Annotated in this window: 51 protein-coding genes, 1 tRNA gene and 2 pseudogenes (2 of these 54 only partly in view); 31 read left to right on the top strand and 23 right to left on the bottom strand. The window is 67.4% G+C overall.

Features of this window, described 5'->3' with window-relative positions; all coding sequences use genetic code 11:
* Positions 1-372: the 5' end (the start) of a hypothetical protein gene (locus ACLJQ7_RS15425; protein ID WP_410648888.1), read on the bottom strand. 846 nt of this gene lie to the left of the window's left edge; only the first 372 of its 1,218 coding nucleotides appear in the window; the start codon lies at positions 370-372; its stop codon lies beyond the left edge, outside the window.
* Between the two features lie 276 nt (positions 373-648).
* Between ACLJQ7_RS15425 and ACLJQ7_RS15420 the strand changes: the two genes are divergently transcribed.
* Positions 649-3,621, top strand: coding sequence for a tetratricopeptide repeat protein (locus ACLJQ7_RS15420; protein WP_410648887.1), 2,973 nt, complete (start codon positions 649-651; stop codon positions 3,619-3,621).
* A gap of 65 nt (positions 3,622-3,686) precedes the next feature.
* Here the strand turns inward: ACLJQ7_RS15420 and ACLJQ7_RS15415 are convergent, their stop codons facing one another.
* A complete protein-coding gene (locus ACLJQ7_RS15415) occupies positions 3,687-4,871 on the bottom strand; it encodes a PQQ-dependent sugar dehydrogenase (protein ID WP_410648886.1) in 1,185 nt (394 codons plus the stop codon).
* 339 nt (positions 4,872-5,210) lie between these two features.
* On the opposite strand from ACLJQ7_RS15415, the gene ACLJQ7_RS15410 reads away from it, so the two are divergent.
* Both ACLJQ7_RS15410 and ACLJQ7_RS15405 read left to right on the top strand, forming a co-directional pair.
* Positions 5,211-5,570 carry a helix-turn-helix domain-containing protein gene (locus tag ACLJQ7_RS15410; protein WP_410648885.1) on the top strand — a complete coding sequence of 120 codons (360 nt, stop codon included), beginning with the start codon at positions 5,211-5,213 and terminating at the stop codon, positions 5,568-5,570.
* Positions 5,571-6,323: 753 nt separating this feature from the next.
* Positions 6,324-7,592, top strand: coding sequence for an SON protein (locus tag ACLJQ7_RS15405; RefSeq protein WP_410648884.1), 1,269 nt, complete (start codon positions 6,324-6,326; stop codon positions 7,590-7,592).
* Between the two features lie 90 nt (positions 7,593-7,682).
* Here the strand turns inward: ACLJQ7_RS15405 and argG are convergent, their stop codons facing one another.
* The gene (gene argG / locus ACLJQ7_RS15400; RefSeq protein ID WP_034321733.1) at positions 7,683-9,131 is read right to left on the bottom strand and encodes an argininosuccinate synthase; all 1,449 of its coding nucleotides are present in this window, start codon (positions 9,129-9,131) and stop codon (positions 7,683-7,685) included.
* Between the two features lie 208 nt (positions 9,132-9,339).
* Between argG and ACLJQ7_RS15395 the strand changes: the two genes are divergently transcribed.
* Entirely contained in the window at positions 9,340-10,902 is a 1,563-nt protein-coding gene (locus ACLJQ7_RS15395; protein WP_410648883.1) for a molybdopterin-dependent oxidoreductase, read from the top strand.
* Between the two features lie 87 nt (positions 10,903-10,989).
* Entirely contained in the window at positions 10,990-11,664 is a 675-nt protein-coding gene (locus ACLJQ7_RS15390; protein WP_410648882.1) for a fasciclin domain-containing protein, read from the top strand.
* Positions 11,665-11,723: 59 nt separating this feature from the next.
* On the opposite strand, the gene ACLJQ7_RS15385 is transcribed toward ACLJQ7_RS15390, so the two are convergent.
* The 6 genes from ACLJQ7_RS15385 to ACLJQ7_RS15360 form a co-directional block, all read right to left on the bottom strand.
* Complete coding sequence (locus tag ACLJQ7_RS15385; protein WP_410648881.1) at positions 11,724-12,029, bottom strand: hypothetical protein; 306 nt, start codon at positions 12,027-12,029, stop codon at positions 11,724-11,726.
* Positions 12,026-12,427, bottom strand: a complete 402-nt coding sequence (locus ACLJQ7_RS15380; RefSeq protein WP_410648880.1) for an Asp23/Gls24 family envelope stress response protein — start codon at positions 12,425-12,427, stop codon at positions 12,026-12,028. Before ACLJQ7_RS15380 ends, ACLJQ7_RS15385 begins: the two co-directional genes overlap by 4 nt.
* Complete coding sequence (locus ACLJQ7_RS15375) at positions 12,417-12,983, bottom strand: Asp23/Gls24 family envelope stress response protein (protein WP_410648879.1); 567 nt, start codon at positions 12,981-12,983, stop codon at positions 12,417-12,419. Before ACLJQ7_RS15375 ends, ACLJQ7_RS15380 begins: the two co-directional genes overlap by 11 nt.
* Positions 12,974-13,555, bottom strand: coding sequence for an RNA polymerase sigma factor (locus ACLJQ7_RS15370; RefSeq protein WP_410648878.1), 582 nt, complete (start codon positions 13,553-13,555; stop codon positions 12,974-12,976). Before ACLJQ7_RS15370 ends, ACLJQ7_RS15375 begins: the two co-directional genes overlap by 10 nt.
* A 140-nt stretch (positions 13,556-13,695) precedes the next feature.
* On the bottom strand, positions 13,696-14,874 hold the full coding sequence (locus ACLJQ7_RS15365; RefSeq protein ID WP_410648877.1) for an FAD-dependent monooxygenase: 1,179 nt from the start codon (positions 14,872-14,874) through the stop codon (positions 13,696-13,698).
* Positions 14,875-14,932: 58 nt separating this feature from the next.
* The gene (locus ACLJQ7_RS15360) at positions 14,933-16,069 is read right to left on the bottom strand and encodes a CaiB/BaiF CoA transferase family protein (protein WP_410648876.1); all 1,137 of its coding nucleotides are present in this window, start codon (positions 16,067-16,069) and stop codon (positions 14,933-14,935) included.
* Between the two features lie 148 nt (positions 16,070-16,217).
* Between ACLJQ7_RS15360 and ACLJQ7_RS15355 the strand changes: the two genes are divergently transcribed.
* Complete coding sequence (locus tag ACLJQ7_RS15355; RefSeq protein ID WP_410648875.1) at positions 16,218-17,036, top strand: NAD(P)H-binding protein; 819 nt, start codon at positions 16,218-16,220, stop codon at positions 17,034-17,036.
* A 9-nt stretch (positions 17,037-17,045) separates the two neighbouring features.
* Here ACLJQ7_RS15355 and ACLJQ7_RS15350 read toward each other — a convergent pair whose 3' ends face one another.
* The gene (locus tag ACLJQ7_RS15350; RefSeq protein WP_410648874.1) at positions 17,046-17,483 is read right to left on the bottom strand and encodes a DUF5994 family protein; all 438 of its coding nucleotides are present in this window, start codon (positions 17,481-17,483) and stop codon (positions 17,046-17,048) included.
* Between the two features lie 144 nt (positions 17,484-17,627).
* Between ACLJQ7_RS15350 and ACLJQ7_RS15345 the strand changes: the two genes are divergently transcribed.
* The 6 genes from ACLJQ7_RS15345 to ACLJQ7_RS15320 are packed head-to-tail and all read left to right on the top strand — an operon-like array spanning position 17,628 to position 22,225.
* Positions 17,628-18,470 carry a hypothetical protein gene (locus ACLJQ7_RS15345; protein WP_410648873.1) on the top strand — a complete coding sequence of 281 codons (843 nt, stop codon included), beginning with the start codon at positions 17,628-17,630 and terminating at the stop codon, positions 18,468-18,470.
* 28 nt (positions 18,471-18,498) lie between these two features.
* Positions 18,499-18,759 carry a hypothetical protein gene (locus ACLJQ7_RS15340; RefSeq protein ID WP_410648872.1) on the top strand — a complete coding sequence of 87 codons (261 nt, stop codon included), beginning with the start codon at positions 18,499-18,501 and terminating at the stop codon, positions 18,757-18,759.
* Between the two features lie 9 nt (positions 18,760-18,768).
* Positions 18,769-20,160 (top strand): sensor histidine kinase, encoded by a 1,392-nt coding sequence (locus tag ACLJQ7_RS15335; protein ID WP_410648871.1) that lies wholly within the window; start codon positions 18,769-18,771, stop codon positions 20,158-20,160.
* Positions 20,157-20,822 carry a response regulator transcription factor gene (locus ACLJQ7_RS15330; RefSeq protein ID WP_126729373.1) on the top strand — a complete coding sequence of 222 codons (666 nt, stop codon included), beginning with the start codon at positions 20,157-20,159 and terminating at the stop codon, positions 20,820-20,822. Before ACLJQ7_RS15335 ends, ACLJQ7_RS15330 begins: the two co-directional genes overlap by 4 nt.
* A 57-nt stretch (positions 20,823-20,879) precedes the next feature.
* Complete coding sequence (locus ACLJQ7_RS15325; RefSeq protein WP_410648870.1) at positions 20,880-21,464, top strand: DUF4956 domain-containing protein; 585 nt, start codon at positions 20,880-20,882, stop codon at positions 21,462-21,464.
* Complete coding sequence (locus ACLJQ7_RS15320) at positions 21,461-22,225, top strand: polyphosphate polymerase domain-containing protein (RefSeq protein ID WP_410648869.1); 765 nt, start codon at positions 21,461-21,463, stop codon at positions 22,223-22,225. The genes ACLJQ7_RS15325 and ACLJQ7_RS15320 overlap by 4 nt, the downstream gene beginning before the upstream one ends.
* A 139-nt stretch (positions 22,226-22,364) precedes the next feature.
* Here ACLJQ7_RS15320 and ACLJQ7_RS15315 read toward each other — a convergent pair whose 3' ends face one another.
* A complete protein-coding gene (locus tag ACLJQ7_RS15315) occupies positions 22,365-22,517 on the bottom strand; it encodes a hypothetical protein (RefSeq protein WP_410648868.1) in 153 nt (50 codons plus the stop codon).
* A 341-nt stretch (positions 22,518-22,858) separates the two neighbouring features.
* Between ACLJQ7_RS15315 and ACLJQ7_RS15310 the strand changes: the two genes are divergently transcribed.
* A tRNA-Ile gene (locus ACLJQ7_RS15310) sits at positions 22,859-22,932 on the top strand.
* An 820-nt stretch (positions 22,933-23,752) separates the two neighbouring features.
* Entirely contained in the window at positions 23,753-24,433 is a 681-nt protein-coding gene (locus ACLJQ7_RS15305; RefSeq protein WP_410648867.1) for an alpha/beta fold hydrolase, read from the top strand.
* A 190-nt stretch (positions 24,434-24,623) separates the two neighbouring features.
* Here ACLJQ7_RS15305 and ACLJQ7_RS15300 read toward each other — a convergent pair whose 3' ends face one another.
* The gene (locus ACLJQ7_RS15300) at positions 24,624-25,343 is read right to left on the bottom strand and encodes a hypothetical protein (protein ID WP_410648866.1); all 720 of its coding nucleotides are present in this window, start codon (positions 25,341-25,343) and stop codon (positions 24,624-24,626) included.
* A gap of 751 nt (positions 25,344-26,094) precedes the next feature.
* Between ACLJQ7_RS15300 and ACLJQ7_RS15295 the strand changes: the two genes are divergently transcribed.
* From ACLJQ7_RS15295 to ACLJQ7_RS15285, 3 genes are all read left to right on the top strand, one after another.
* The gene (locus ACLJQ7_RS15295) at positions 26,095-26,910 is read left to right on the top strand and encodes a serine hydrolase (RefSeq protein ID WP_410648865.1); all 816 of its coding nucleotides are present in this window, start codon (positions 26,095-26,097) and stop codon (positions 26,908-26,910) included.
* Positions 26,911-27,256: 346 nt separating this feature from the next.
* Positions 27,257-27,487: a hypothetical protein gene (locus ACLJQ7_RS15290; protein WP_410648864.1), complete on the top strand. Its 231-nt coding sequence runs from the start codon at positions 27,257-27,259 to the stop codon at positions 27,485-27,487.
* A gap of 378 nt (positions 27,488-27,865) precedes the next feature.
* Positions 27,866-28,774 (top strand): NAD(P)-dependent oxidoreductase, encoded by a 909-nt coding sequence (locus ACLJQ7_RS15285; protein WP_410648863.1) that lies wholly within the window; start codon positions 27,866-27,868, stop codon positions 28,772-28,774.
* Positions 28,775-28,946: 172 nt separating this feature from the next.
* Here ACLJQ7_RS15285 and ACLJQ7_RS15280 read toward each other — a convergent pair whose 3' ends face one another.
* Positions 28,947-29,813, bottom strand: a complete 867-nt coding sequence (locus ACLJQ7_RS15280; protein WP_410648862.1) for a helix-turn-helix domain-containing protein — start codon at positions 29,811-29,813, stop codon at positions 28,947-28,949.
* Between the two features lie 92 nt (positions 29,814-29,905).
* Here ACLJQ7_RS15280 and ACLJQ7_RS15275 point away from each other — a divergent pair, with 92 nt between their 5' ends.
* A complete protein-coding gene (locus ACLJQ7_RS15275; protein WP_410648861.1) occupies positions 29,906-33,220 on the top strand; it encodes a DUF5107 domain-containing protein in 3,315 nt (1,104 codons plus the stop codon).
* A 212-nt stretch (positions 33,221-33,432) separates the two neighbouring features.
* On the opposite strand, the gene ACLJQ7_RS15270 is transcribed toward ACLJQ7_RS15275, so the two are convergent.
* Entirely contained in the window at positions 33,433-35,115 is a 1,683-nt protein-coding gene (locus tag ACLJQ7_RS15270; protein WP_410648860.1) for a beta-N-acetylhexosaminidase, read from the bottom strand.
* Between the two features lie 99 nt (positions 35,116-35,214).
* Here ACLJQ7_RS15270 and ACLJQ7_RS15265 point away from each other — a divergent pair, with 99 nt between their 5' ends.
* From ACLJQ7_RS15265 to ACLJQ7_RS15245, 5 genes are read left to right on the top strand one after another with little or no spacing between them, the layout of a single operon-like run.
* Positions 35,215-36,552, top strand: a complete 1,338-nt coding sequence (locus tag ACLJQ7_RS15265) for a glycoside hydrolase family 36 protein (protein WP_410648859.1) — start codon at positions 35,215-35,217, stop codon at positions 36,550-36,552.
* A 22-nt stretch (positions 36,553-36,574) separates the two neighbouring features.
* The gene (locus ACLJQ7_RS15260; protein ID WP_410648858.1) at positions 36,575-37,525 is read left to right on the top strand and encodes a carbohydrate ABC transporter permease; all 951 of its coding nucleotides are present in this window, start codon (positions 36,575-36,577) and stop codon (positions 37,523-37,525) included.
* Positions 37,526-37,537: 12 nt separating this feature from the next.
* Positions 37,538-38,374 (top strand): carbohydrate ABC transporter permease, encoded by an 837-nt coding sequence (locus tag ACLJQ7_RS15255; protein WP_410648857.1) that lies wholly within the window; start codon positions 37,538-37,540, stop codon positions 38,372-38,374.
* Between the two features lie 17 nt (positions 38,375-38,391).
* Positions 38,392-39,732 (top strand): ABC transporter substrate-binding protein, encoded by a 1,341-nt coding sequence (locus ACLJQ7_RS15250; protein WP_410648856.1) that lies wholly within the window; start codon positions 38,392-38,394, stop codon positions 39,730-39,732.
* A 10-nt stretch (positions 39,733-39,742) separates the two neighbouring features.
* Positions 39,743-41,524, top strand: a complete 1,782-nt coding sequence (locus tag ACLJQ7_RS15245) for a bifunctional metallophosphatase/5'-nucleotidase (protein WP_410648855.1) — start codon at positions 39,743-39,745, stop codon at positions 41,522-41,524.
* Between the two features lie 126 nt (positions 41,525-41,650).
* Here the strand turns inward: ACLJQ7_RS15245 and ACLJQ7_RS15240 are convergent, their stop codons facing one another.
* Positions 41,651-42,562 carry a phytanoyl-CoA dioxygenase family protein gene (locus ACLJQ7_RS15240; protein WP_410648854.1) on the bottom strand — a complete coding sequence of 304 codons (912 nt, stop codon included), beginning with the start codon at positions 42,560-42,562 and terminating at the stop codon, positions 41,651-41,653.
* 63 nt (positions 42,563-42,625) lie between these two features.
* Between ACLJQ7_RS15240 and ACLJQ7_RS15235 the strand changes: the two genes are divergently transcribed.
* Positions 42,626-43,507 (top strand): helix-turn-helix domain-containing protein, encoded by an 882-nt coding sequence (locus ACLJQ7_RS15235; RefSeq protein WP_410648853.1) that lies wholly within the window; start codon positions 42,626-42,628, stop codon positions 43,505-43,507.
* A gap of 29 nt (positions 43,508-43,536) precedes the next feature.
* Positions 43,537-43,739: pseudogene (locus ACLJQ7_RS15230) on the top strand (hypothetical protein); the annotation flags it as partial.
* Here ACLJQ7_RS15230 and ACLJQ7_RS15225 read toward each other — a convergent pair.
* Positions 43,711-44,142, bottom strand: coding sequence for a DUF6892 domain-containing protein (locus ACLJQ7_RS15225; protein WP_034321823.1), 432 nt, complete (start codon positions 44,140-44,142; stop codon positions 43,711-43,713). The pseudogene ACLJQ7_RS15230 and the gene ACLJQ7_RS15225 sit on opposite strands and share 29 nt — an antisense overlap.
* Before the next feature lie 174 nt (positions 44,143-44,316).
* Positions 44,317-44,871 carry a CGNR zinc finger domain-containing protein gene (locus ACLJQ7_RS15220; protein ID WP_410648852.1) on the bottom strand — a complete coding sequence of 185 codons (555 nt, stop codon included), beginning with the start codon at positions 44,869-44,871 and terminating at the stop codon, positions 44,317-44,319.
* A gap of 73 nt (positions 44,872-44,944) precedes the next feature.
* Here ACLJQ7_RS15220 and ACLJQ7_RS15215 point away from each other — a divergent pair, with 73 nt between their 5' ends.
* The gene (locus ACLJQ7_RS15215; protein ID WP_410648851.1) at positions 44,945-46,150 is read left to right on the top strand and encodes an MFS transporter; all 1,206 of its coding nucleotides are present in this window, start codon (positions 44,945-44,947) and stop codon (positions 46,148-46,150) included.
* Between the two features lie 928 nt (positions 46,151-47,078).
* A complete protein-coding gene (locus ACLJQ7_RS15210; protein WP_410648850.1) occupies positions 47,079-47,303 on the top strand; it encodes a hypothetical protein in 225 nt (74 codons plus the stop codon).
* Positions 47,304-47,927: 624 nt separating this feature from the next.
* Here the strand turns inward: ACLJQ7_RS15210 and ACLJQ7_RS15205 are convergent.
* From ACLJQ7_RS15205 to ACLJQ7_RS15190, 4 genes and pseudogenes are all read right to left on the bottom strand, one after another.
* Positions 47,928-48,419, bottom strand: a complete 492-nt coding sequence (locus ACLJQ7_RS15205; RefSeq protein ID WP_410648849.1) for a hypothetical protein — start codon at positions 48,417-48,419, stop codon at positions 47,928-47,930.
* 105 nt (positions 48,420-48,524) lie between these two features.
* Positions 48,525-48,719 (bottom strand): hypothetical protein, encoded by a 195-nt coding sequence (locus ACLJQ7_RS15200; RefSeq protein WP_410648848.1) that lies wholly within the window; start codon positions 48,717-48,719, stop codon positions 48,525-48,527.
* Positions 48,720-49,161: 442 nt separating this feature from the next.
* Positions 49,162-51,870: a hypothetical protein gene (locus ACLJQ7_RS15195; protein WP_410649220.1), complete on the bottom strand. Its 2,709-nt coding sequence runs from the start codon at positions 51,868-51,870 to the stop codon at positions 49,162-49,164.
* A 30-nt stretch (positions 51,871-51,900) separates the two neighbouring features.
* Positions 51,901-52,137 (bottom strand): annotated as a pseudogene (locus ACLJQ7_RS15190) (helix-turn-helix domain-containing protein); the annotation flags it as partial.
* Positions 52,138-52,707: 570 nt separating this feature from the next.
* Between ACLJQ7_RS15190 and ACLJQ7_RS15185 the strand changes: the two are divergent.
* Positions 52,708-53,166, top strand: coding sequence for a histone-like nucleoid-structuring protein Lsr2 (locus ACLJQ7_RS15185; protein WP_410648847.1), 459 nt, complete (start codon positions 52,708-52,710; stop codon positions 53,164-53,166).
* A gap of 540 nt (positions 53,167-53,706) precedes the next feature.
* On the opposite strand, the gene ACLJQ7_RS15180 is transcribed toward ACLJQ7_RS15185, so the two are convergent.
* Positions 53,707-54,318: a hypothetical protein gene (locus tag ACLJQ7_RS15180; protein ID WP_410648846.1), complete on the bottom strand. Its 612-nt coding sequence runs from the start codon at positions 54,316-54,318 to the stop codon at positions 53,707-53,709.
* Here ACLJQ7_RS15180 and ACLJQ7_RS15175 point away from each other — a divergent pair.
* Positions 54,317-54,553 (top strand): hypothetical protein, encoded by a 237-nt coding sequence (locus tag ACLJQ7_RS15175; RefSeq protein ID WP_410648845.1) that lies wholly within the window; start codon positions 54,317-54,319, stop codon positions 54,551-54,553. The two genes, ACLJQ7_RS15180 and ACLJQ7_RS15175, sit on opposite strands and share 2 nt — an antisense overlap.
* 69 nt (positions 54,554-54,622) lie before the next feature.
* On the top strand, positions 54,623-54,850 hold the full coding sequence (locus tag ACLJQ7_RS15170) for a hypothetical protein (protein WP_410648844.1): 228 nt from the start codon (positions 54,623-54,625) through the stop codon (positions 54,848-54,850).
* A gap of 272 nt (positions 54,851-55,122) precedes the next feature.
* On the opposite strand, the gene ACLJQ7_RS15165 is transcribed toward ACLJQ7_RS15170, so the two are convergent.
* A complete protein-coding gene (locus ACLJQ7_RS15165) occupies positions 55,123-55,515 on the bottom strand; it encodes a winged helix-turn-helix transcriptional regulator (RefSeq protein WP_410649204.1) in 393 nt (130 codons plus the stop codon).
* A 123-nt stretch (positions 55,516-55,638) separates the two neighbouring features.
* On the opposite strand from ACLJQ7_RS15165, the gene ACLJQ7_RS15160 reads away from it, so the two are divergent.
* Positions 55,639-56,438: the 5' portion of an enoyl-CoA hydratase/isomerase family protein gene (locus ACLJQ7_RS15160; protein WP_410648843.1), read on the top strand. The gene runs 34 nt beyond the window's last position; 800 of the gene's 834 nt are visible here — the first part of the coding sequence; the start codon lies at positions 55,639-55,641; the stop codon falls past the right edge of the window.

Genomic DNA, 56,438 nt, shown 5'->3' with positions numbered 1-56,438 from the left:
CCGCCACGGCCGGTACTGGCCGAATCCCCCGCCGTGCGGAATGAGCATCACCGGCCCGGAGACTTCGTCGATGCCGCGCTGACTGGCGGCCAGGACGAGGTCGTATTCACCGCGCTTGGCCTGCGCCCAAGGCAGGACCATTCCACCTTGGGCCTCCACGAAGTCGTGAGTGACGCGCCAGGATTCCCACTCCGGGACGGTGAAGGTCGCCTGGACACGATGGTCTGCCTCGAAGAGCGGGAGCAGATCGAGCAGCCGGTTTCCGGCGACGATGTGCGGGATCATCACCAGCACGGATTTGACGCCCTTGCGTGTCGCCCAGTGCTGATCGGAACCATCCACCGGACTGCGGACCCACGATGACTCGGTCATGAAATTCCCCTCGTTCGAACTCCGGTATCCGCAGTCAGCATGGGAGTGATCGTGGAGAAAACGGCTTCGGCCGGTTGTCAGTTCATTGACAGATGATCAACGATGATCGCCGAAGTTTGACAATTAAGCCGATGACCTGGCCTTACGCGCGAACGGGTGGAAAAATGATCCGGCGGGACAGGGGTGGCGAACCCGGGTTCGCCATGGGGAAGGGGCGCACTCGTAGAAATCGCTTTCGGAATTCTCGGGCAGACGGCCATGCTAATGCACGGGAATGTGGATGTGAACTGGGCGGGTCCTCGGCCGAGACAGGTGCTGACCGCGTTGCTGACCGCGCCGAACCGTCGCTTGCCGCTGGACGTCGTCGTGGACTGGGTGTGGGAAGAACACGAGAGGGCGCCACAGGACGCCCATTCGACGCTTCACCAGAACGCGACCAAGCTGCGCCGGGCGTTCCACGAGAAGTCCGTGCCCGCGAAGGTGAGTGTGGGTAAAGGGGGTTGCCTGCTGGAGATCGAGCCGGCACTGATCGATCACTTCGGCTTCCAGGCCATGATGGACAAGGCCCGCCGGTTCCGTGAACTCGGTCAGCACGACCGCGCGCTGGTCGAAGCGCTTTCGGCGGTCCGGTTGTGCCGGGACGAAGCCTTGGCCGATCTCCGGACCGAGCGTGCCGACGGATGGCGTGCCTTATGGGAGCGTAGTGAGTGGATCCCCGCCAACGCGTTCGTTGTGGCTGAGCAATTGGCGACCGGGCAAGCCGACGCCGCGGTGCGGAAACTGGCGGAACTCGAACAGGCGCATCCGAGGGAACTGAGTTTCGAGAAATTGCGATTACGGGCACTGGCCGAAGCCGACCAGCCCGCCGAAGCCGCCGACTTCTTTCGGGCGACGTATGCCCGTTACCGTGAGGCGGGGGAGACCAGGGCCGCGGAAGAACTGCGAGCGGTCAACGACAAGGTGCTGATCCGGCCGGATCGGATGATTCCTCGACGCAAACCGGTCCCGGTCGATTCCGCCGGTCGAAACGAGCACGTGATCCGGCATTTGCCACCGGACGTCGACGACGTCGCGGGAAGAGCCGATCTGATCGCCCTGCTCGACGCTTACACGACCGATTCCGCCGGCGCGCCGAAACGCGCCGCGGTGGTGGTGACCGGAGGTCCTGGTGTCGGGAAGACGACCTTGGCGGCGAAATGGGCCCATCGCGCGGAACGCCGGTACCGGCATGGCGCGGTCATGCTGGACCTTCGCGGTGACAGTCAAGCCGCGAAGGCCGACGCCGGTGAAATAGTCGACACACTCTTGTCGTTGCTGGACTTTCCGGTCGACCAAGTGGTCAATCCGATAGCGCGTGCCGCGAAGCTGTCGGCGATGCTCGCCCGGCGCTCGATGCTCGTGATCCTCGACAACGTGCGCAGCTCCGATCAGGTCGCACCGCTGCTGGGCGTCCTGTCGTCGTGCACGGTGCTGATCGTTTCGCGGTGGCGCTTGAAATCCTTGTCGGCGAAGCTGACGCCACCGGTGATCACGGTGGCCCCGCTCGGGGACCGGTCTTCCTCCTCCCTGTTGACCCGGCGAATCGGTCACCGCGCGCGAGACGACGCGGAGGGGGTCGAAGAGCTGGTGCGGCTGTGCCGAGGCAACCCGCTGGCGCTGACCCTGGTGGCTGAACGCGCGGTCTCGCGGGCGGGCACGCGGATGCGGACTTTGGCGAGCCAATTGCGTGACGCCGAACTGCTGCTGGACCTCGGCGACGAGGGCGACTGGCCGGGAATGAGCCTGAGGTCCGCCTTCGCCCTTTCGTATCACGACCTCCAGCCTGCCGAGCGGCGGGTGTTCGCCCTGATCGGCCTGCATCCGAGCGCCGAGATGACCACCGCCGTGATCGCCGCCGCGGACGGGCGCCCCGCGTCGGAGGTGCGCCGCTCACTCGACATACTGGTCGCCGCTCACCTGATCGAGCACCCTGCCGATCTCGACCGCTATCGCGTGCACGACCTTCTCCATTTGTACGCCGCGTCCCTGGCCGCGCAGTTGTCCGATGTGGACCTCGCGCGAAGGAGGATGTTCGAGTTCTACCTGCGCGTGGTCACCGCCGCGTATCGCTTGCAGTTCCCGCACAAAGAGCTGCTGAACCTGCCTCCGATGGTGCGGGCGGCGCCCACGCCCGGGTTCCGGAACGTCGCCGAAGCGCGGCAGTGGGTGTTGCGGGAACGAACGTCGATCATGGCGATCAGCGCGGCGTCGGAAGGCGTTCTCAACGGTATTTCCTACCTCCTGCCCGCGATGGCCTCGGAATTCTTCATCTTGCAGGGGAGATACCCCGACGCGATCGAGGGGCTGACCATCGCCGTCCGCGCCGCGACGGCGCAAGGAGACGTGGGCTCACTGGCTTCGTGCCTGAACGATCTGGCGGTCGTGCACATGCTCATCGGCGCCGACGACGCCGCCGGGAAGTGCCTGCTGCGCGCGCTCGAACTGGTCGACGCCCATGGGATCGCGGTCGGCGTGGCGACGGTCAGGTTGAACCTGGCCCGTGTGCATTTCCATGCCGGTCGCGCGGCCGAAGCGGTCGAAAGGTACCGGAAGGTACTTCCGTCCGTTCGTGCGCTGGGCGAGCCGATGTTGTGTGCCAGCGCGGAACATCGCTTCGCCGACGCGTTGGTCGAGATGGGCGGCCACGACGAGGAAGCGCTCGCACTGTACCGGGAGGCCGTGCGACACCGGCGCGAAGCCGGTGATGCCACTGAGCTGATGCGGGCGCACGCCGCTCTCGGGGCGTTGCTGGTCCGGCTCGGCAGGCTTGCCGAAGCGTCGCTGGAATGCAGTGCCGGCGAAGCGTTGATCGAGGCCAGCCAAGACCTCCCGACGATCATGAAGCTCACCACTGTGCTCGCCCAATTGCGACACGCCGAAGGTGACGCCGGGGCGGCGCTGCGGTACGCGCATCGCGCGGTCGATTATGCGAACCGGACTCGGCATGCGACTGGACAGGCGCGGGCCCTGGGCGTCCTGGCCGCCGTTCTCTGTGATCACGGAAACCCCGACGATGCGCGGAAGTTGTGGCGGGACGCCGCGGAGCTCTACCGCGGGCGGGCGCGGGTGGCGAAGGCGGAGGCGATCGAGGTCCTGCTGGCCGAACTGGGCGCGCGTGGACCACTTGTTCCGGCTGCGCGTGAAGGCGAAGGAGACACCGTGGCGATGCCCTCGCCTCATCTCCGGATACTGCGCGGACATCGCGACTGAGGGGCGGTTGCCCCGGACGGGGCTGGGCCCCGGCCGCGCCGGGCGGACGCGGCCGGGAAACCGGTTCAGCCCTTGCGCGCGAACGAGATCCGGTGCAGTCCGCCGGGCTGATCGTCGGCGAGGTACAGCTCGCCGTTCTGGTCGGTGCCGAACGTGGTGGCGTCGAGCGGGAACTCGCCGATCCGGGCGCTTTCGTAGGTCCCGTCGGTCTTCTTGCGGACGGCCCAGGCCGTTCCCTGGCAGAAGTCGGTGGCGAGGTAGGTCCCGCCCGCCAGCGCCGCGTACTTCTTGCCGCGGTAGACGTGCCCGCCGATCACCGCGCAACCTTCCGCGCCGGAGATGTAGTGGAAGACCGGATCGGTGTAGGTCACGCCGTCCTTGCACCGCGTCTCGTCGAACACGACCGGCCCTTCTTTGCAGGACCAGCCGAAGTTCGCGCCCCCCTTGCCCTTGGCGAGGTGGTCGACCTCCTCGAACCGGCCCTGGCCGACGTCGCCGATCCACAGCGAACCGTCGGCCGGGTCGAAGGAGAACCGCCACGGATTGCGGAGCCCGTACGACCAGATCTCCGGACGTGCGCCCGCGACGCCGACGAACGGATTGCCTGCCGGGACGCAGTACTTCAGCGGACGGCACGCGCGGTCGACGTCGATCCGCAGGATCTTGCCCAGCAACGTGTCCAGGCGCTGCCCACTGGCGAGCGGATCGCCGCCTCCACCACCGTCACCGATCCCCCAGTACAGATACCCGTCCTGGCTGAACGCCAGCTGGCCGCCGTTGTGGTTGGGGAACTCGGAATGCGGCTGGGTGATCAGCTCGGTGAGCTCGCCGGTGTCCAGCCGGACGCGGGACAGAGTCACCGCACTGTCGGACTTGCGGGTGTACGCGACGTAGGCCCGCCTGTCCTTGGCGATCGCCAGCCCGAGCAGCCCGCGCTCGACGTCCGCGCCGTTCACCTTGTCGCTGATGTCCAGAACCGGCTTGGCGGCGAGCCCGGTCCGGGGATGGTAGGCCCGGACGACGCCTCTCTTCTCCACGATGAGGATGCGGCCGCTGCCGTCGTTGAGCGCCGTGATCGCGGTCGGGTTGACCAGCCCGGACGCGACCTTGGTCGCCGTGGCGGTCAGCTCGCCGAGCGGAACACCTCGCGCTTCCCGGGGCTCCGCGCTGCTCGCGGTCGGAAGCATCGCTCCCGCCAAGACGAGCCCGGCCACCAGGGACAACCCCCGGCGGAGGTGCCGTCGCGTCATGAGAGACTCCAATCGCCAGTGAATGGTCTGGTCCAATTCAACAGCGACCGGAGGAGCAGCGGTACCTCCATCCGCGAACTTCCCGTTGGTTTGTTTCCGTCGTACGGATCAACGCCTTCGAGGTATGGGCTTGCGGTCCGGCATCCCCGGAATGGAGGTCATGCGCCCGCGAGCTGTCGGCGACACGCCGATGGTGGACGTCGTATTCCAGGGGAAGCACTCGGACGGCGGTTTAGGGCCAGGCGTACATGCCCTTGGCTGGAGGGTCGGAATGAAGCCTGGGCGACCAGGGCCCATGTCGGATGACGATCGATCAGCTGTTCGGGCGGCGATGATCTGATGACCGAAGAAGGCGACACTACCGGGGATCATGCCGACGCCACGGGCGGCGAGAGCGATCCCGGCTCGCTGCAAGCTGAACTCGTCCGTCGCTACAACGGCGGCGAGACGATCGAAGGCTTGGCGGAGAGCTGCGCGCTGAGCTACCGGAAAGTGCGAACGATCCTGCTGGCCGCCGGAGTCACGCTCCGGCCCCCGAAGATCCAGCTTCCGCCCACGCCGCCCGGCCTCGTCAATGCCTACCTGGCGGGCCGGAGCATCCGGCAGTTGGCGAAGATCCATGGCATGGGCTACAACCAGATCCGCCGAATCCTCCTCGCGGAAGGCGTCGTCCTCCGCCCTCGCGGACGGCAGCAGTAGTCGCGCTCGCGCTACATCCGAGGCCTCGGCTTCCAGGCGCACGACGCCCGGAGAGCCGAGGCTCTCGCCACAGCGGACGACCTTCTTCGTCACACTGCGTAAACGATCCAGATTTTCGGGCGCACGCCGGCCTGCTCCTTTCCTGCGTATCGGTACGTGCCGGCTCAGCCGGATGAGGTGTGATCTTTAGGCTCGCGAAGAGCTCTTTCGCGTATCGAGCTGGCTTTGGCGGGAAGTCCCCTTGTGGGCGACTGGGGGTAGGTTACTCATGCTCCGGCGAGCCCTGAAAGGGGGCCACCACTCGACCGTGGTGTCACCGCCAGCGACACGCCACACGAACGTTTGACGTGCGGTTTCGCTCTGCACTCGCGCAAGTTTTGCCCGTAGTGGTCGCCGACGATCCGGGCCGTGCTCGGCGATCGTCAGCGCCGCGAGGGCAGGCAGCTTGAAGTTACTGAACGGTCAATAAAGAACGGGCCTGGAATTCCGAAGAATATTCAGCTATGACGCGTACTGGAAGACGGTAAAAGCACCTCTGAGTGGCCCCTCAAGACGACAGCTTCACACCATTCGGTGATTACTCACCGGTACGAAAGTGGGGTCGGCCCGTCGGCTGCCGCCCGCGACCGGTGATCAGTGCGGCCGCCGTCAAGGTCCGCGACGCCCGCCGGTTCGTCGGATCGCGTTTCATCAAGTTTTCATCATTCCTCCCTAGCGTGAGGTCGTCCGGTGAAAACAGTGATGGAGGGCGACGTGGAGCAATCATTCCCACCCGGAGGCGCGCAGTGGCCGCCGCCGCAGGGCTGGGTCCCGCAACCGGTACCGGGGCCGCCCGCCCGGAAACCCCGGTGGCTGCTGTTCGGCGGGATCGCCGGACTGGTGCTGGTGCTCCTCGCCGGTCTGACGACCTGGCTGCTGTGGCCGTCGAAGGGGGACCGCGGACCCTTCGAGCAGGCGCTCGCCGGGCTGTCCTCGGCGCCCGCCGTCCGGAACAGCACCTCCGCGGTCGGCGGGATGATCAAGACGGACGTCAAGACCACCGCCTCCGGAGAGGTGTCCGGCACGATGTCCTTCCAGGGCAAGAAGATGGAGATCCTGGTCGTCGGCGGCAAGGTCTATTTCAAGGCGCCCGACGGCATGCTGCCCGGGGCGCGAGGGGACTCGTCCGAGGCCGAGGACCTCAAGGACCGGTGGATCACCGGCGAGGAGGCGTTGTTCGGCCCGGCCCTGCAACAGTTCGAGTCCCCGGAGAAGCTCGCCGCCCGCCTGCGCGAGGCGCTGGAGCGGGCGGAGGAGATCCCCGGGGACCAGAACGAGACCGTCCGCGACGTTCCGGCGCTCAAGGCGAGCACGCCGGCGGGTGACCTGTACGTCTCGAAGGAGGCACCGCACCGCCTTCTCCGCTACTCCGTGAAGTTGCCCGGCGGGATACCGTCCATGCCCGGCGCGGAGTCACAGCCGCCGATGCCGTCCGGGGCCGGCCTCGGCGAGTCCGATGTGGACGCTTTGACGCCGGACGAGACCCTCGCCGTCTACGACGACCTGATGGCGAACACCAAGAAGCTGTCCGGCGCCGTGGACACCAGCGTGCGGTTCGACATGGACGGCGCGGCCACCGTCGAGTGCGGTGCCTCGGGCTGCACGGTGACCGCGAACGTGTCCAACTCCGCCTCGGCGAGCAGCGGCGGGAAGGTCACCGGCCAGGTCAACGCCACGATGACCGCGAACGTCACCATCGGCGGCCGCTCGGCAGGCACTTGCCGGAGCACGGCGACCTTGCCGCTCAACGGTTCGGCCTCGATCAGCTGCGTCAACGGCCAGGCGGGAAGTGTCTTCTCGTCCGTCGAAGCGGAGAAGAAGGCGGATGCGGAAGCGCAGTCGAGTGCTTCGGGCGGGGTCCCGGTCCAGTACCGCATCGAGAGCATCGCGTCGGTTTCCGTGCTGGCCGAAGCGATCGGGCAGGTCGAGATCACGCGTTTGGTCGGCGAACTGGCGGAGCGCCGGTCGAAGATCGGCGGCTGACCGGATAGAGAACAGCGCCGGGCGAACGGCTTCGATGCCGCGCGCCCGGCGCTTTCGCGTCCCGTTTGTTCGGGTCAGACAGTGTTCGATTCAGTCCGTGCCGGATTCGATCGCGGCGTGGTCGAGCAGTTCGTCCTCGCCCGAGGCCTTGCCGCGCGAGGCGATCGCCTGCGCGCCGCCCGCGTCCATGGCCCCGATCAGGCCGGTCGACGCGGCCTGCGCGGCGCCGATCAGCGTCGGGTGCCCGCCGCCGACCATGCCGAGCCCGGCGTACTGCTCGAGCTTGGCGCGCGAGTCGGCGATGTCGAGGTTCCGCATGGTGAGCTGGCCGATCCGGTCCACCGGGCCGAACGCCGAGTCCTCGGTGCGCTCCATGGACAGCTTGTCCGGGTGGTAGCTGAAGAACGGGCCGGTGGTGTCGAGGATCGAGTAGTCCTCGCCGCGCCGCAGCCGCAGGGTGACCTCGCCGGTGACGGCCGCGCCGACCCACCGCTGCAGCGATTCGCGCAGCATCATCGCCTGCGGGTCCAGCCAGCGGCCTTCGTACATGAGCCTGCCGAGACGACGGCCTTCGTTGTGGTAGCTGGCGAGGGTGTCCTCGTTGTGGATCGCGTTGACGAGCCGCTCGTACGCCGCGTGCAGCAGCGCCATGCCCGGCGCCTCGTAGATACCGCGGCTCTTGGCCTCGATGATCCGGTTCTCGATCTGGTCGGACATGCCGAGCCCGTGCCGCCCGCCGATGGCGTTGGCCTCCAGGACCAGGTCGACCGCGGTGGCGAACTCCTTGCCGTTGATCGTCACCGGCCGGCCCTGTTCGAAGCCGATCGTGACGTCCTCGGGCGCGATCTCGACCTCGGGGTCCCAGAACCGGACGCCCATGATCGGGTTCACGATCTCGATACCGGTGTCGAGGTGCTCCAGCGACTTGGCCTCGTGCGTCGCGCCCCAGATGTTCGCGTCGGTGGAGTAGGCCTTCTCGGTGCTGTCCCGGTACGGCAGGCCGTGTGCCTGCAGCCACTCGGACATCTCCTTGCGGCCGCCGAGTTCGCTGACGAACGCGGCGTCCAGCCACGGCTTGTAGATCCGCAGGGACGGGTTCGCGAGCAGCCCGTAACGGTAGAACCGCTCGATGTCGTTGCCCTTGAAGGTGGACCCGTCGCCCCAGATCTGGACGTCGTCCTCGAGCATCGCGCGCACCAGCAGCGTGCCGGTGACCGCGCGGCCGAGCGGGGTCGTGTTGAAGTAGGTGCGGCCGCCGTTGCGGATGTGGAAGGCGCCGCAGGCCAGCGCCGCGAGCCCTTCCTCGACCAGCGCGGCCTTGCAGTCGACGGCGCGCGCGATCTCGGCGCCGTAGGCCTTCGCCCGGCCGGGGACCGACGCGATGTCGGGCTCGTCGTACTGGCCGATGTCAGCGGTGTAGGTGCACGGCACCGCACCCTTCTCGCGCATCCACGCGACCGCTACCGAGGTGTCGAGGCCGCCGGAGAAGGCGATCCCGACGCGTTCGCCGACAGGCAGAGAGGTGAGTACCTTGGACATGATGGAAGTATATGCATAGGTGTGTATGACCATGCAAGCCGGGGTGAGGAGGGCAACTCGGGTGGGTGGCGGGGGCTGTGTCCTCTTTGTGACCAGTCCAGGCGGGGATCCGCCACGAATACCTGGCGAGTGCCCTGTGTGAAATCGGGATTTCCCTTGCGGCAAAAGGAAAACCAGTCCGCGAAGCCGGCCGCGCCGAATACCTGGCATGAAGACTTCGCGGGTCGACCGGGAACCACGCCTCCCTCTCTTCGGGGCGGCGCTGATCGGTGTCTTGGCCCTCGCCTCGGCACTGGCGGCCGGTCATCTCGTGGCCGGGTTCATCAGCGTCAACGCCTCGCCGTACCTCGCGGTCGGCAACGGGGCGATCGATCTGACGCCGGTGGAGCTGAAGGACTTCGCGGTCCGGACGTTCGGTGTCTACGACAAGCTCGTGCTGCTCGGCGGGATGGCCGTCGTGCTGGTGCTCGCCGCCGCGGCGGCGGGGATCGTCTCGCGCCGGTCACCCGTTCCGGGGGTCGTGCTGATCGCGGCCTTCGGTCTGCTGGGCGGGCTCGCCGTGTCGCAGCGTCCCGACCTCTCGACGGTCGCGCTGCTCGCGCCGCTGGCCAGCCTGCTCGCCGGGGTCGGCGTCTTCCTCTGGTTGCATCGCCTGGCTTCGGCCAGGTCGCGGGCCGAGGAAGAGACTTCCGGTGCCGCCCCCTCCCGCAGGTCGGTGCTGCTGGCCGGAGCCGGTGCCGTCGTCGCCGCGGGTGCGGCGGGCGCCGGAGGGCAGCTGCTCGCCGGTACTCGAGACGCGGAGTCTTCCCGGGTGGCCGTCGGACGGCTCGTTCCCGCCGAGCCGGCGCCGACGATCCCGGCCGACGCGGATTTCGCCAAGCTGGGCACGCCGACGTTCCTCACCTCGAATCGTGACTTCTACCGCGTCGACACCGCGCTGTCGGTGCCGCAGGTCCGCGCCGAGGACTGGAGCCTCCGGCTGCACGGCATGGTGCGCAACGAAAAACGGTTCAGCTACGACGACATCCGCAACCGGCCGCTGATCGAGCGCACCATCACCATGACCTGCGTGTCCAACGAGGTCGGCGGGACCTATGTGTCCACGGCGAACTTCATCGGCGTCGACCTCGGGGATCTGCTGCGGGAGGCCGAAGTCCTGCCCGGCGCGGAGCAGATCTTCTCCACCAGTGTCGACGGCTGGACGGCGGGCAGCCCGGTCGTGGCCGCGCTCGACCCGGGGCGGGGCGCGATGCTGGCGATCGGGATGAACGGCGAACCGCTCCCGGTCGAACACGGTTTTCCCGCCCGAATGGTCATCCCGGGTCTCTACGGCTATGTTTCGGCGACGAAATGGGTTCGAGACCTGGAGATCACGACCTGGAAAGCGCGTCGCGCGTACTGGCTCGACCGCGGCTGGGGCGAACAGGCCCCGATCAAAACGCAGTCCAGGATCGACAGTCCGAAAGGATTCGAAACGGTGCCCGCGGGCAAGGTCCGGATCTCGGGCGTGGCGTGGGCACAGCCCACCGGTGTCGAGCGGGTCGAAGTCCGGTTCGGCGCGAACGGGAGCTGGCAGCCCGCAACGCTTTCCCGTGAGGTGAGCGGCAACACCTGGCGGATGTGGTGGACCGAATTCGACGTCCCGGCCGGAAGTCATCAGGTCACCGTCCGGGCTGTCGACAAATCCGGCTACACCCAGACCGACGCCCGGGCGGGAACCGTTCCGGACGGTGCGACGGGCTGGCATGTCATCAGTTTCACCGCACGGTGATCGGTGTCACCCGAAAGAGTGGCAATCCGTTCTCGCAGCAGGTCCGAATACCCGGCAAGAGTCCGAAAACAAATGGAGTGATTTTTCGTGAGTAAGCTTCGTGTCGCAGGAATCGGTTTCACCGCGGTCGCCGCGCTGGCCCTGACCGCGTGCAGTGGTAGTGACAACGCCTCGTCCGGTAACACCAGCGCCCCGGCTCCGGCCCCTTCGTCGTCGATGTCGGCCCCGATGTCCAGCGCCGCCTCGGGTGACGGGGTCACCACCAACGCCGACGTGTTCGGCCCCGCGTGCTCGCAGTTGCCGCAGGGCAGCGAGCCGGGTTCGCTGGACTCGATGGGCCCGCAGCCGGTCGCCAGCGCGGCCTCGACCAACCCGCTGCTGACCAAGCTGGTCGCCGCGGTCAAGGCCACCAACCTGGTCGACACCCTCAACTCCCAGCAGGCCATCACCGTGTTCGCCCCGGCCGACCCGGCCTTCCAGGCTCTCGGTGACGCCAAGTTCACCGAGCTGGCAGGCAAGCCCGACCAGCTCGCCCCGATCCTGCAGTACCACGTCGTCGGCAAACGCTACGACGCCAAGGGCATCGAGTCCGCCAAGACCCTCGAAAGCCTCAACACCGCCGGCGGCCCGCTCAAGATCGAAGGATCGGGCGAGAACATGACCGTCAACGGCGCGAAGGTCCTGTGCGGCAATATCCCCACCAAGAACGCCACCGTCTTCGTCATCGACAAGGTGCTGACGCCGGGCACCAACAAGAACTAGGTCCTCACACCATGATCGCGGTGGCCACGCTTTCGGGCGTGGCCACCGCGATTTTCGTGTCAGGGAACGAGCGCGGCGGCGTCCACGTCGGTCACGACGATCCGCAGGCTCGCGTTCTCCCACGGGGTTCCGGTGAGCACCGCGCGCAGGGCGGCCCCGGCGGTCTCCGTGAGCGGGGGGATCGGCACCTTCAGTGCGACGACGCGGATCTCGACGACGTTTTCGGAGATGTCGACGGCCATCACGTCGAGGTCCCACGGCACCGCCGAGGCGGCGGCCGTGGTGGACGGGGTGGCCGCGCGCAGCCCCGGCACCTCGCGGAGCGTGCTCAGCAGCGACGCGGTCAGTTCGGCACGTGCGGTCACAACAGTCCTCCACGGATTTCGATGTCCAAAATGGACACCGAGACGGCCGACGGGGTGAGCCCGGTCGCCTCGGTGACCGCCTTGCCGACGGCACGCTGCACCGCCTGCGCTGTCGCCGCGGCCTGGTCCAGGCCGGACAGGGAGAGGTCGATCTCCACCCGGACGTCCGGCGGATCAGGCTCGACGAACGCGCGGACCCCTTCCGTCGACGCCGGTTCGAGGCCCTTGATGCGCTGCCGCGCGATCCGGGTCAGCGAACCTGCCAGCCCCCGCAACCCGGGTTCCAGGCGGACCACGCCGGGGACCCGGGCCGCGGCGTGCGCGGCGACGGCCGCGATCACCGGAGGAGAGATCACCGTCTCGACCAGTGGTCTGGCCGGGGCCTGCTCACGCGTCATAGATGTCCTCCACCACCAGATCGAGCCGGGCCAAGCGGAGACCCACTCTGGCTCCGGCCGCGGCTGTGACCCGCTCGCGGATCACGTCCAGCGAGTCACCGTCGAAATCATGCGCGATCGCCAGGCTCAACTCCACGTCCACGGCCAGCGCGTCGGGGTCTTCCCCCGACCGGTGGACCCGGCAACGCCGCGCGCGGACACCGTCCACGGAGTCCGCGGCGAACCGCAGCACCGCCGCGACCGCCTGATCGCTCACCTGCACTTCGCCCGGTTCCGGGCTCGACAGCGGCAGCAGGTCGCGGCGCCGCACCTCGGCGCGGATCGCGGACATGATCCGGCTGGTGAGATCCGGCGACGGCTCGACGTCGTCTTCGGCCAGTTCCCTGGTCAGCCCGCGCAGCACCCGGAGGCTTTCGCGGGTCGCCCGGCAGTGCGGGCAGTCGAGTTCGTGCGTGTCCGCCCGGCCGGCGTCGACCTCGTCGAGCCGGTCCCAGATCTGTTCCACATCACGGCCGCACGGCAGCAGGTAGTCCTGGGTCGCGTGGTTCATCGCCATGGCGCCATCACCTCCGCCAACTGTGCTCGTGCTCGCGCGATGCGTCCGCGCACCGCGGTGGTGGTCGCCCCGATCGCCTTCGCGATCTCCTCGTAGGAGCGCCCGTGGACCTCGCGCAACAGCCAGCAGGCCCGTTGCTCGGCGGTCAGCTGGTCCAACGCCCCGGTCAGCGCCGTCATCTGCGCGCTCGTCTCCGCCGCGCGATCCGGCCGCCCCACCGAACCCGCGGCCTCCCGCTGGTCCAGCTCGACGTCGGCCACCGGTTTCCTGGCGCGGATCACGTTGAGGCACCGGTTGGTCGTCATCCGGTAGAGCCAGCCGACGAACGCCGCGTCCTCCTGCAACTGGTCGAGCCGTCGCCAGGAGACAAGGAACACCTCCTGGACGACGTCCTCGGCGTCCCCTTTGTTCCCGAGCATCCGCAGCGCCAGCCGGTACATCGGACCCTGGAACCGCAGGACGAGCTGCTCGTACGCGCGGATCTCGCCGTCGCGGGCGCGTGCCACCAGCGTCGCGTCGTCCAGCACCGTTTCGCCGGGCGCGAGCGGTTCGGTTCTCGCCGAAGCCGTCATCGAGCGCACCTGTGCAGCGCTGTCATGCCGAAGCTCCCTTCACGTCACCAAGTAAGACACGGCTTCCCCGGAAACGTCACGCGGGAAACTTCGTCCAGCCGACCACGGCACCGAGGGCCGCGCACGCCGAAGCCGCGTGGTCAGCCCAGCCGGGCGAGCGCGGGGTAGTCGTCGAGGGTGAGGTCGGTCGCGAACCGGTCGGTCATCCACAGCATCCAGCGCAGGATCGACGTCCGCCGGAACATCTGGTTGCGCAGCTTGATCCGCAGCTTCGTCGGCGGCGCGAGGTACGGGCCGGCGTTGGCGCTGCGGGTCACCTTGGCGTACTCGCGGAGCTTCTCGTCGTACCGGCGGAAGGCCCGTTCGTGGTCGCCGTTCGCCGCGGCGAGTTCGCCCGCGATGACATACGCGGCCACGACGGCGAGCCCGGTGCCGAAGCCGGCCAGGGTGTTGCCGTACGCCGCGTCGCCGAGGAGCGCGACGCGGCCGGTGGAGTAGCCGTCCATCGTGACCCGGCTGATCGAGTCCAGGTAGACGTCGTCCGAACGGCGCACGGCCTCCATCAGCTCGGGCAGCCGCCAGCCACCGTCGGCGAACGCGGCGGTCAGGATCTCCTTCTGCCGCGCGGTGTCGTACCGGTCGTAGCTGATCTCGGGAGAGGCGAACACGAAGAACGCGGCCGCCTTGGGCCCGCCGGTGGCGGCGAGGCGACCGGGCTCGTTGTACATGACCGAGGTGCCGCCGGCGCCACGGAAGTCGTCGGCCTCTCCGGTCTCGACCAGGGCGTAGTAGTGGCCGAGGTGTTTCACGTAGTCGGCTTCCGGGCCGAACGCCAGCCGTCGCACGGTGGAGTGGATCCCGTCCGCGCCGAAGACGAGGTCGAATCGCCTCGGCGCACCGCGCTCGAAGGTGACGTCGACGCCGTCGGCCGTTTGGGTCAGCGAAGCGATGGAATCGCCGAACACGTACTCGCAGTCCCGCTCGGTCCGCTCGTAGAGGATCCGGGCCAGATCACCGCGCCGGATCTCGACATCGCCGCCGGTGAACTCGCCGGGCATGACGGCCAGCGGCCGCTCCGTGGCGTCGATGATGGTCTGGTCGTGCCCGCCGGTCTGGTGCCGGTGGACCTCGTCGAGGATGCCCATCCGCTCCAGCACGGTGCGGTGGGTGGCGCCCTTGAAGTCGACCGCCTGGCCGCCGGTGCGAAGATCCGGCGACCGTTCGACGACGGTGACCGCGTAACCCTGGCGGGAGAGCCAGAAGGCGAGGGCGGGCCCGGCGATGCTCGCGCCGGAGATGAGGGCTGTCCTGTTCGTCATGGCCGGAGCTTCGCGGCCGGTGTTGACGAAGCGCTGACAGTCCGCTGACGGCTTTCCGTCAGCTCCAGCCGGGCAAGGGAAGGGTGAGCTGCCCGGGGTCATCCGGAGGCGCGGTCTCGTAGCGCGCAGGTGTCGCCGACAACCCGATCGGGTTGCGGGTCAGCCGCACCGAGGTGCCGTCGGGCCGCGGGAGATCCACCGTCGGGCTCAGGCCGAGCCGTTCGGCCAGCGCGAACGCGCCCGCGACGTCGTTGACCTCCCCGGCGGGAACTCCGGCCGCGCTCAGTTCCGCCGCCCACTCGGCCGCCGGACGCCTGCCGAGGTGCTCTTCGAGCAGCGCGCGGAGTTCGGCCCGATGCTCGACCCGCGCCGGATTGGTCGCGAACCGCGTGTCGCCCGGCAGCCCGATGACCTCGCACAACGCCGCGAACTGCCGGTCGTTGCCGACGGCGAGCGCGAGTTCGTGATCGGCGCAGGGGACGAGTTCGTAGGGCGCGATGCTGGGATGCCGGTTGCCCATCCGCGCCGGGACCGTCCCGCCGGAGGTGTAGGCGCTGCCCTGGTTGACCAACGCCGCGAGCAGGCTGGACAGGAGGTCGATCTCGACCCGCTGCCCCTGCCCGGTCCGGTCGCGATGGCGCAGCGCGGCGAGGATGCCGACACTCGCGAACAGCCCCGCCAGGACGTCGACGAGCGCGACGCCGACCTTCTGCGGCTCGCCCGCGGGGTCGCCGGTGATGCTCATCAACCCGCCGACGGCCTGGATGAGCAGGTCGTAACCGGGCAGCGCGGCGCCGCCGCCGGAGCCGAAACCCGTGACAGAGCAAAGGACGAGGCCGGGATTCGCCGCCAGCAGGACCTCCGGGCCAAGCCCGAGCCGCTCCATCACGCCTGGCCGGAAGTTCTCGACCACGACGTCGGCCTCCAGCGCGAGCGCGCGGGCCTTGGCGAGGTCGTCCGGATCGCCGAGGTCCAGTGCCACGCTCGTCTTGTTCCGGTTCACCGACTGGAAGTACGTCGCCTGACCAGTGGCGTCGTAGGGCGGTCCCCAGCTGCGGGTGTCGTCGCCGGTGCCCGGCCGCTCGACCTTGATCACCGTCGCGCCGAGATCGGCCAGCAGCATGGTGGCGAACGGGCCGGCGAGCACCCGCGAAAAGTCGAGGACGCGCAGCGGGCCGAGTGCGGTTTCGGGCATGTGCCCGACCCTAAGCGGCCGTTCGTGTCTTCGAAGTTGTGATCGCGCTCACGAAAGGGCCGGTTCCCCATTACTTTCCTCTAGGTACCTACTATCACCAGGAAGGTAGCTTCGGCCGCGTCAACGAAACGCGAACCGAGGAGTGACCATGATCGTGGTGACCGGAGCGACCGGGAACGTAGGACGGCTGCTGGTGGAAAACCTTGTCGCCGCGGGAGAAGAAGTGACGGCGGTGGCGCGCCGGATCTCGCTGTCGGACGTGCCGGAGGTTGTGCGGACCGTGCGTGCCGATCTCGCCCGTACCGAAGGGCTGAAGGAGGTCTTCGCCGGAGCCGACCGGGTTTTCCTTCTCACGTCAGGGGAATTCCTGGCGGCGGGCGGAGACGTCGCGGAGGTCGTCGCGGCGGCCGGTGAAGCCGAGATCGTGCTCCTGTCCTCCCAGGGGGTCGCGACCGGACGGCACGCGCCCGCGTTCGAGGAGGCGCTCAAGGCGACGAGTCCGAAGTGGACGGTGCTGCAGCCGGGAGGCTTCGCGTCGAACGCTTTCCAGTGGGCACCGGCGATCCGGGCCGATCGGGTCGTCGCCGCGCCGTTCGGCGACGTCGCGTTGCCCGTCATCGACCCGGCGGACATCGCCGACGTCGCGGCGGCCGTGCTGGCCGAACCCGGCCACCACGGCCGGACCTACGTGCTCACCGGACCCGAGCCGATCTCGCCCCGGCGGCAGGCGGCGGATCTCGGCGACGCGCTCGGCGAACCGCTGCGGTTCGCCGAACTGAGCGAAGACGAGGCCCGTGCCGCGATGTCGGAGTTCATGCCGCCGGTGGTCGTGGAGGCCACGCTCGCGATCCTCGGCAGGCCGACGGCGGAAGAGCAGCGGGTGAGCCCCGACGTCGAGAAGGTGCTCGGACGACCGGGGCGCACCTTCGCCGAATGGGCGGCACGGAACGCGGTGGCGTTCAAATGACGCTCGCCGTCATTTGCCGGTGAGCAGCGTCTCGATGTCGTCGACACTGTCCCGGTGCGCCGCGGTCATCAGCAGGCGGTGCGCGAGGTCCGGTTCGGTCTCCGGGGGGACGACCAGCAAGGTCAGCCGCCGCCTGCCCGCGGTGCCGATCACCGTCACGGTGTCGGGGTGTTGCGAGCGGAACCCTTCGAGCCGGACCTTCCCGCACTCGACGACGAGCAGCCGGGGAGCGGACGGCCAGGTCGTGAGGTGGTAGGTCACCCGCTCGACGCGCTCCAGTTGGACGGCCAGTACCACCAGCAGGAAAGGCAGTTCGGCGGCGAGGTCACGGGAGGCGGGCCACCAGGCGCCGTCGACCTGACCGGTCGCGTGCGCCTTGGGCTTCAGGCGCAGGCGGGCGACGTGTTTCGGGTGGTCGAGGGTGTTCCTGTGTGAGACCGTCGTCATGGCGGTGCTCCGTCCCGGGCCGAGTGGCCGGATGGGGGCCGAGGACGACGCGGGCTCGAACGCCTGCGCACGAGATGCTCTCGGACACCTTGCGTCTACGCCTGGCCCCTGCGTTTAGACTGAAGGTCTATTTAAGGGGCCCAAGTGGACCAACTCACTCTCGGCGTGATTTGTCACTCGCGAAAAGAAAACGAGTGGCGGCTTCCGATCCACCCGCGCCATCTCGAGCGGATCGACCCCGGTATCCGTGAACGGATCTTTCTCGAAAACGGCTACGGCGAACGCTTCGGCATCCCGGACGAAGAACTCGCGCCCCTGGTCGGGGGCCTGTGTTCCCGGGAACAACTGATCGCGGACCGCGATGTCATCCTCTTGGCCAAACCGCTCGCCGGCGACCTGGCCGATTTACGGCCGGGGCAGATCCTGTGGGGCTGGCCGCACTGCGTCCAGGACGACAAGCTCACCCAGCTGGCCATTGACCGCAAGCTGACCCTCATCGCCTTCGAAGCGATGAACCATTGGCGCGGCGACGGTTCTTTCGGCCTGCACGTCTTCCACAAGAACAACGAATTGGCCGGCTATTGCTCGGTGCTGCACGCGCTCCAGCTGATCGGCTCGACGGGCGACTACGGCCGTCGTCTCCGCGCGGTCGTGATCGGCTTCGGTGCCACAGCGCGTGGTTCGGTGACGGCGTTGAACGCGCACGGGATCCACGACGTGCACGTCCTCACCCATCGCGGCGTCACCGCGGTCGGTTCGCCGATCCACTCGGCGAACATCGTGCATCTCGACCACGACCTTGGAGCAGGTGCTGGCGGGGCGCTCCGCGTGGGCCGCCGACCCGACCCTCGACCGGGCGATCGAGATCAGCGAAGGCACGATCCGGAATCCCGACATCCTGGCCTTCCAGCACCGCTCGCCGGAGTATCCGCACGCGCACCGGTGAGCCCGCGGATGAGAAAGTTCTCATCGAGCCCTCATCGGTGACTCACCCGCGCCGGGCAGCCTGGGTGGTATGCGAGTCCGAATGATCGTCCTGGCCGGGGTCGCCGCCGTCGTGGTGGCGGCCACCGGAACGTTCGCCGTCATCGCGGCCACCGCCGCCTCGCCGCCCGACCTCGGCCCAGCGGTCGTCGCCCCGGCGGGGCAGGCCGTCACCGGGCCGGGTGAAGCGGGCGCCCCGCCCGCCGTCGTCCCGCCCCGGCTGGCCGGACACGACGACGACCTCGATGATGACCCTGATGACGCCGATGACCACTTCGACCTCGACGACTGAGCCGGGCCGATGAGCGCCCGCGCCCGGATCCTCGCGTGGGTCCTGCTGGTCGTGCTGCTCGCGCTCGCCGGATCGCTGCTGGCCACCCGCACCGTCCTGCACAACCAGCTCGACCAGCGCCTCGACAACGAGATCGCGCACGAGACCGGCAAGCTCAGGGCCTTCCTGGCCTCGCCCGACGCCCGGCCGGCCGGCCGGCCCACCACCGTCGAGGCGGTCCTCGGCCGTCACCTGGAACGGAACCTGCCCGAGAAGTACGAGACGTTCTTCTCGATCAGCGACGGCGTCGCGTCGAGACGGAGCGCGATCGAGCCGCCGGTCCGGCTCGACACCGACCCGAAGTTCGTCGCGGAACTGTCCCGGGCGACGAGCCCGGCGTACGGCACGGTCACCACCGCGGTCGGCTCCGCGCGGTACGGCGTCGTCCCGGTGACCACCGAAGGTTCACCGGGCCGCGGTGCGCTGGTGATCGTCGAGTTCGTCGACCACGCCGCCGGCGAGATCAACGACGTCGTCGGCGTGATGGCCGCGATGTCCGGGGCCGCGCTCGTGCTGGCCGGGCTGATCGGCTGGCTGGTCGCCGGCCGCATCCTCGCCCCGGTGCGGGAGGTCCGGCTGGCCGCCGAGCAGATCGGCGAGACCGATCTTTCGCGCCGGATCGAGGTCCGCGGCTCGGACGACGTCGCCGCGCTCGGGCGCACCTTCAACACGATGCTGGACCGGCTCGAAAGCGCCTTCGCCGGGCAGCGCGAGTTCATCGACGACGCCGGGCACGAACTGCGCACGCCGATCACCATCGTCCGCGGCCATATCGAGCTGATGGGTGAAGATCCCGACGAGAACGCCGCCACACGGCATCTGGTCCTCGACGAACTCGGGCGTATGCAACGGATCGTGGACGACCTGCTGATCCTCGCGAAGTCCGGCAATCCCGATTTCCTCACCCCCGGTGAGACCGACCTCGCCGACCTCACCGTCGAGACGCTCGCCAAATCCCGCCCGCTGGCCGACCGCGTCTGGCGGCTCGACGCGGTCGCCGAGGTGAAGGTCCGCGCGGACGGCCAGCGGCTCGCGCAGGCGTTGCTGCAACTGGTCTCCAACGCCGTCCGGCACACCTCGCCCGGCCAGGAGATCGCCCTCGGCTCCGAGGTGACCGCGACGACGGCGCGGCTCTGGGTCCGCGACACCGGCGAGGGGGTCCCGCCGGATTCGAGAAGCCGGATCTTCGAACGGTTCAAACGCGGCAGCAACTCGAACGGCGACGACGGCGCCGGCCTGGGCCTGGCGATCGTCGCCGCGATCGCCGAGGCGCACGGAGGCCGGGTCCTGCTCGACACCGTGCCCGGCGAAGGCGCGCGGTTCACCATGGAGATCCCCGTCGCGGAAGGTGCGGACCGGTGACCAGTGTGCTGGTGGTGGAGGATTCCGCCCGGATCGGCGCGTTCGTGGAGAAGGGTTTGCGGGCGCAGGGTTTCGCGACCCGGTGGGTCAAGACCGGCTCCGAAGGGCTGACCGAGGCGCTGACCGGCGCGCACGACCTGGTCGTCCTCGACCTCGGTCTCCCGGACCTCGACGGCTCGGATCTGCTGCGCGCCCTGCGGGCGGCGGGCCGGACGGTGCCGGTGATCATCCTGACCGCGCGGGACAGCGTCGTCGACCGCGTCGCCGGGTTGTCCGGTGGCGCCGACGATTATCTGGCCAAACCGTTCGCCTTCGAAGAACTTCTGGCCCGGATCCGCTTGCGGCTACGGGGAAACCCCGAAGCCGAACCGGCGGTGCTGCGCGCCGGGGAGTTGTCGCTCGACCTGCGCACGCGGAAGGTTTCGGTGGCGGGGGAGGAGAAGGACCTCACCGCCCGCGAGTTCGCGCTGCTGGAGACGTTGCTGCGGAATCGTGGCCAGGTGCTGTCGCGTGAGCAGTTGCTCGGCGGGGTCTGGGGTTTCGACTTCGACCCCGGATCGAATGTGGTGGACGTCTACATCCGTTACCTGCGCGGGAAGATCGGCGCCGAGCGGATCGAAACCGTGCGGGGTATGGGCTATCGGCTCGGTGAGTCCGGATGAGACGGTTCTCATCCGGCTCTCACGGCGGTCTCTTCTTCTTCCGCCACAGTGGTTTTCATGACCACGACACTGCTTCATCTCGCCGTCGACCTCGTCGCCGCCGTCATCCTCGCGTACGGCATCTACGCCCGCCGTCACCATCGTGGTGACCTCGCCTGCGCCTATCTCGCGCTGAACGTCGGCGTCTGCGTTTCGGTCGCCGTGCTGCTTTCCGTGTCGACCGCGAGCGCGCTCGGGCTCGGCCTGTTCGGTGTACTGTCGATCATCCGGCTGCGGTCCGATTCGATCAGCCAGCAGGAGGTCGCGTATTACTTCGTCGCGCTGGTGCTGGGGCTGGTGAACGGGCTGCCGTCCGCGGACTGGCGGATCGTCGCGGTCTTCAACGTCCTGCTGCTCGTCGTCATGTACATCGCGGACCACCCGTCGCGCACGCGCGGCCCGCAGCGGCGCACGGTCGTGCTCGACACCGTGTATCCCGACGAGCAGACGATGCTGATGGAACTGCGGACGCGGCTCGGCGGAACGGTCGTGCGGCACAGTGTGTCCGAAGTGGACTATGTCCGCGAGGTGACCGTCGTCGACGTCCGATTCCGTCCGGACGCCGCCGCCGTCGTCCACGGCGCCCCGGCGGGGCACCGGTGAGCGGGCGCGGAACGGCCACCGTCGCGGCGGTGGCGAAAGGGCTTCCCTCGCTGTCGCTGGCCGAAGTCGTCGCCACGAGCGGGCTGATGAGCCGGACGGACCGCAAGTACGTCCTGCCGCTCAACGACTTCCTGGCCGTCGCCGAGGTTCTTTCGCTGCGCTGCCTGGAAATCGACGGGCAACGCGTGTTTGGCTACTCGTCGACGTACTTCGACACCCCGGATCTCACGATCTACCGGGCGCACCGGCAGGATCGGCGGCGCCGGTTCAAGATCCGCACCCGGACCTACACCGACTCGGCCGACACCTACTGCGAGCTCAAGGTCAGTGGGCGGCGCGACGAGACGGTCAAGGTCCGCCGTCCGCACCCGGCCGAGGCGGCGCACGGCCTGACCGCGCCCGCGCTGATGTTCCTCGACGACGCCCTCACCGCCGCTTACGGCCGCCCGGCACCTCGGCCGCTGACTCCCGCGCTGGTCACCGACTACCGGCGGACCACCTTCGTCGCCGCCGACGCGCGGATCACCTGCGACACCTCGCTGGTCTGGCGTTCGGGTTCGCGGAACCTCGCCGCCGGGGGCGATCTGGTGCTGTTGGAGGTGAAGTCGGCGTCCGAGCGCAACAGCGTCACCGAAGCGCTGGCGAAACTGCGGATCCGGGAGCAGTCGGTGAGCAAATACTGTGCCGGATTGGTGGCGCTGGGGCTGGCCACCGGTGGGAACCGGTGGCGACCGGCGCTGCGGCGGCTCGGCGTGGCGTAACGATCGCGGCACGGCCGATTTTCGGCCAGGCCACGCCGAGGGTCGGTGGGGGGCATCTGGCTCAGCTTCGCGGCCTATGGCGAACCGACCACGTCGAGGTTGTTTCCGCCGGGCGCCTGATCGTCCAAAAAGGACCGACCTACCGCGGCGGCGGCCGGTCGTCCAGTTCGTCGGCGAGGATCGCGTCGACACGGAGACCGGCTCGCCGCAGTGCCCGGATGCTCGCCCTCAGTAACACCACGGCGCCGAGGACGGCCACCACACCGAGCCCGATGGCGACCGGATTCGCCACGAGCGCCTCCCTGCCCGATGGGGCCCGGGCGGCGTGCCGCCCGGCGCTGGTCCCTGCAACCTAGACGAGTCGGCCCTGCCTGGCGCTGGAAACCAACTGATCGGCCTAGGCCGCGTCCGGCAGGTCATGTTCGCGGTCTTCGCGCCCAGGCGGTCCCTGGCGGCACGGACGGATGCGGCCGAGTACGAGGGACCCCTGGATCACGAAGCTCATCGGACGCGGCCTGGGCGATCGTGGCAGGTGAGCGCTGTGATAACTTGGAGCGAACTGGGACTTCTGTGCGTTAGCAAACCGGCTGTTCGGGCTGGGACGGCTCCCGCGGAGGTGTCAGGGCACCGTTGGGGCCGGTAGCTCAGTTGGTTAGAGCAGGGGACTCATAATCCCTTGGCCGTCGGTTCGAGCCCGACCCGGCCCACTACGTCAACGTCGCTGCGGGATGTTGGTCCTTCGGCGGCAATTTCGCCTCGGCGTTAATCGCGGCTGGGCTCCGTTTGCTCCGGTGTGCTGAAAGTAGAAGTGCCCTGCCGAGCCGGTTGGTGGAGTTGCAGCCTTTCTGCTCCTCGTCACAACCGCTGCGGTGAGGACTTCAGTAGTTCCAGTGTTCACCCTGATGTGCCGCTTATAGGTCGATACCGGCGTCCGGGCGGGCCCGACTGGACGTCTGGTTTCCGGCGGGTGCGCGAGGCGCGCTGAAGATCGTGGCTGCGGCAGCGCTCACGTGCTGCTCTCGGATAGTCGGCTTCAGCGGCGCGAAGCACCTAGCGGAGTCACTCAAGGGGGAAGCCTGCTGAACTGCGAGAACAGCATCGATGACCCCTCACTGCCAGTTCGAGCAGGGCGCTGACCTGCGGTTATCGAGAACCCGCTGGTCGGCTGGAGCAGTGGTGCTCAGTTCGATGGGGTCCGGTGCAGTTGGGCGCTGTTGTAACCGACGGTGTGCTCCAGGACTGCTCCAGGAAAATCGGTGTGAGAGTCGGACTGCCAGTGACAGTCGTGGGTGATTGCCTTTGTCCTGGACTCGATACCTGGCTTCTTGCGCAGTCGACGGGCCAGTGCTCGCCATGTTCAGTCTGCCTGGGCAGGCCGTCGTCGACAGCGTCCGCTCATGCCGATGTGCAAGCGGCAAACCGTGGTCGATCGGAGCACGGCAACCGGCCGACTCCGCGCATCTTGTCGGTGTCGTCTGCGAGGATGCCGATCTTGACTATCGGCCCGCACCGGAAGGAAATCCACCCGTGACCACTTATCTGCTTGTACCCGGCGCCTGGCACGGCGGCTGGTGGTACGACCCCATAGTCCCCGCTCTCAAGGAGGCCGGGCACACCGTCATCGCGCTTACCCCCTTGGGCCTGGATCCGGACGCGGACCCGCCACAACAGGTGATCACTCTGGACGACCATGTGCACCAGGCCATCCAGGCACTGCGGGCAGTTCCGGCGGAGGCGGACGGCAAGCGTGATGCAGTCCTCGTCGGCCATAGCTACGGCGGAAGCATCATCAGCGGTGTCGCGGACGCCGAATGCGACCGAATCCGAGCACTGGTCTATTTGGACGCGCTGATCCCCGAGAACGGGGATTCCAGCTGGTCGATGACCAACGACGAGGAACATGCCTGGTACGTCGACGGGTCGGCCCGTACCGGAGTTTTCGTTGACCCCTTGCCGTTTTTCGATAAGCGTGCACGCCCGCACCCGCTGGCCACACTGATGCAAGCCTCAAAACTCACGGGGTCGTGGCGCCGCGTACCCATCAAGCACTATGTCGAAGCAACAGCGTGGCCTGGCAAATCCCCACTCGCGGCGGTGACGGCGAAAGCGCGCGCCGACCAACAGTTCACTGTGCATGCCTGGAACACCACACACAACGTCATGCACAGTGCTGCAGAACTCGTCCTGAAGCTCATCGCCGACCTGTAACCGGCCCCTTCGCGTAGGTGCCGCAACCTCGGTGCAGACCACACGCGGGATGCGGTCCCAAGGGCCGAACGTCCTCTTCTGCCGCGAAGCGCGCGTTGGGTGGTTCCCTGCCTCGTGTCTCTTGTGGATGGTCATCGGGATGTGCGTGAGCGTTTTGAGTCGTTCTTTTCAAGGGAAAGGCGGAGCCCGGTCACCCGAGGCGCGCGCTGTCCGCGATCCTGGTGAGGTCGTCTTCGGCAGGTGAGTCCGGCATCTGCAGGTCACCCCACACCACGACCAGCAGTGTCCCCTGCGCGGTGGGCAAGGCGACCACCCGGTAGGTGGTCGACGGCGGGTCGCAGTCGTCCCTGCCGTGCGGGGTGACCGTGCCCTGCACCTGCGCCCCGCCGTCCGGGCGGCGTCCGACGGGGCCGGAAGACACCTGACCGCCGCTGCGGAAAGCCCGCGTTCCCCGATACATCAACGCGTCCGCCGCGGCCGCCATCGGATCGGTGATACGCGCCCGGTCGAGGTACAGCTGGCCGAGGATGGCTTTCGGATTCGCTGCGCAGTAGCCCGGTTTGTACCGCGCGCCTCGGGTTCGAACGTCCGGGATGTAGGTTCCATCGACCGGCTGCCAGGTGGGTGGCACCTCGACGAACACGCCCAGCCCGAGCTCCAGCGTTTTCCAGCCGGGCGCCGGCGGGGTTCGGGAGGTGCTGCTCTCGCTGATGGGCCAGGATGAGGCAGCGCTGTCGTCCTTGCTGTTCAGGAACACCAGCAGCCCGGCCACCAGACCGGCGATCACCACCAGCACGCCGACGGTGATCCCGGCGATCATCCCCGTGCGACGCCGTTTCGGCGAAGGTGCCGGGTAACCGGGCTGGGACGGGAAATCGGGAAACCACTGCTGCTGCCCCTGTCGCTCCACGAGCGCAGGTTAGCCCTCCGGCACGCGGTTCCGGTGCTGCTGTCCGCATCCTGCCAACGTCTTGTCATGCCGATGAGCGAACAGCGCTTCTCGTGGCCGACGATGAGACCTGTCCCACTGGCGACGTTTTGACTGGACCTCCACCAAAGTGCAGGTATGAGACTGGTCCTATGACGATATCGAGGACCGACACACCGTCGCGGTGGATCCACCAGTACGCGCATCCCCTGGTCACCTTCGATCCCGAAGGACCACTCGCCGATCTGGAGCCACTGCGCAACATGGTGCGTGACGCGAATCTGGTGAACGCACGGTCCCAGAACGCATCGGGTGCGAGGAGCTCCCGACACGGGGCAACCTCGGTTATAGAGGACGCGCGGGGAGTTGAGCGCGCCCTCGTGCAAGGTGGGGCCGTCGGTTGACACCGCGTCTCTGGGCACGGCGACCTCGAAGTTGCGGGCCAGTGCGGCTCGGGCGGTGCACGGGCCCTACCCGGCCATCATCACGAAGTGCGGCTGGAGTTCTAGCCGGTCGACGTCTCGAACTTGGCCGTCGCCTCTGTGAGATGTGGCCGTGGACTGGCCACATCTCGCTCTAATGTTCGGGTGTGCGGCGACAATCCTCTCGACGGCGCGGCGCCGCCGCTGCGAGTTTCGTGATCGCCGTCACCCGTCAGTTCGTGGAGTGTCGGCAAAGTCGGCTGTGCAAGCCTGCAGGTTCCCGACGAACCCAGTGAAGATCGAGGATCCGAGTGCAGAGACTGTCCATCGTCCTGACAACATTACTGGCTGTGCTGGCCTTGACGCCTGCCGCGTCCGCCAGTGCGACGCCCGGTTTCGACCGGGAGCTCCAGACGCGTATTACTCGCGCGCAGGCATATGCCGACAGCAGGCCCGGTGACACCGGGATCGTCCTGCGGGACCGGTGGACCGGTGCCATCTACCGCAGTTCGGCGGCCGGCACGCTGATCTGGGCGTGCTCGACGCCGAAGCTGGCCATGGTCGTCGACCTGTTGCTGCGCAACGACTCCGGCGCTGTGCGGCTGACCACTGACGACAGGGACTTGATGCACCGGATGCTCAACTCCAGCGATGACGCCGCCGCGCACACCCTGTGGACCCGCTACGGCGGCGAGGCCGAGTTCGCCCAGCGATTCCCGTCCTACGGCATGACCGACATGCGCTTCACCGACCAGCACCCGCACCACTGGGGCTGGATCCTCACCACCGCGAACGACCTCGACCGCCTGATCAACTACGTGCTGACGCGGTTACCCAGGCAGCATCGCGAGTACATCGTCCGCGAGATGCGCACCGTCGACGTCAACCAGCAATGGGGCGTCTGGGGCGCCGGCTCGGCCGGGCGGCCGGGCAACAAGAACGGCTGGTCCGACGACAACGACGACGGCTCCTGGATCATGAACTCGGTCGGCTTCGTCGGACCGCACGAGCGCTACACCCTCGCCCTGATGAACAACACCAAAGTCATCCACAATGGATACGAGACCGGCCAGGAGACCACCACCAAAATCAGCGAAATCCTGTTCAAAGGCTACTTCAAGAACTGACCAGTCCGATCGGCCACGGTGACGCCTGACGAGCGAAGGCTGCTCGACTGCGACGGCGTACGTTGCCGGGATGTCGCGCGACAGAGACCACCTCACACTTTCTGCTCACTATGCACAGAAAGCCTATTTGCGCGTCCGGCCGAGTCTCTGCCACGTATCAGATGCGATCTGTCTCATGGAAACGGGCTGGTCACGCTCGACTATCGCTTGGGCTCGTTTGTCGATAATGCGTTTCTGCAGCTAAGTCACAAGAACCGCACCCCGTCGCAGGCCAGTGACACTGAACGCTGATGACCATCGGCACACAAGACGGCCGTCGGTTACAGACCGAACATGGAGGAACTCAATGGCGTCATTCAATGTGAAACCATCCAAACCAGTCGCGATATTCGGCGCGCTATTCGGAGTGGCGATCCTGTTGTTCGGCGTGTTCAGCGGGATCGGGCGCGGCAACGGCTTCATCTGGCTTTGGGTAGCTGCGGGAATAGCGATCATGGGGTTCAACCTGTGGGCGGCATTCAGTAAGCGTGGCGCCACAGAGATCCTGGAAAGCCGCGACGAGGACCAAACAGCCTGACCAGGGGTGAGACGATGACTTCGGGTCCTGCCACAGTGTGCTGCACTGCGGCAGGATCTGATCACATCAGGCAGTCACGCGCAGGTCCAGTAAACGCCAGAAGAATTCCCAGAGCATCCGGTCCAACGTTGTCGTACGGCGGCGTGGCCGCCGCGGCCAGCAGCGTGCGGATGTGCTGAACAGTGCGCACATCCTCGTCCTGGTACTCGCGATATCCGCTGGGCGGCGGTGTGGCGTCAACAGGCCCTGCTCCTCGTAGTGGCGCAACAGCCGGACGCTGACCCGGTCCGCTGGGACAAAGCTCCGATACGCACGTGCCGATCGCCACACGTTTCCGAGTTGACTCTCACATCGATGTGAGAGTTTAACGTGTCGATCATGACGACATCGCAGCCGACCAGCCCGCACAGCAATCCTGTCACCGTCATCGGTCTCGGCCCCATGGGCGCGGCCCTCGCCGAGGCGCTTCTGAAGCAGGGGCACCCTCTGACGGTGTGGAACCGCACTCCAGACCGAGCCGAGGATCTCGTCACCAGGGGTGCCCGCCGCGCGGCGACCGTCGCCGATGCGGTGTCCGCGAGCCCTGTCACGATCATCTGTCTCAAGGACTATGAGACCACGTACGGGATCTTCGAGTCCGCCGATGACGCCCTGAAAGGCCGCGTCCTGGTGAACCTCAACTCCGGCACGCCGACGGAGGCACGCAGGGCACTCGACTGGGCGACCGAGCGTGGGGCGGAGTACCTCGACGGGGCGATCATGGTGCCGCCGCCGCTCGTCGGACACCCCGAGTCCGTCTTCCTGTACAGCGGTTCGCGGGACGTCTTCGACAAGGCCGGGGTCGTGCTGTCGAGCATGGGGGACCCACGGTACCTCGGCTCTGACCCGACCCTGGCGGTGCTGTACAACGCGGCATTGCTCGACATGATGTACGCGACCATGAACGGCTTCTTGCATGCCACCGCCATGGTCGGCTCGGCGAACGTCTCGGCGGTCGAGTTCACCAAGCTCGCGCTGGGCTGGTTCATGCCCTCAGTGGTGGACTCGACCCTGGCCGCGCAGGCGCCCGAACTGGACAAGGGCAACTACCCCGGTGACCTCGGCACGATGGAAATGAACCTGAACGCGCTCGAGCACATCACCCGGACCTGCCTGGAACAAGGCGTCCACTCCGACCAGCCGCGACTGATGAAGGAGATCGCCGAACGGGCGATCACCGAGGGCTACAGCGGAAAGAACTATCTGGCTGTGTTCGAGATCTTCAAGAAGGCGACGCCGGCCTCGTGACCCTCTTGCCGGGCGTAGGCGTTGGGGAAGCCGGAGCCCTGCACGGTTTGGGTGGCGTCGTTGACGCTCATGGTCTGCCAGTTCGGTGTGGTGATCTGTTGCGGTGTGCCCCAGCCCATCGAGGGGAGTTGCCGGAAAAGTCCGAGGGAGTCGCGGCCGCACCCCGCGACGACTAGTTCTTCCCGCGTCGGTACTCGCTGGGGCTGCACCCGTGTTCTCTGCGGAAAGTGCGCGAGAAGTAGAACGCGTCATTGTAGCCGATGGTCCTGGCGATCTCGGAGATGTCGCGGGACGTGGTGACGAGCAGCTCGCGCGCTCGGGCCATCCGCAGGCGCTTGGCGTATTCGACCACGCCGCAGCCCGCCGCCATCCGGAACAGGGCCGCGAAGTGCGAGGGGGACAAGCCCGCCGTGCGCGCGAGCTCTTTGACGATCACCGGCTTCGCGAAGTTGTGCCGCAGGTACTCCTGCGCCTGGCGAACCGGCTCGGTGGGCTGGTGGGCTTCGGTCAGTGCGTCCGCGGCCAGCTGCGCCAGTAAGGTCCAGCCCGCGCCGGAGGCCGAGATAAGGTGCGGGAAGGTCTCGTCCCGCTCGAGGAAGCCGATGGCGTCGTCGATCGCCGAGACGGCCCGGTAGACGTCGCGCACCTCGATGATGGCTTCTCCGCCGTCCGGCGTGACGACCGTGAGCAGCTCCGAGACCTGGGAACCCGCGGCGTGCAGCCACCAGATCGTCCAGGGGTCACGCGAGTCCGCCCAGTAGAAGTGCGGGCGGGATGGGGGCAGGACCAGGGCATTTCCCGGCCTGATCACGCTCACTCCGCCGTCGGCCTCGCAGTATCCGACCCCGTCGGTGCAGACGATCACGATGGCTTCCGGTGCGCTGCGCGGGCGGTGCATGCCGTGGTTGGCCGCGCTGGGGAAGTACCCGGCGTCGGTGACGAGCAGGCCTGAGGTCGGTGCTCTGCGCAGGGCCGACGCCACCAGCGGCCGCGGCAGCACGCGCAGCCGCTGACCTGGGAAGCCATCGGGCATCAGCATCCGCACACCGTACAGCCGGCCGTCGAATCGTCCAGGTGACTCGGTCGATTCGGCCATCCCGCCGAACGGGTGCCCGGGCATAGCGTTGCCGCATGTCACAGGGTGAATCGACGCTGATCCTGCCGTCCCGCCCCGCCGAGCACGCCGAGGCCGGGGTCGCGGCGTGGCGGGCCGGGGTGATGATCGACAGCTACCTTCCCGAGGCGCCCGACCGGTATCCCGCCTACCTGGACCGGCGCGTCTATCAGGGCTCCTCCGGGCGGGTGTATCCACTGCCGTTCCATGACCGGATCAGCCCGGTGAAGGCCCCGGCGAAGTGGGACGCGGTGCACCTGGAGAACCGCTGGCTGCGGTTGATGGTGCTACCCGAGCTCGGTGGCCGCATTCAGGTCGCTTTCGACCGCACCAGAAACTACGACTTCTTCTACCGCAACCCGGTGATCAAGCCCGCTCTCGTCGGCCTGACCGGCCCGTGGATCTCCGGCGGAGTCGAGTTCAACTGGCCGCAGCACCATCGACCCGCCACGTTCCTGCCGACCGACGTCGAGATCGAGCACGAGTCCGATGGCGCCGTGACCGTATGGTGCTCCGACCACGATCCCTTCGACCGGATGAAGGGGATGCACGGCGTCCGGATGCGGCCCGACAGCGCCGTCCTGGAGTTGCGGGTGCGGCTGTACAACCGCGGCGAGCGGACCCGGACGTTCTTGTGGTGGACCAATATCGCCGCGCGAGCGGATGAGAACTACCAGTCGTTCTTCCCGCGAGACGTGCGGGTGGTCGCCGATCACGCCAAACGCGCGACGACCGGCTTCCCCGCCGCGGATCGGGCCTACTACGGAGTCGACTACCCGGCCCGGCACGCCGAGGTCGGCACGGTCGCCGGTGGGGTGCGGGTCCGCGGGGACCGCCTTGACTGGTATCGCAACATCCCGGTGCCGACCTCGTACATGTGCGTGGGCAGCAAGGAAACGTTCTTCGGCGGCTATGACCATGCCGCGCGGGCGGGGTTCGTGCACGTCGCCGATCGGCAGATCGCGGTCGGGAAGAAGCAGTGGACTTGGGGCGCTTCGGAGTTCGGTGACGCGTGGGGCCGCAATCTGACCGACGACGGTTCGGCCTATGTCGAGTTGATGGCCGGGGTCTTCACCGACAACCAGCCGGACTTCTCCTTCCTCGCGCCCGGGGAGACGAAGGTGTTTTCCCAGTTTTGGTATCCGATTCAGGAAATCGGCCCGGTGCACGCGGCAACCGTGGGCGCCGCGGTGCGAGTGGACCTCCAGGGACCGAGCGCACGGGTCGGAGTCGCAGTGACGGCTGACCGCCCCGGATGCCGCTTGCTGCTCGTTGACGGCACGGGGGCCGAGATCGCCGAGGTGCGCGCCGACATCGCGCCGGGCAAGCCCTTCCAGGAGAGCATCCCGCTGACGCGGCCCGCTGATCGACTCGTGCTGCGCGTCCTCCACGGTGACGAACTGTTGGTGGAGTGGGATTCCCTGGTCCCCAGCGCGGCCGATCAAGTCACCCCGGCACGCGAGCCCGCCGCGCCCGAGGACGTGCCGACCGTGGAAGAGCTGGCCGTGATCGGCGCGCACCTCGATCAGTACCGGCACGCGACGCGCTCGCCGGAGCCGTACTGGCGTGAGGCATTGCGTCGCGATCCGGCGCATGTCGCGGCCAATGTCGGGCTCGCTGGACTCGCGTATCAGCGTGGTGACTTCGCTGAGGCGGAGAAGTTCTTGCGGGTATCCGTTTCCCGGCTGACGACGTTGAACCCCAACCCGGTCGACACGACCGCGCTGTACTTCCTCGGTCTCGTGCTGGAGCGACTCGGCCGGGCCGAAGAGGCGTACGACGTATACGGTTCCAGCTCCTGGGCGCGGGCGTGGCGGGCACCGGCGGGCTATCGCATGGCGCGCATCGACGCCGCAGACGGGCGGAACACGGAGGCGCTGGCCAGGCTCGAGGATGTGCTGCGCACCGAGCCGGAGCACCTGCAAGCCCGTGCGCTCCAGGTGATCGTGTTGCGCCGTAACGGAAAAGACGGTCAAGCGGCAGAACTCGCCGAAGCCACCCATGCGCTTGATCCCCTGGACTGGTGGACGCGCGATTTGCTCGGCCTGCCTCTCACCACGGACGCGCAGACCTGCCTTGACATCGCGCTGGAGTACATCGGCGTCGGTGAGCACGATGCGGCGCTGCGGGTACTCGACGTCGCCCGCGAGCGGGAGGGTTCTCGCGCGATCGGCCAGACAGCGGCCGGGCCGTTGCTGGAGTACTACCGAGCCGAGGTGCTGCGCAGGCTGGGCAGAGCCCACGAAGCGAGCGAAGCCGTTGGGAGGGCGCAAAGTCTCGACGCGACATGGTGCTTTCCTTCGCGGTTGGACGACGCGTTGACGTTGGAGCGCGCGGCGGACTCCGACGACACGGACGCGCGGGCTCGCGCGCTGCTCGGACACTGGCTCTACGCCAACGGACGCCCTGACGACGCGTGCGCGGCCTGGAACGCCGCGGCGGCGATCGACCCGGATGATCCCGTGGTGTGGCGGAATCTGGGGCTCGCGGCCTTCAACCACCTCGGTGACGCCGACCAGGCATGCGCGGCCTACGACTCCGCGCTCGCCGTCGCGGGGGACGACGCCAGGTTGATCTTCGAGCGTGACCAGCTCAGTGCGAGGCGCGGCGTGCCGCCCGGGCAGCGGCTGGACTGGCTCTTGCGGAACCGTGCCCTGGTCGAGACGCGGGACGACGCCACCCTTGAGCTCGCGCACCTGCTGATCACCGCCGACCGGCTCGATGAGGCCCGCGAACTGCTGCTCGGCCGCACCTTCCAACCGTGGGAGGGCGGTGAAGGCGACGTGCTGCGCGTGTGGGACCGGCTGTGCCGCGCGCGATCCACAGTGGACGACGCGTTCGCGCCGCCGGAATCCCTCAGCGAGTCAAGGCATCCGCTCGCGAACACCGCGCAGCTGCACCTGATGCGAGGTGACGTGCTGGGGGACCGGGCGGCGTGGGAGCTGGCCGCCGCGCAGCAGGGCGACTTCGTGGGGATGAGTACCCAGCCCTATTCCGAGGCGACCTATTCTTCGGTGCTCGCGCTGCGCAGGCTCGGTCGCACCGAGGAAGCCGACCGGCTCACCGAGGCGTTGCGAGCCTTCTGCGACACGGTGGAGGCAAGCCCGCCGACCGTGGACTACTTCGCGACTTCGCTGCCGTCGATGTTGTTGTTCACCGAGGACCTGGCCGCCGCACAGCGGCGCCGAGTAGCGTTTTTGCGGGCGCAGCTTGACATTCTCGACGGGCAGAACGCAAGCGCGGGTGACCGGTTGGCCGCGCTGCTGGCCGAGGACCCGCACCACGTCGACGCGCTGGACCTCGTCCGAGCGATCCGGACCCCGACACGGTGACGGCGTCTGTGCGCCGCCACCGCGCGCGGAATTCCTTGGTGTCTGTTGGTGAACCCGCGTCCGCGATCGCGTCGGAAGAGCGCTGCCTGATCAAACCTCTCACGTTCGCTGGGAAAGGGCGCCCTGCCACCGCGATAGCGGGGCCTTCGGCCGGGCGGGTTCACGCGTTACGTCCGTTTTCCGAGTTCGAGCTCGGCTCCGCCAATCGGCTCTTACCCGTCAGGGATATCCGCCACGGTTCCGGTCGCGGCCGCGTCGGCGTAGTTCGCGAGGCGCTCGGCCATCGGAACCCCGGCGCGATGGGCTCGCCGACCGGTGCCGCCGCGCTGCCACGGCGCCGGGCCGGTCAGCGGGCGGAACTCGACTCCGGCCGCCGCCAGCCGGTCGAGGTGGCGGGGCAGCCGCCGGTGGAGATCCTGCGTGCGGGAGCCCCAAGCGATCTCCGCGAAGGCACACGTTCGCGGGTACAGGAGGTAGTCGACCAGTCGTGGGTCCTCGACGAACTCGGTCCACATCTGGCACTGGATCCCTCGCACACGAGCACTTTCGGTTTCGGACCAGTCCCGCGGGATCGGCTCCCACGAGGCGACGTCGTCGAGGGTGACCGGGCCACCGATCGCGAGCGGCTCGTCGGGGTGGGCCTCCTGGAAGTAGTCGAAATAGGTCGGCATGACCGGCGAGAGCACGACGTCGTGACCGGCTGCCGCCGCCCGGCGGGCGACCTCCGCGCCACGCCACGCCATGACCAGCGTCGTGGTCGATTCCGCGTCGGCCGCGGCTCCTTGCGCGGCAAAGCTGTCGTCCCACGTGACGGGTGTTTTGCCGTGCTCGGCCAGCATGTGCCGCACTTCGGCCATCAGGGCGGCGAAGATCTCGGCACTCCCGGAGAGCCTCCGCTTGTCGGCGAACGCACGCACCACCGGGTCGTTGTCCCACGCCCGCAGGACGGACTCGTCGCCACCGACGTGCACGTAAGGGGAAGGGAACAGCGGGAGCAGCTCGTCGAACAGGAGGCGCAGGAACTCCAGGGACTGCTCCGACGGAGCCAGGAGCGCGTCGTGCACACCCCAGTTCGGGTGCACCGCGCGATCCGGCACGGACGGGGACCCGAACTCCGGGTAGGCGGCCAGCAAGGCGCCGGTGTGGCCGGGAACGCCGATCTCCGGGACGACCGTGATCGCGCGGTCCGCCGCGTAGGCGACGATCTCGGCGAGGTCGTCGCGGGTGTAGTAGCCGCCGTGCGGTGTGCCGTCGTGGACGACCTCGTCGGAGTAGTGGCTGACCTGGCTGGTCGCCCGCCAGCTGCCGACCTCGTGCAGACGCGGGAAGCGAAGGCTCTCCACCCGCCAGCCCTGGTCGTCGCTGAGGTGCAGATGCAGGGTGTTCAGCTTGTGCGCGCTCATCAGATCGAGGTGACGCAACACCTCCCGCTTGGGCAGGAAGTGCCGGGCGACGTCGAGGAGCATTCCGCGCCAGCGGAATCGTGGGCTGTCCTCGACGCGGACTACCGGTGCGACCCACCGAATGTCCGACGGCGCGGCCTGCCGGTAAGCGGCGTCGGGCAGAAGCTGACGCAGGGTCTGCACGGCATACACGACACCGGAACGGTCCGCCGCGGTGATGGTCACTCCGGTCTCGGTCACGTCGAGCACGAAACCCTCGGGAGGGGTCGCGCCCGCGCGGAGCAGCACCCGCAGACCTGCGGGTTCGGTGACCACCTTGCCGGCCATGGGCAGCAGAGCGATCGCTCGCAGGACCGCCGCCCGTTCCTCAGCCGGCACGTCAAGGCGCACCGGGAGTTCGGCCGGAAGCTGGAACACCCCCGCGCCGAGCAGCACCGAGTGAGGTTGGGGGACGAGGTGCGCCGCTCGCCCTCGCGCGTCGTCGTTGCTCATGATCGCCGCCTCCCTGTATGCGTGAACATGTTTCTTTCTGTTCACTCATCGTTTAGAGTACGCACAATAATGCATTTTTGATGGCTAGTCTGCACATAAATGAACGAAAACCACCACGAAGGGACGCTGATGTACCTCCCGATCGCCGAGGTTGCCTGCGTGCCGGCCCGGGCGCGCGTCTTCGAGCAGGGCTGGCAGTCCTGGAGTCCCACCGGCACCTACGCGGGTGACGCGACCTCGCCCCGGCCGTCCTCTGCGCAGATCGCGGCGAGTTGCTTCCGCTTCGACCGGCCGATGCCGGAATCCGGCTTCCAGGGCGAGGGACTTGTCGTGATCGACCCGGGCGACGGCGGCCCGGTGCGGTCGTGGTCCGCGGTGGATCACTCCGCCGAAGTTCCCTCCATCCGCGTGCAGGCGCTCGGGGACCGGCTCGTCGTCTCCAGCCTGGGCGCTGTCCGGGAGACCGAGCACGCCGATCTCCCGCGCGCGCTCGTCGCCTGGGCCGAGGAGGTGGCGGCCGGCGGTGGCGTGACGGCGGTCCGAACGCTCGGTCCGGGGTGGAGCAGCTGGTACGGGCACTGGAACAAGGTCACCGAGCAGGACATCGCCGACACCCTGGTGCACGCCGAACGACTGGAGCTGCCGTTGGAGATCATCCAGCTCGACGACGGCTACCAGAACGCGATCGGTGACTGGCTCGACATCCGGCCGGGCTTCGGATCCCTTGAAGGAGTGGCGAAACGCGTCGCCGACACCGGGCGGCGGGCGGGCATCTGGCTGACGCCGTTCTTCGTCGCCGCCGACAGTCGGGTGGCGACCGAGTATCCGGACTGGCTGGTGCGGGACACGCCCGCGATGCGCGAGTGGGACCGGGACATCGCGGTGCTCGACGTGACGCACCCCGGCGCGGCGGAGCATCTCGGTGGCGTATTCAGATCCCTTGTGGCGACCGGGTTTTCGTTCTTCAAGATCGACTACGTCTACGCCGGAGCGCACCCCGGCCAGCGGCACGCCGATGTGTCGGGGCACGACGCCTACGTGGCGGGGATGCGGATCATCCGCGATGCGGTCGGGCCGGACTCGACCGTTCTCGGTTGCGGCGCACCGATGCTGCCCAGTGTGGGACTCGTCGACGCCATGCGGGTCAGCCCGGACACCGCGGTCGCCGTCGAACCCAGGTCCGGGGACGTCAGTCAGCCCTCGCAGCTCGGCGCGCGGCTGGCCGGGGCCGCGCGGGAGTTCATGCACGGCCGGTTGTGGGTCAACGACCCCGACTGCCTGCTGGTGTCTCCGCGCGTGGAAGACCGCGCCGGCTGGGCGGATCACGTGGCCTCCAGCGGTGGGTGGAGGTGTTCGAGCGATCGCCTCGCCGACCTCGACGAATGGGGCACCACGCGCACCCGCGAGCTGCTCACACCGTCAACCGGTCCTGCCTGATCTCTCCGGAAGGGAGTCCGCCATGGCTCAGGTCCTCACGGCACCGACCCCGCCGCCCCCGGCCTCGACCCGGCCGGTGCCGCCACGGGGACGTCGTCGGCGGGCACGGGAAACCCTGACGGCGTATGCCTTCGTGGCCCCGAGCCTGTTCGGCGTCGCGGCGTTCCTGTTGCTGCCGGTACTGATCGTCGCCGGGCTGAGCCTGTTCGACTGGAAGCTGCTGGCCACGCCGGAGTTCGTCGGGTTGGCCAACTACGAGCGGCTCTTCGCCGACGGCGGGATCGGCCACTCGCTGCTGGTGACCGTCGCCTACGTGGTCCTGACCATCCCGGTGCAGACGGTGCTGGCCCTGTTGCTCGCGCTGCTGCTCAACCAGCGAGTGCGCGGCGTGAAGATCTTCCGCGCGTTGTTCGTCCTGCCCTGGATGGCGACGCCGGTGGTGATGGGCCTGGTGTGGGGCTGGATCTTCGACCCGGCCACCGGCGCGGTCAACTCCTTCCTGGAGATCTTCGGGATCGACGGGCCGAGCTGGCTGTCCTCGCCGGGCCTCGCGCTGCCCTCGGTGGCGGCGGCGCAGGTGTGGCAGTTCGCGGGCTACAACATGCTGTTCTTCCTCGCCGGGTTGCAGTCCATCCCGAAGGACTTCTACGAGGCGGCCACGCTGGACGGGGCGTCGCCGGTCCGGCAGTTCTTCGCGATCACCCTGCCGCTGTTGCGCCCGACGCTGTTCTTCGTCCTCGTCACCAACGTGATCGGCTCGTTCCAGGTCTTCGACACCGTTTTCGTGATGACCAACGGCGGTCCCGGCAACAGCACCGAGGTCATCAACTACACGATCTACCAGACCGCGTTCCGGCAGTTCGATTTCGGCTACGCCTCCGCCATCGCGATGGTGCTGTTCCTGATCATCCTCGCGATCACCATGGCGCAGGTCCGGTACTTCAACCGCACCACGACCTACGACCTGACCTGAGAGGAGCCGACCGTGACCACGACCACCCGGCGGCGGCGGCCCTCCCGCCGCGCCGCCCTCTACGCGACGCTCATCATCGGGGCGGCCATGTCGGTCTTCCCGTACTGGCTGATCGTCTCGACCGCGGTGAAACCGCGCGGTGAGCTCTTCGAGGCGGCACCGTGGGCGCCGCCGTCCTCGCCGACGCTGGAGAACCTCGGCGCGCTGCTGGGCTCGGACTTCGCGCAGTCCATCCTCAACACCTTCATCTTCGTCACCGTCCTCACCGTGGGGCAGCTGATCTTCACCACGCTGGCGGCGTATGCGTTCGCGCGTTTGGACTTCCGTGGCCGCGACTCGCTGTTCTGGCTGTACCTGGCCACCCTGATGGTGCCCAACGTGGTGACCCTGATCCCGCTGTTCCTGATCATGCGTGAGCTGGACCTGGTGAACAGCTGGTACGGGCTCGTCGCGCCGTACGTCTTCGGCACGCCGTACGGGATTTTCCTGATGCGCCAGTTCTTCCGCAGCATCCCGCGCGAGATCGAGGAGGCCGCGCGGGTGGACGGCGCGGGGCATCTGACCATCCTGTGGCGGATCATCCTGCCGCTGAGCAGGCCGATCCTGGCCACGCTGGCGATCGTCACGGTGATCTCGTCCTGGAACAACTTCCTGTGGCCGCTGATCATCACCAGCAGCGAGGACACCCGCGTGGTCACTGTCGCGATCGCCGCCCTGCGCTCGGAGATCGGCATCGACTACACCCGGATGATGGCGGGCAGCCTGCTCACGCTGCTGCCGATGCTGCTCGTCTTCGTCTTCTTCCAACGCTACATCGTCCGGTCGGTCGCACTGACCGGACTCAAGTGACACAAAGGAGTGTCCCCATGCAGCTCTCGACTTTCCGCCGGAAGATGCTCAGCGCGCTGACAGTCGGCGCGCTGGTCGGGCTGGTCGCCGCCTGCGGCGGCAGCGGCGACAGCAACGGCAAGACGACATTGACCTACCGAATCTGGGACGAACAGCAGCAGAAAGGCTACGAGAAGGTCTTCGAGGCGTTCAAGGCCACGCACCCCGACATCGACGTCAAGATCGAGCTTCAGCCCTATGACCAGTACTGGACCAAGCTCGTCACCGAGATGGTTTCCGGCACCGCGCCCGACGTGTTCTGGATGACGCCCGCGAACTTCCCCGAACTGGCGACGAAGGGCGCGTTGATGGACGTCACCGACGCCGTGGAGAAGTCCGGACTGACCAAGGACAGGTACCACGCCAACGTGGTGGATTCCTTCACCTACAAGGGAAAGATGTACGCCGCCCCCAAGGACTGGGGCGTACCGGGGATGCTCTACAACAAGCAGGTCTTCGCCGAAGCCGGCGTCGCGATGCCCACCGAGCCGCTGACCTGGGCACCCGACGGATCCGGGACGTTCCTGCCGCTGATGCGGAAGCTCACCGTCGACGCGAACGGCAAACACCCCGATGAGTCCGGCTTCGATCCGGCCAAGGTCAAGCGGTGGGGCTTCGCCTCCTGGAACCACTCGGGCACCCAGTGGCTGAACTGGATCCCGAGCAACGGCGGCACGACGATCACCAAGCCCTACGGCGCGTTCAACTTCAACGAGCCCGCTTCGGTCGAGGCGTTGCAGTGGGGCGTCGACCTGATCAAGAAGTGGCACGTGTCCCCGCCGGCCGAGCAGACCAACCCGCCGGCGGGCCGTGCGACCGAGATGTTCCAGCGCGGCGAGGTCGCGGTCTTCCCGGCCAACAACGCGCTGCTGCCCTTCGTCGCCCCCGGTTCGACCTTCCCGATCGGCACCGCGTCGCTGCCCGCGGGCAAGGCAGGCCGCGTCGTGATCATCAACGGCCTCGGCGAGGCGGTCTACTCCCGCACCGAGCATCCCGACCAGGCCAAGCAGCTCGTGTCGTTCCTGGCCACCCCCCAGGCGCAGGCCATCATGGCCGAGGGTGGCTATGTCTTCCCGGCCATCAACGACCTCGCCCCGCGCTACGTCGAGCACTGGAAGGCCAAGGGCATCGACACCCAGCCGTTCCTGGACGAGGCGCGTGGCAAGACCGTGAACTTCCCGATCGTGTCCGGCTTCGCCGCGGCGGAACCCAAAATCAACCAGATCTTCAACGACATGTACCTCGGATCGGTCGCTGTCCCCGACGCCGCCGGGGAGGCTGTCGAACAAGGCAACGCCCTGCTCACCCCCGAGAAGTAAGAGGTCTGCCATGTCCGCATCACCCAAGAGATGGCGAGCGGCGGCGATCGCCACCGCCGCGTTGCTGGCCGTCTCACCGGCACCGGCCGCGACGGCCGAGCCCGCGCCCGGGGTGCCCGTGCAGCTGCTGTCGATCACCGACCTGCACGGCTACTTCGGCGAGTACACCACGACCGTGCCCGGCTCGCGTGCCGGTGAGCCCGCGAAAACCGTGGGTGGCGGGGCATATCTCGCCTCGCACCTCAACCGGCTGCGCGCACCGCAGAACTCCGTACTGTTCTCCGCCGGCGACGACTTCTCCGGCTGGCCGTCGGAGACCGCGTGGTTCTGGAACGAGCCGACGATCGAGTACATGAACATGATCGGCGTCGAGTTCTCCACCGTGGGCAACCACGAGATCGACCGGAAACCGGCCTACCTCGAGCACATGATGAAGGGCACCTGCCGGGGCCGCCCCGACCGCGACCTCTGCTTCACCGACTCGACCGGGAAACGCTTCCAGGGCGCGGACTTCGACTACTATTCCGCGAACGTGATCAACGACGCCACCGGCAAGCCGCTGGTCAAGCCGTATCACGTGCGGCAGGTCGACGACGGTCGCGGCGGCACGCTCCCGGTGGGATTCATCCACGCCACGACCACTCACACACCGCAAGAGCAACTCTCCTACTGGCCGAGCGAACTGAAGTTCCTGCCCGAGGCGGAGACGATCAACCGCTACGCCGAGGAGCTGCGCGGTCGGGGCGTCCAGGCCATCGTCGCCGTTGTGCACGAAGGGTTCTCGCAAACGAACGGGGCGGGGTACAACGACTGCACCGCACCGTTCGGCCCGCTCGCCGACATGAACGAGCAGATCAGCCCGGCGGTGGACGCCATCGTCGGCGGGCACTGGCACGCGCTGGTGAACTGCATGCTGCCCGACCCGGCCGGTGATCCCCGCCCGGTGGTGGATGCGGCGAATCACGGCAGGCTGATCAACGAGATCAACTTGGAGCTGGACCCGGTGACCGGCGATGTCCGCCGGGACCGGACGACGTCGGTCAGCCACGCCAACACCCGCGATGTCGCACCGGATCCCGAGGTGCAGCGGATGGCGAAGTACTGGAAGGACCGGCTCCCCGCGCGGGGCAACCAGCAGGTCGCCACCATCACCGGTGATCTCACCCGCACCTCCGGCACCGACGAGGAGTCCACGCTCGGCAACGCCACCGCCGACGCGTTCCTTTGGGCGGCCAACAGGGACGGACAGGCCGATCTCGCGGTCGCGATGCCGGGAATCTTGTTGCGCGACATACCATTCGCCCCCAATGCCGCCAATCCCGCGGACGCGCCGGGACGGGTGCTGTTCTCCGAGCTGGTCTTCGGCACGGTCTACGAGAACGGCATCGGCCCGGCCGTCGTGCGCGGGACGGTGACCGGCAGGAAACTCGACGAGCTGATCGAGAGCCAATGGCAGCGGGGGGCCGACGGTGTCGTGACGTATCGGCACATGGCCGTTTCCGGCAACGTTTCCTACACCTACGACCCCGGCGCCCCGCTCGGGCAGCACGTCGACATCAAGAAGATCCGGGTCAACGGGAAGCCGGTGAAGGCCGACCGCGAGTACCGGATCGCGACCCTGGCCAACAACTTCTTCGCCCGCAACGCCACACCCGGGTTCACGGCGCTTTTCGACGCCAGGAAACAGGATCGGAGCAGCTACTCCGGTGCGGACGCGCTCTGGGGGTACCTGGAGGCGAGGTCGCCGGTCCGGCCGCCGAAGCTCGACCGGGTCCGGCCCGCACCGGCGTAGTCCGGTGCCCACCTTGTCGTGTCAAGGCTTGTCCGTGAAGGCCTCCTTGAGGGACTCTGGGTCCCTCAAGGAGGCCTTCACGGACATCGGGGCTGGGTGAGCAAGGAGGCCGGTCACCGCGCCGGCTCACCTGAACCGGGACGGAGGGGTTGGCACGTGTTCGCTCATCGAGTCGAACTTGCGGACATAGGTCAGCCCCTCCGGGATCTCGATGCTGGTCGTCGAAGTCCAGCCCCGGGTCAGGGTGGGCCAGTCGGGCACGTCGGGGTGGAAGTGTGGCCGGAACGGCTCGTAGCCGTCGATGAAGGCGGCCGGTTCCGACCTCGCCTGCCACCGGATGTCCGCCGACAACCGCAGCCGGTCGCTGAGATTGGGGCGGGCCCCGTGCACGGTGAGGCTGGTGAACATGAGCACGTCCCCCTGGCCGAAGTGGGTGCTGCGCCAGTCGTCCACGCCGCTGCCCGCCACCTGCGCGGTGACCCCGCCGGGGCCCTCCGCCCGGGACACACCGAGCACGCCGAGCTTGTGCGACCCGGCGAGGACCTCAAGCCCGCCGGCGTCGGAGGGACAGTCAGCGAGGGGGATCCACATCGTCAGAGTGTCGACCGCGCCCTGGATGAGGCGGTAGTCCTGGTGAGCGGGCGTGGGTGTGGCCCGCGGCGTCGGCGCCGTGACGCGGGCGATGTGCAACGGGTGACAGAAGACCTCCTCGCCGAGCAGCCGCTGAGCCAGGCCGCGCAGCTCCTCCCGTTCGCTGAGCTCGTGGAAGGACTGCGTCGCCTGCACGGCGGAGTACATGCCGAAGAAGGTGGACTCGCCCTCCTCGACCACCCGGTCGGACGCCCGCAGCTCGTGCGGCTCAGTGCCGGAGGCCAGCCACCTGCTGTCGTGGAGCACGGCCGCGATGTCGGCGCGAACACCGGTGACGTAGTCGCTGGGCAGCAGGCGAGGGAAGTAGAGGTAGCCGTCCTCGGACATGCGCTCCCGTAGTGCCGCGACGTCGTCGATGATGTCGCTGGAATCGATCAACTGCTCCATGTTCTGCCTCCGCCGTGGGGGTCTCGACGGTTTCGACTGTAGGAAGGGCGGGGCATCGCGGACATGGCTGAACCTGCCGGGAAGATGACGGATCCTGCTACGACGCCCTCGCCTCCGGCCGGGTTGCTCGTTGTCGGAGAGAGCACCTTCACCAAACGCGTCGAGGCGATCCGGCCGACCGGCTCACCGAGCTGGCTGCTCATGTGGACAACGCGGGGGCGCGGGGCCGTGCGCCACGGGGAAACGGCCCTGACAACCAGCGCGGGGCGGCTCGTGCTGATCGAACCGGGTGTGCGGCACACCTATGGAGTCGCCCCCGACGCCGTGGAATGGTCGCTGCTGTGGGCACATTTCCACGCACCACAAAGAAATTGGCTCGGGACGAGTCGTCATCTGACACCGGCGGCGAGTGGCGCCGCGGAGGCCATCGACGCCGCCTTCGACCGACTCCGCCGTTACGCCCGGCTCACCGGTGATCACATCCCACCGTCACCGGTCCACCTCCCTGCCTTCGCCACCCGCCCCGACCAGCAGGCCCTCGCCCTGTGCGTGCTCGAGGAAATCGTGCGCCTGGCCGACCTCGCCGGCGCTCCCGCCGCACCGCCGGGCCCTGACCCGCGCATCACCCGCGTGCAGCAGCTCATTGCCGAGACACCGGAGGCCCCGCATACCCTGAACTCGCTCGCCGCCACCGCCGGGCTGTCACCGTCACACTTCAGCCACCTCTACGCGAGGGCCACCGGCCACAGCCCCATGCGGGAGGTGCGCACCCGTCGCCTGCACCGCGCGGCTCGGCTGCTGACCGGCACGGGAATGTCCATCGCCGCGGTCGCCGGCACCGTCGGCTACGTCGACCAGTTCCACTTCAGCCGCGCGTTCCGCCGCGAGTTCGGCCTGCCGCCGAGCAGTTACCGGCACAACGGCGAGGTTCCCGGTTGGGACTGACGTGTGCGGGGATCCTGGACGGTGCTGTACAGAAGGCGGTCAACCGTGCCCACGCCCGCATCCGCGCGCTCGGCGAACGCGCCGTCTCACCGCACATGAGCTGGAAAGTCCTGGCCGAACTCCGTCGTCGCCCACGCCGGCCACCGCGATCATCCTCGTCCTGCACCACATCGAGACCCGCCGTCAACGACGACGAGAAGGGCTCATCCCACGGCGATTCCGCGGGCCTTGAGAGTGTCCTCGGCGCCAGGGGCGGCCATCATGGCCTCGTCGCCGCCGTGGATCACGCGGAGGTTGGGCAGCAGGGCGAGGTCGTCCAGTGAGGTGACGTCGAAGAGGTCGTCCTCGCCGTCCCAGAACGGGGAGCACTGGTGGTAGATCTCCAAACCGCCGTCAGTGGTCAGTTCGTCCACGGCGGCCAGTTGTTCGGGAGTGATCTCCAATTCGGTGAAGTACTGGCGGGCTTCCTCGAGGACGGTGTTCAGCAGGTCCTGTTCGCGCAGGTACTTCCACAGGTCGCCGGTGGCGCCCTTGGCGTGGAGGATGTCGGCGATCCGGAAACGGGGCTGGATGAGCTTGTCCTGGTACATGAGCTTGTCGATGACCAGCAGCTTGAAGTTGAAGTCGCGGAACATGCCCCATGATCTACCAGACCGCTCCGACAATCCGGGCAGATCCCTGCCGGTCTTCTGGTCGCACGTCCGGCTCTCCCTGCGACCGCACCTCGGCCGATACCCCAGGGACAAGCTCGGTGTGCCTTCCCAGCGGCCCAGCACCTCACGATCACGGAGCGGCCAGCAGGTGAAGAGTCACTCCGGGCGGAGATAGTCCCCGGTCCGACGGGCCCGGTCGCTATTCCGGCGCCGATAGTCAGCTGATTTCGCCTTGGTTCCGCAGCTGCTCATCCCGCACCAGCGGCGGCGGCCGGAGCGGGAGGAGTCCAGGAAGAGCCGGCTGCAGTCGGGGTGGTCGCACTCTCGGATCCGGCCCGTTTTCCTGTCTGCCAACAAGGTGATGGCGTCGCGGGCGAGAGTGGAAAGGGCCTGCCGAAGATCGCCTCGGAATTCGACGGTGTCACCCGTCCACTGGGGTATCAGCGGGGGATGCACCGCCGCGGCGTTGAGAGCGGCGCGGTCCTCGGCCCGGCCGGTCCCTCGGCAAAGACGGTTGACGACTTCGCGCAGGGCGATGGTTCGACGGAGCCCTTCTGGGTCGACCGCGATTCCGGCGCCGAGACCGGCCTGCTCCAACCAGCGGGTGACGTCGCCGGGAGCGGCCAGCAGCTCTCGCGGGCTGGTCTGGTGCCGGACCTGCAGGGTTGTCGTCAGATCCAGGCACGGGCTGCCGCTGAGAAAGGTGAACACGTCACCATATTGACCGGTGACGCGGCCCTATGCCAGTGTTGCCGTCACCTGTTAATGGGGTGACGGAGGCGGAATGCCCGGTTTGGTCAGATATCTGACGGCTGCGGTGCTGGTTCGCGGTGCCGACAGCGGCGCCACGGTCGGCCTCGTTCTGCTCGCCGCGCACCAGCGTCTGCCTCCGGTCATGGGCGGACTGCTCATCGCCGCGCTCAACGCGCCACACCTGCTGGGCCCATGGCTGGCGGCGCGGTTGGACAAGGCGATTCAGCGGCCCCGCCTGCTCGCGGCGGCCTATCTGCTCTACGGAACCGCCTTGTCGGCTGGCGCGCTGGCGATCACCCGGTTGCCCGCGATCGTGGCGCTTCTCGCGGTCGGGGTGGCGGGATGCTGCGGACCGTTGCTGACCGGCGGGTTGAGTAGCGTGTTGGACGATCTTGGCGCGAGTAGACGCAACCAAGGCTGGGATGCGCTCTCCTACGGAATCGGCGGAACGGCGGGCCCCGCCGCGGTCGCGGGGCTCGCTGGCCTGACCGGCCCGCTCCCCGCCGTTCTGGGCCTGGCCGCGGCGACTCTCGTCGCGTCCGCGCTGATCTTGACGTTGCCTCTCGGTGACACACCGGCGCATCGGGAACCGGTGGGGCTGAGGGCAGGACTGAAGAGTTTGGTGGCTGTGCCGCCACTGCGGCGGGTGACGGTGCTGACGCTGCTGTCCGCGGTCCAGTTGGGAGCTTTACCGGTCGTGGCCGTGGCACTGGGGCATGAGCTGTATGACACCACCGCGGGCGCGGCGCTGGTCGTCGCCTACGGTGCGGGCGGTCTTGCGGGCTCGGCATTGGTGACCGCGTGGCCGTTGCGGGGTGAACCAGAGATCCTGGCGGTGCGGCTGTTCGCCTCCCTGGCCGTGGTCACCGTGTTGTGTGCCCTCACCACGAGCTATCCGACGGCGATTACCGGCTTCGCCGTGCTTGGACTGGTGAACGCGACATCGTTCACCGCCACCCTCACCGCTCGCACCCGCTACGCGCCACCAGGCGCCCGGGCACAAGTATTCGTCACCAGCGCCGGCTTGAAGGTCGCGATGGCCGCTCTGGGCGCAGCCCTGGCCGGCGCCGCGGCTGAACTCGGAGGCCGCACACTTCTCATCTCCACGGCCGCGATCACGCTGACGGCGGTCGCCACCGCGTTGCTGGATCGGCGGCTCACTGCCCGGAAGCATCGACGGCGCGAACATGCCCACGTCGCGGCGGAGCCCCGGCAGGAGCGCACGTCCGGTGTATGAGCTGTCGAGAGGGGACCGCCGCCAGCGGGATGGTCCAGACCAGTATGTCCGGGATGGCGTCCGCAGTGGTCGCGGGCATCGTGGGAATGCCTGCCAGTTCGTGGCTGAGGATGTTGCCGTAAACCGCTACCCCGAGCGACATGCCAAGGCCGCGGATCGACGGGAGGAGTGCCTTCGTTCAGCTGGTCCGGTCACGCAAACCCGGCGCGTCGTGCTGCCAGGTGCGCGCGTTCGACCTCGTTGCCGCACAGGGTGATCGCGGTGTGGAAGGAGCGCAACGCTTCATCGAATCTGCCGGCGCGGGCGAGCAACTCGGCGCGGGTGGCCGGCAATCGGTGACCAGGGAGCGCGATTCCGGTGTGTCCAGAGCTGAATTGGACCCAGGACATACAAGACCCCGGCGAACTTCCAGAACCGACCAATATGGCTCGGTAGGCTCCTGAACAGGTGTCCTCTGGCGTGGGCGCTGTGTCCGGTGGGCGGTCGCGTCTGCTCAGGACTTGGCTTCGCCGCTGGGTGAACTCTGGCCAAGGGATGGATTGGTGGCGGTGGTGACCGCTTCCGGAGTCTGGCTCGGATGTGCCAGTGGGACGCCGAGCCAGGTCTGCAGTGCCTTGTCCAGCGAGCCCCGGCCGGGTTCGCCGGCCCAGGCGACGTAACCATTGCGGGTTGTTCCCGCCGTTGGGAGATGGAGGACTTGGAGAGCCTGTTCGTGGCCTCGATCTGCCTGGCCACGGACACCGAAGGCCGGCAGCTGATCATCAGCGGTCAGCACCGGATCCGTAGGACGCGCCCTAGCGTCCTGCCTCTGACGTTTATTTCTTCAGTCTTGGGTGCGTTGATGGCGCGGATGGGTCAGCCGCGGTTCGGCGAAGTGGAGTGACCGCCCCCGGGATTGATGGAAGCCCTTTCCGGGTAGAAGAGGGCCATGGAAGCCGAGACGTCCAAGGACTTCGACAACCGGTCGCCCTTCACTTGGAGAGCAACGACAACGGCGTTGATGGCCGTCATGATGGTGGTAGCGGGCATCAGCATCGTCGCCTCCAGCGGCCAGGGAATCGGGTGGTTCTTGCTGGCGCTCGGACTGGTCAGTGCACTGGTCGCCGCCGCGTTCCTCCACCTTGCCCGGAAGTACCGCCACCCGCGGGACTGAGCCGGTCGGCTCTGGGGCGTGTCCCGGAGATCTTCATCGGGATGAAGGACGATGCAGGGCGAGGACAAGCTCCATGTACCAACGAACCGGGTTGCCAGGCCCCGGAATTACTTGAGGCGGTTGAAGCATCGCTCGACCGCGTTCGGCCTGCTCGCCGGTCATCGTCAGGAGTCCTGCTCGGTCTGCAGGGGGACGACTGAAGAAGGATGGGGAAGCCGTGCCGGACGGGAATGTGGATCAAGTCCCGTCAGATGGCAGTCGTGGACGCGGTGCTGGCAGGGAGCACTTCGACTCAGCCGGGCCGCTGTTCTATCAGTTGGTCGACATCCCTGGACGAGTGAAGACGGCGCTCTGACACCGCCAGGTCCCGTACGCCTGGAGGAGTTTCTTCAGCTGGGCGGAGACACCGGCGTCTGGTCGATCGCGGCGTCTCCCATGGTGATCGAGGCGGTCATGGTCTTGCTGTCGTCGGATGTGCTGTGCCTCAACGCTGTTACTACCGTTGGCAAAGGGGCCGTTAGCACAGCGTCGAGGGAGGGTGTGCCGTCCCGTATCGGGACAGCACACCCTCCCTCGAACTTGCTGCTGTGCGGTGCTAGAGGGCTGCCGCGCCACCGAAGGTGCTCAGCGCGCGCCCTTGGTCGCGGCGATGTATTCGTTGGATGGGGTGGTGAAAGACAGTACGACGCCGATGACGGCGGCGAGGACGCTGAGGTAGCCCACGATGGTGTTGGTGCTGAAGATGACTGAGATCAGTTGGAGTGCGGTGAGGACGGTGAGGACGATCCGTGCCCAGTTCCGGCCGGCGCGGAGCTTCACCGCGAACAGCAGGTACAGCAGTGCGAACGCGACCGCGATCACCAGTCCGATGATGATGACGAAGGTGGCGGCCTGATCGATCTGGGCTTCGGTGAGCTGGGCTCCGCCCTGTCTGTTCGCGTTTCTGGTGGCTTCGACCAAGGCGTCCTTGTTGGCGAAGGCCAGGACACCGCTGAGCAGTCCGATGATCGCGGAGGCCAGGAATGCCCAGAAGGCACCGTTGATCGTGCCGGGGCGTTCCCGGCCGGTGACCGTGGACGTCTCAGCGGAAGCGGGATGGCTGGGGTAGTCACTCATGGTTCAAACCTGGCACGCCGGTGCCGCCATCGCGCGCTGAGCAACAGTTTTCGGGCAGGCGCGAACGTTTCGTAACCGAGTGGCCGCGCCCGGTAGGCGATGTTCTCAGTGGCCTGCCAGGTCCATCGTGAACAGGAGTAGCCCGAAGAGCAGTTGGAGTGCGGCGATGCAGGCGCCTGCGATGACAAGGCCGTCCAGTCGATATTGGCGATCAGTGAATACTGAGATCGCCCCGGCGGCCAAGGCCAGTACCGACATCACCTCTCCGTAGGGGAGGATCCAGCCGAGCAAGCTGAGCACGAGACAGACGGGACCGAGTAGACCTTTGGCTCCCGGACGGTCGCCAGCGGCTGCGAGTCGTCGAGTCACTTTGCTGAGTCCCTTTCAGCTCGTCCCCGGCGCCCACGCTACCTCCGAAGTCGACCTGACCGGCGACAGGCCGGCGTCAGCACGACGTCGGCGCCGGCCTCGGTCGCGAGGCCGACTTGGTCACGGCCCATCAGCGCCGCGTGATCGCACGACTTCGAGAGACCCTTGGGCTACCGGAATTGCCATCGCCGTGACCCATACGGCGCTGTCAGGAACGCCGATGGGCTGGTCCGGCTGACAGCCTGGCCGGAGTACCAGAGGACTGGGAGGCCATCGCTACGACGATGGCCTGGGACGTTGTCCTGGACACCCGCAACGCACTCGACCGATCCTTGTCTCGCCGAGGCGGGCTGACCTTTCCGGGACAACGACCCTAGCGAACTCGGTCCAGATAAGCGCACGAAGTGGATATCAAGACTGGCATCGCCCTGATGAAGTTCTCCAATACTCGGTGAGGATCGGTCTCGGGGCCAGAGCGAAGCACCGCCTCTTTACGTCGATCGGCCACCACATACTCGACAGCGTCCCATAAGGAAGCATGGCGATGAGCGAACATCCAGAGGTGATAAGCATCGTGGCCCACCATCACACGTGGCGTAGCGGGAAGGCCAATCTGGAAGTACCAGGGTGCCTCGGGTGAATTGCCAAGCCCTAGTGCAAGTGGTTCGATCTGATGTTTGTATGCGAAATCCTGCATCTTTTCGGGAATCAAAGCCACCTCGGCCAGTAGTCCTACGGCAATCAGGCGATCAATGATCGAGTCAATTTTTTCCGGCTCCATCTCGGAGACTTCTCGGTAAACTCGGTCGCGGCGAGGCGGGTCCTCGGCGAGCGTTTCGGGGTCGCCATGCGTATATGTCCATACTCTCAGCTCTTCGTGGTCAATCGAGAATATGCCGTCGGCAAATCTGATCTCGTATGAGTCGGCCATTCCCTCACTCGTGCCGCGTGGGGTGAACAATGGGCCGACAGAGTGTCCTACCGGTACAAGAATGGATTCGACACCTGAAAGCAACGGCTCGGTTGATGGACTCTTCAGGTCGAGAGAGGAAACATTCAGTTTGTCAAGAGTTTTCTCGATCAACGTATTCGGCGCGTTTGATGTTGTGAAGTCGCCCAGTTCCTTGTAGAGGAGACGACGATGTTCGAGCAACTTGTCCAGATCTTGCATTGTCGGTTTCGTGGTTTTCAGCCGGATTCTGAAGGCCTCCGCCCAGAATAGGGAGCGGAGGTAGTGTTCGTCTCCGGATCCGTAGAGCTCCTCGTAGCTGTCGATCGCACGGGTGATCTGGTTCAGCGATTCCTCGGTCAGGCCGGCTTCGTTGGCGCGCTCCGCCCATGTGGCGCGGGCATGAGCCAAGCTCCCCAAGAGGTGGTGGTGGCCCGCTGCCACCGCTTGCGCGTAATGCTCGGCCGCCAAGCGACTTGCTGCCAGCGCTGCGTCGGCGTCACCGGCGCGCTCGTGTGCCCAACCCAAACAATCGTTGCCGTACGCGAGGTCAGGAGTGCCCATGGTGTCGTCGAAGGACTCCAGGTATCGCTGCCACAGTGCAACCTCAAGGGGTGCCAGCGAGTCTTGTGCGACCGGCAGATGTTCAGCCGCCAGGCGGGCTGCGGGCCTGGGCGTCGAGCCGATCCCTGCGAGGATGATCTGTACCATTGCGGTCGGCTGTGCCATCCCGGCCACGACGACGCACGCGGCCGGGAGAAACGTCTCTGGATATTTGACCAGTAGCGAGCGGATGCACAGCAGCGTTCGGGCTTGTGCCGGCGTGGGCGCGTCCACTGTCGGCGACGACAGACCGGACGCGCGTGCGAGCACCAGCAACGCATGCAAAGCCTGCTGGATGGTCGCCGTTGCCGCCAACGATCGGCAGGCTACGTCCGTCATTTGTTCGGCGCTCGCCACAGCCGTCGCGATACTCAGCACCACGGCCTCGCCAAGCCTGTCCGGCCGCAACGGTTCGTAATACCGATAGGAAACCGTTGTGGGATATACTTCGGGTAGCACCGTTGCCAGTTGAGTTACCATCGAGTCATCGATATCCACTGGCTCGAAGGATTCCTTCAAAGCACGTTCCGCCTGCCGAACGTCGCCAGCGAGAAATAACGCAGGCACCGCGAGCAGCCGATCCACGAGATCGCCGAAGCTGACGTTCTCCGGCTCCAGTGTGGCGGAATGGGCACGAAGCCACCTGCCCCACCACCGCCTTTCGTGCCCGAGCACGGCGTCGAGCGCTCCGCGTGAATCGATGGAAGCAGGCGGCCGCCGGTGTTCCTGCTCGTGCAAGACCACGCTGAGAGCGGCCGCGTGCAGCCCCAGGATGTCGTCCGGATCCATCGTGACAGACTCAAGTACCGGTGGCACTGTGGATGGCTGTCGAGAGAACACAACCGTGTGGAAGTTCCGGTATGCCTGGACGAGCATGTCTTGTGCGCTGAGGGCAGTAGGGCCACCAGCCAATTCGGTGGGCTGGTCATCGACGAGATGGCCGACGTCGGGGTGGCCGGTAAGCGTTCGCCACCAGGCGCCGACTGTGCGAGCGAGGAGTAACACCCGAACGCGTCGGCGTCGGGCTGACGGCAATTTCGCGAGAAGTTTCGGTAGTTCGTAGGCCCAGTCTTCCGCATAGTCGACGCAGACGAGCACGCTGGTGTCCGCGTCACGCAGCGCCGCGCTGAGCGCGGTGAGATCGCCCGTCGGGCGGTTGACCACGTGGCCGACCAGCCAATCGGTGTCAGGTTCAGCCGCCAACAGTTCACCGAGCTCGATGGCCAGGCGCGTCTTGCCGGATCCACCTGGTCCGTGGACAAGCCGAACTGTCGCGGCCTCGTCTCGCTCGCACCAGTCCTGAAGGTCGGTCAGCTCTGGCGGTGGCACGTAGTCAACGATTCGTCGGGCGGGATCGAGGTAGTAAGAGGGCAACCGGCGCGATTCGTCGACCGGAGGTGTCGGACGCGGTCGTAACAGTCCCTGCAGGGCCGCAGGACCGGATGTCTCGCGGTGCCACCGCGGCCCGGACTTCAAGGCCTCGACGAGCCGGCCGTGTTCGGCTTCCCAGTAGGCGTAGTCGGTCGACACCGACAACGCTCGCTTCCTCCTCGCTGCTTCCTCGGCGCACGTCCGTACCCATGCCCGTACGACGTCCAGATGCGGCGGACCGGCGGAGTTGCGACCGTTCTCAGTCTCGTTGAGCCGACTCGGGCTGATGGTCCTGTTGTCCGTAGCGAGCTGAGGAAGCATCAAACGGGCAAGTTGCTTACAAGTTAATCCGGCATCTTCTCGTAGCGTCTTGAGGGCCCTGCCGAACTTCTTGAGAGCATCACTACCGCTGGCCGGCGTCTGCATCCTCGGGTCGACCCCTCTCCGTTCGACGGCTGTTCGAGGATCCGCCCCGCCGTCTCGTTTCCACCGGTCAAGCCATGGTTTTTCGTTCGGACCGGTTCGAGATCTCGTCTGTATCTACCACACACAGTGAAAGGTCACATCCAGAAACCACACCACGACGGATGGGACCTCACGTGAAGGAAATCCTCGAACTCTGCACGGCCGTACTGCAGCTACTGACCGCCGCGGCGGCGGCCCGGCCGCTACTTGTGAAGCGGTCCCGTGCAAGGTCAGACGGCAGCGCAGCACGTCTACGAGAAGGGACAACTGACGAGGTCCGCTCCCCGTCGCCGGAACCCGACGGTGGTGGCGACACAACAGCGCCGAGGCGGAGTGGGTCTTCCGCCCTTTCCGCCGAGCCCGAGTGCGGTCGGTAGATCACGCAGAAACGCGATCGCGCCCAGCCGCCGAAGGCGGGCTTGCCCGCCAGGTGCAGGCTGTGTCATACCGCCGATCGGGTAAACAATCGGTAGGGTCATCGATGCTGCGCTAGCGCAGCCCTCCCGCTCGACTCGGTGAAAGGCTCTCCCCATGGCCCAGAAGATTCTTGTTGAAATCGTCGATGACCTCGATGGCGGCGAAGCCACGCAGACCGTGCCCTTCGCGCTCGATGGCGTCCAGTACGAGATGGACCTGTCCAACGAGAATGCCCAGGCTCTGCGAAACGTGTTCGAGCAGTATGTCGAGGCAGGCACGCGTACCGGCGGTCGTAAGATCCGCGTCGCCGCCGGTCAGTCCACTGCGACGGGAACCCGCCGTCCGGCGGCGCCGGTCGACCGTGAGCGCAACCAGCAGGTGCGCGCCTGGGCGGCTGAGAACGGCTACGCGATCGCTGACCGCGGCCGGATCCCGACCGAGATCTACGAAGCGTTCAATGCTGCCGAGTCAGCTCCCTCGCAGCCTGTCGACGTCGAACCGGAGCCGGTCGAGGAGACGCCGACGAAGCCGGTGCGCAAGCGGGCTCCGCGGAAGAAGAAGGCTGACAGCTGAACCTGGTGCTGTGTCCATGAACGTGGCCGGGTTGGCGACACGCCGGTCGACCTTCGCGGTTGCTGATCAGCAGGCGTCAGCGTGGGTGGATGGCCGAACCAGTTCGGTGCGCGTCGGCTGACCGATCAGGAGAGTCAGCGGCCGCAGAAGATCGTGCGTGAAGGCACTGGGTCGCCGATCCGGCACCGGCGGGCGATGGTGATCATGGCTTCGGCCAGTGGAAACACTGTCCCGGCCAGTGCGCGTCTGGTCCAGGGTGACGAGGATGCGATCCGGGGCTCGCGGAGGCCACCACGCGACCGGAAACGCTCGACCAGCCGTTCACTCGCTGGAGCCTCGTCGGCCGCGTCGCGAGCCAGCGCCGTCGCGCGCCACAGGCAGAACCGGTACCCGTTCCGGATTTACGTCCGCACGTTTCCCGGCCGCCTGACTGTCCACTGTGGAAACAAAAGGTCTGGGATTCGAGCCCTTGTCGGCGCAGCGACGAGAAGCCGCCTCTCCTTGAACTCGCCGGAGAGGGGGCTTCTCGCGATCGCGGAGCTAGACGGGCTCGAGTTCGCCCGCTGCTCGTCGTGACTTGGCCCGGTAGTGGAGGCCGGTGGCCAGCATGGTGAGCCCGAGACAGATCATGGCGGTGACCGTCGGCCACTGGAGATGCTGGGGCAGGTGCAGAGCCAGAAACCAGGATGGCGTGATCTGGCCGGTGGTCAGCATGAGCGCGGGCACGATGCCCTGGGCGGCCAGGGGCACCCAGCACAGGACCAGGCTCGCGACGACGTAGACACGCTGGCCGTTCGGAGCCAGGTGAAGGCCGAGTTTCTCCAGGTGCTGTCCGGGCTTGGGCAGGGAAGACGTTTGCGGTTTCCAGGCCGGGGCCGGTCGCTTTCGTCGGGGCGAGACGCCGGTACGCAGGTACAGGAGCAACTCCGGCGCACTCGATTCGAGCTTGGCCGCGGCCCACCGTCCCAGTACCCAGGCCAGCGAAGTGCCGCCGGCCAAGCCGACGACCGGCCCCGCCCAGACCGGCCCCAGCCGCGCCGCGAAATAGGCGGGGGCGGCGGTCGCCGCGCTGAGGATCAGCACCATCAGGACCTGCACGAAGTCGGTACCGTTCTCCAGCAGGTTGCCGCCCCGGAGCTGCGGATCGGTCATGGGTACCGGCCTCAGCACCGACACCAGCACGGTCACGCCCGCCCCGCCGCCCAGCAGCGCGGGTAGCACCGTGGCCAGCCAGGGCCTGAGCCTGGCGATGGCCCTCCTGTCCGGCCCCTTTTATTTCCAGGTGCTGATCGCCCGGCAACCGCTGACGCGCGAGTACGTCGACCGCGTGATCGAGGCGGTCTTCGCCGGGATGGGACCGAAGGCACCGACGACGGCCGGTGGCTAGGCGCACGGTCGAAGTGGCCGTGTCACTCGAAACCGACCGGCAGATAACGGGCAACGAGGTTCGCAGGCAGTGCGGCATGAGGCCGATGACCGGATCTGGCAGCTCATCGGCGCCTCCGACGTGGACGACGGCATCGACGAAGACCGAACCCTGAACGACATCTCGACGTGTCACCCGGCGGCAGCGCGATACGAGCAGGCGTGGGAAGTCGTTGGAACACCGCTTCTGAATTTGCTGCTCACTCGTCTGCCGCTGGGCATGGATCGTGCGCCGTCATCGTCTGCTCATGCCGCGTAGCGGGTTTCGGCGCCACCGTCGGCCGGTTCCGTGACGACCTCACGGTAAGGGCTTCGGGATGCCGTTGGCGCACCTCGCCGATCGCCGTCGATGCCATGGGACACCACAGGTCGCGGAGTTCGTACCGGCCGTCGTCGCCGGGTGAGATCACGCGCGGCTGGGGGGTCCATCGAGGAGCGGCACTTGGCGGGGCCGCACCGTAAGCCGATTTCGATATTGTTCTTCAGATTGTGAAACGTGGGGAAGCGTGTTGTTGGCTGGATAAGGCCGCACTACGTTGATTCGGCGTTATGACGCTGGTCGTAGCTCTGCTGGCAGTTTTGGATTTCGTCTGCGTGGGCGGTCGTCCAGTCGTATAAATGGCCGAAGGGTTCGCGCAGGGATTCACCGAGCGGGGTGAGGGAGTACTCGACTCCCACCGGCGAGGTCGGCAGCACGCGCCGTTCGATCATTCCGTTGCGTTCCAGACGGCGCAGGGTCTGGGTCAGGACCCGCTGAGTGACGCCTTCGAGGCGTCGCTTGATGTCGTTGAACCGGCGGGGCTTGTCGAGGACGGTCATCACCATCATCGACCACTTGTCGGCGATCTGGTCGAGAATCGGGCGACTGGGGCAGTCGGCCCGGTAGACGACGTCCGTGTCCGAGCCGGTGCCGGGAGTGGCCATGTCGGTATCCTCCACGATCCTTACGATGCCGAAAGTGCGTTATTGACGCCGGTCTCCCGCCGTTTCAGTCTAGGTATACATCAGGAACTTAGCTGCCTGACAGGTACCGATCGGAGATTCTTCGTGCACCACGACGCTTACGCGACCCTGCGAGTGAGCTACGAGGCCGGCATCGCCCGTGTCACCCTCGACAATCCGCCCGTCAACGTCCTGGACGTCGCCCTCATGGCCGACCTGCGGCGGCTGTTGACCGGGCTGCGGGACGACGACTCGGTCCGGGTGATCGTGTTCGACAGCGCCGATCCGGACTTCTTCATCGCCCACGTCGACATGGCACTCGTCGACGCGCCGGACGCCTTCGACGGACTCGCGGCCGACACCCCCGAGGGTGTCAACGTCTTCCAAGCCCTCGGGGAGTTGCTCCGGCACCAGCCTCAGGTGACGATCGTCAAACTCGCCGGCCTGGCGCGCGGCGGAGGGGCGGAGTTCGTCACGGCGGCGGACATGGCATTCGCGGCGATCGGTCGCGCCGGGATCGGGCAGGTCGAGGCCCTCATGGGCATCGTCCCCGGGGGCGGCGGCACCCAGTACCTCACCGATCGGATCGGCCGCAACCGCGCTTTGGAGGTGGTGCTCGGTGCCGAGCTGCATGACGCGCAGACCGCCGAACGCTACGGCTGGGTCAACCGGGCCGTCCCCGCCGATGAACTCGACGACGTTGTCGACCGCCTGGCTCGCAATATCGCGGCACTGCCCGAGGGCGTGGTCGCCGCGGCCAAACGTGCCATCGTTCCTGCTGACCTGGCCGAGGGCTTCCTGCGTGAACACGACGCTTGGGCGGCCCAGATCGTCCGGCCCGCGGCCGAACGGTTGATCCGAGGCGGACTGGTCCACGGGGCCCAGACCCGTGACGGCGAACGCGA

Origin of the sequence: Amycolatopsis sp. cmx-4-54, from assembly GCF_046548895.1 — a bacterium.
Lineage (GTDB): Bacteria > Actinomycetota > Actinomycetes > Mycobacteriales > Pseudonocardiaceae > Amycolatopsis.
This window is presented reverse-complemented; position numbering and strand designations above follow the sequence as displayed.

What these genes read in the sequence shown, in the direction of transcription:
- ACLJQ7_RS15240 (WP_410648854.1), bottom strand. Translation starts at nt 42,562, where the DNA reads ATGGAGCAGTTGATCGATTCCAGCGACATCATCGACGACGTCGCGGCA.
- ACLJQ7_RS15235 (WP_410648853.1), top strand. Translation starts at nt 42,626, where the DNA reads ATGGCTGAACCTGCCGGGAAGATGACGGATCCTGCTACGACGCCCTCG.
- ACLJQ7_RS15285 (WP_410648863.1), top strand. Translation starts at nt 27,866, where the DNA reads ATGACGACATCGCAGCCGACCAGCCCGCACAGCAATCCTGTCACCGTC.
- ACLJQ7_RS15350 (WP_410648874.1), bottom strand. Translation starts at nt 17,483, where the DNA reads ATGACGACGGTCTCACACAGGAACACCCTCGACCACCCGAAACACGTC.
- ACLJQ7_RS15325 (WP_410648870.1), top strand. Translation starts at nt 20,880, where the DNA reads ATGACCACGACACTGCTTCATCTCGCCGTCGACCTCGTCGCCGCCGTC.
- ACLJQ7_RS15185 (WP_410648847.1), top strand. Translation starts at nt 52,708, where the DNA reads ATGGCCCAGAAGATTCTTGTTGAAATCGTCGATGACCTCGATGGCGGC.
- ACLJQ7_RS15395 (WP_410648883.1), top strand. Translation starts at nt 9,340, where the DNA reads ATGAAGACTTCGCGGGTCGACCGGGAACCACGCCTCCCTCTCTTCGGG.
- ACLJQ7_RS15280 (WP_410648862.1), bottom strand. Translation starts at nt 29,813, where the DNA reads ATGCTGATGCCCGATGGCTTCCCAGGTCAGCGGCTGCGCGTGCTGCCG.
- ACLJQ7_RS15205 (WP_410648849.1), bottom strand. Translation starts at nt 48,419, where the DNA reads ATGAGTGACTACCCCAGCCATCCCGCTTCCGCTGAGACGTCCACGGTC.
- ACLJQ7_RS15225 (WP_034321823.1), bottom strand. Translation starts at nt 44,142, where the DNA reads ATGTTCCGCGACTTCAACTTCAAGCTGCTGGTCATCGACAAGCTCATG.
- ACLJQ7_RS15335 (WP_410648871.1), top strand. Translation starts at nt 18,769, where the DNA reads ATGAGCGCCCGCGCCCGGATCCTCGCGTGGGTCCTGCTGGTCGTGCTG.
- ACLJQ7_RS15270 (WP_410648860.1), bottom strand. Translation starts at nt 35,115, where the DNA reads ATGAGCAACGACGACGCGCGAGGGCGAGCGGCGCACCTCGTCCCCCAA.
- ACLJQ7_RS15250 (WP_410648856.1), top strand. Translation starts at nt 38,392, where the DNA reads ATGCAGCTCTCGACTTTCCGCCGGAAGATGCTCAGCGCGCTGACAGTC.
- ACLJQ7_RS15360 (WP_410648876.1), bottom strand. Translation starts at nt 16,069, where the DNA reads ATGCCCGAAACCGCACTCGGCCCGCTGCGCGTCCTCGACTTTTCGCGG.
- ACLJQ7_RS15175 (WP_410648845.1), top strand. Translation starts at nt 54,317, where the DNA reads ATGGGTACCGGCCTCAGCACCGACACCAGCACGGTCACGCCCGCCCCG.
- ACLJQ7_RS15290 (WP_410648864.1), top strand. Translation starts at nt 27,257, where the DNA reads ATGGCGTCATTCAATGTGAAACCATCCAAACCAGTCGCGATATTCGGC.
- ACLJQ7_RS15265 (WP_410648859.1), top strand. Translation starts at nt 35,215, where the DNA reads ATGAACGAAAACCACCACGAAGGGACGCTGATGTACCTCCCGATCGCC.
- ACLJQ7_RS15380 (WP_410648880.1), bottom strand. Translation starts at nt 12,427, where the DNA reads ATGACGCGTGAGCAGGCCCCGGCCAGACCACTGGTCGAGACGGTGATC.
- ACLJQ7_RS15340 (WP_410648872.1), top strand. Translation starts at nt 18,499, where the DNA reads ATGCGAGTCCGAATGATCGTCCTGGCCGGGGTCGCCGCCGTCGTGGTG.
- argG (WP_034321733.1), bottom strand. Translation starts at nt 9,131, where the DNA reads ATGTCCAAGGTACTCACCTCTCTGCCTGTCGGCGAACGCGTCGGGATC.
- ACLJQ7_RS15180 (WP_410648846.1), bottom strand. Translation starts at nt 54,318, where the DNA reads ATGACCGATCCGCAGCTCCGGGGCGGCAACCTGCTGGAGAACGGTACC.
- ACLJQ7_RS15375 (WP_410648879.1), bottom strand. Translation starts at nt 12,983, where the DNA reads ATGGCGATGAACCACGCGACCCAGGACTACCTGCTGCCGTGCGGCCGT.
- ACLJQ7_RS15165 (WP_410649204.1), bottom strand. Translation starts at nt 55,515, where the DNA reads ATGGCCACTCCCGGCACCGGCTCGGACACGGACGTCGTCTACCGGGCC.
- ACLJQ7_RS15275 (WP_410648861.1), top strand. Translation starts at nt 29,906, where the DNA reads ATGTCACAGGGTGAATCGACGCTGATCCTGCCGTCCCGCCCCGCCGAG.
- ACLJQ7_RS15410 (WP_410648885.1), top strand. Translation starts at nt 5,211, where the DNA reads ATGACCGAAGAAGGCGACACTACCGGGGATCATGCCGACGCCACGGGC.
- ACLJQ7_RS15365 (WP_410648877.1), bottom strand. Translation starts at nt 14,874, where the DNA reads ATGACGAACAGGACAGCCCTCATCTCCGGCGCGAGCATCGCCGGGCCC.
- ACLJQ7_RS15245 (WP_410648855.1), top strand. Translation starts at nt 39,743, where the DNA reads ATGTCCGCATCACCCAAGAGATGGCGAGCGGCGGCGATCGCCACCGCC.
- ACLJQ7_RS15260 (WP_410648858.1), top strand. Translation starts at nt 36,575, where the DNA reads ATGGCTCAGGTCCTCACGGCACCGACCCCGCCGCCCCCGGCCTCGACC.
- ACLJQ7_RS15415 (WP_410648886.1), bottom strand. Translation starts at nt 4,871, where the DNA reads ATGACGCGACGGCACCTCCGCCGGGGGTTGTCCCTGGTGGCCGGGCTC.
- ACLJQ7_RS15370 (WP_410648878.1), bottom strand. Translation starts at nt 13,555, where the DNA reads ATGACGGCTTCGGCGAGAACCGAACCGCTCGCGCCCGGCGAAACGGTG.
- ACLJQ7_RS15210 (WP_410648850.1), top strand. Translation starts at nt 47,079, where the DNA reads ATGGAAGCCGAGACGTCCAAGGACTTCGACAACCGGTCGCCCTTCACT.
- ACLJQ7_RS15355 (WP_410648875.1), top strand. Translation starts at nt 16,218, where the DNA reads ATGATCGTGGTGACCGGAGCGACCGGGAACGTAGGACGGCTGCTGGTG.
- ACLJQ7_RS15215 (WP_410648851.1), top strand. Translation starts at nt 44,945, where the DNA reads ATGCCCGGTTTGGTCAGATATCTGACGGCTGCGGTGCTGGTTCGCGGT.